The 54,901-nt window shown below is 64.0% G+C and carries 54 protein-coding genes, 3 tRNA genes, 1 pseudogene and 1 other annotated feature (1 of these 59 cut by a window edge); of the genes and pseudogenes, 27 read left to right on the top strand and 31 right to left on the bottom strand.

Annotated features, from left to right (window positions below; translation table 11 throughout):
* From AB5Y80_RS00620 to AB5Y80_RS00610, 3 genes are all read left to right on the top strand, one after another.
* Window positions 1–1,256 carry the 3' portion of a glycoside hydrolase family 1 protein gene (locus tag AB5Y80_RS00620; RefSeq protein WP_010673337.1) on the top strand. 124 nt of this gene lie to the left of the window's left edge, so the window shows 1,256 of its 1,380 coding nt (coding positions 125–1,380); its start codon lies beyond the left edge, outside the window; it ends in the stop codon at window positions 1,254–1,256.
* A gap of 10 nt (window positions 1,257–1,266) precedes the next feature.
* Window positions 1,267–1,578, top strand: coding sequence for a PTS lactose/cellobiose transporter subunit IIA (locus tag AB5Y80_RS00615; protein WP_010673336.1), 312 nt, complete (start codon window positions 1,267–1,269; stop codon window positions 1,576–1,578).
* A 240-nt stretch (window positions 1,579–1,818) separates the two neighbouring features.
* Complete coding sequence (locus tag AB5Y80_RS00610; RefSeq protein ID WP_080560416.1) at window positions 1,819–2,514, top strand: family 16 glycosylhydrolase; 696 nt, start codon at window positions 1,819–1,821, stop codon at window positions 2,512–2,514.
* Between the two features lie 94 nt (window positions 2,515–2,608).
* Here AB5Y80_RS00610 and AB5Y80_RS00605 read toward each other — a convergent pair.
* Window positions 2,609–2,696 (bottom strand) — tRNA-Ser (locus AB5Y80_RS00605).
* A 198-nt stretch (window positions 2,697–2,894) separates the two neighbouring features.
* Here AB5Y80_RS00605 and AB5Y80_RS00600 point away from each other — a divergent pair.
* On the top strand, window positions 2,895–3,644 hold the full coding sequence (locus tag AB5Y80_RS00600) for a DsbA family protein (RefSeq protein ID WP_104451745.1): 750 nt from the start codon (window positions 2,895–2,897) through the stop codon (window positions 3,642–3,644).
* A gap of 118 nt (window positions 3,645–3,762) precedes the next feature.
* Here AB5Y80_RS00600 and galE read toward each other — a convergent pair whose 3' ends face one another.
* From galE to AB5Y80_RS00500, 20 genes are all read right to left on the bottom strand, one after another.
* Window positions 3,763–4,788, bottom strand: coding sequence for a UDP-glucose 4-epimerase GalE (gene galE, locus AB5Y80_RS00595; RefSeq protein ID WP_104454618.1), 1,026 nt, complete (start codon window positions 4,786–4,788; stop codon window positions 3,763–3,765).
* A gap of 85 nt (window positions 4,789–4,873) precedes the next feature.
* Window positions 4,874–5,893 (bottom strand): FAD-binding oxidoreductase, encoded by a 1,020-nt coding sequence (locus AB5Y80_RS00590; protein WP_368172399.1) that lies wholly within the window; start codon window positions 5,891–5,893, stop codon window positions 4,874–4,876.
* A 100-nt stretch (window positions 5,894–5,993) separates the two neighbouring features.
* Window positions 5,994–7,643: a hydroxylamine reductase gene (gene hcp, locus AB5Y80_RS00585; protein ID WP_223942915.1), complete on the bottom strand. Its 1,650-nt coding sequence runs from the start codon at window positions 7,641–7,643 to the stop codon at window positions 5,994–5,996.
* 236 nt (window positions 7,644–7,879) lie between these two features.
* Complete coding sequence (locus AB5Y80_RS00580) at window positions 7,880–8,347, bottom strand: Dps family protein (protein ID WP_010673329.1); 468 nt, start codon at window positions 8,345–8,347, stop codon at window positions 7,880–7,882.
* Window positions 8,348–8,477: 130 nt separating this feature from the next.
* Complete coding sequence (locus tag AB5Y80_RS00575) at window positions 8,478–9,020, bottom strand: DUF3833 domain-containing protein (protein WP_080768134.1); 543 nt, start codon at window positions 9,018–9,020, stop codon at window positions 8,478–8,480.
* A gap of 11 nt (window positions 9,021–9,031) precedes the next feature.
* Window positions 9,032–9,574 (bottom strand): chalcone isomerase family protein, encoded by a 543-nt coding sequence (locus AB5Y80_RS00570; protein ID WP_164882099.1) that lies wholly within the window; start codon window positions 9,572–9,574, stop codon window positions 9,032–9,034.
* The gene (locus AB5Y80_RS00565; protein WP_010673326.1) at window positions 9,531–9,749 is read right to left on the bottom strand and encodes a TIGR02450 family Trp-rich protein; all 219 of its coding nucleotides are present in this window, start codon (window positions 9,747–9,749) and stop codon (window positions 9,531–9,533) included. Before AB5Y80_RS00565 ends, AB5Y80_RS00570 begins: the two co-directional genes overlap by 44 nt.
* A complete protein-coding gene (locus AB5Y80_RS00560) occupies window positions 9,746–10,225 on the bottom strand; it encodes a DUF2878 domain-containing protein (protein ID WP_045523634.1) in 480 nt (159 codons plus the stop codon). Before AB5Y80_RS00560 ends, AB5Y80_RS00565 begins: the two co-directional genes overlap by 4 nt.
* A 2-nt stretch (window positions 10,226–10,227) precedes the next feature.
* Window positions 10,228–11,484, bottom strand: a complete 1,257-nt coding sequence (locus AB5Y80_RS00555) for a cyclopropane-fatty-acyl-phospholipid synthase family protein (RefSeq protein WP_010673324.1) — start codon at window positions 11,482–11,484, stop codon at window positions 10,228–10,230.
* A gap of 106 nt (window positions 11,485–11,590) precedes the next feature.
* Complete coding sequence (locus AB5Y80_RS00550; RefSeq protein ID WP_042017709.1) at window positions 11,591–12,370, bottom strand: DUF1365 domain-containing protein; 780 nt, start codon at window positions 12,368–12,370, stop codon at window positions 11,591–11,593.
* A complete protein-coding gene (locus AB5Y80_RS00545) occupies window positions 12,367–13,626 on the bottom strand; it encodes an NAD(P)/FAD-dependent oxidoreductase (RefSeq protein ID WP_202015789.1) in 1,260 nt (419 codons plus the stop codon). Before AB5Y80_RS00545 ends, AB5Y80_RS00550 begins: the two co-directional genes overlap by 4 nt.
* Window positions 13,623–14,357 carry an SDR family NAD(P)-dependent oxidoreductase gene (locus AB5Y80_RS00540; protein ID WP_323940405.1) on the bottom strand — a complete coding sequence of 245 codons (735 nt, stop codon included), beginning with the start codon at window positions 14,355–14,357 and terminating at the stop codon, window positions 13,623–13,625. Before AB5Y80_RS00540 ends, AB5Y80_RS00545 begins: the two co-directional genes overlap by 4 nt.
* Complete coding sequence (locus AB5Y80_RS00535; protein ID WP_010673320.1) at window positions 14,354–14,782, bottom strand: nuclear transport factor 2 family protein; 429 nt, start codon at window positions 14,780–14,782, stop codon at window positions 14,354–14,356. Before AB5Y80_RS00535 ends, AB5Y80_RS00540 begins: the two co-directional genes overlap by 4 nt.
* Window position 14,783: 1 nt before the next feature.
* Entirely contained in the window at window positions 14,784–16,208 is a 1,425-nt protein-coding gene (gene phrB, locus AB5Y80_RS00530) for a deoxyribodipyrimidine photo-lyase (protein ID WP_368172398.1), read from the bottom strand.
* Entirely contained in the window at window positions 16,205–17,092 is an 888-nt protein-coding gene (locus tag AB5Y80_RS00525; protein ID WP_368172397.1) for a MerR family transcriptional regulator, read from the bottom strand. The genes phrB and AB5Y80_RS00525 overlap by 4 nt, the downstream gene beginning before the upstream one ends.
* A 139-nt stretch (window positions 17,093–17,231) precedes the next feature.
* Window positions 17,232–18,176, bottom strand: a complete 945-nt coding sequence (locus AB5Y80_RS00520) for a DUF523 and DUF1722 domain-containing protein (RefSeq protein ID WP_010673317.1) — start codon at window positions 18,174–18,176, stop codon at window positions 17,232–17,234.
* Between the two features lie 171 nt (window positions 18,177–18,347).
* Window positions 18,348–18,977, bottom strand: coding sequence for an outer membrane beta-barrel protein (locus AB5Y80_RS00515; RefSeq protein WP_039041374.1), 630 nt, complete (start codon window positions 18,975–18,977; stop codon window positions 18,348–18,350).
* A gap of 178 nt (window positions 18,978–19,155) precedes the next feature.
* Window positions 19,156–19,710 carry a DUF3157 family protein gene (locus tag AB5Y80_RS00510; protein WP_042864298.1) on the bottom strand — a complete coding sequence of 185 codons (555 nt, stop codon included), beginning with the start codon at window positions 19,708–19,710 and terminating at the stop codon, window positions 19,156–19,158.
* A gap of 88 nt (window positions 19,711–19,798) precedes the next feature.
* On the bottom strand, window positions 19,799–20,662 hold the full coding sequence (locus tag AB5Y80_RS00505) for a hypothetical protein (RefSeq protein ID WP_368172396.1): 864 nt from the start codon (window positions 20,660–20,662) through the stop codon (window positions 19,799–19,801).
* A gap of 114 nt (window positions 20,663–20,776) precedes the next feature.
* Window positions 20,777–21,376, bottom strand: coding sequence for an HAD family phosphatase (locus AB5Y80_RS00500; RefSeq protein WP_109421944.1), 600 nt, complete (start codon window positions 21,374–21,376; stop codon window positions 20,777–20,779).
* A 191-nt stretch (window positions 21,377–21,567) separates the two neighbouring features.
* Window positions 21,568–21,701, top strand: a sequence feature (Phe leader region).
* 38 nt (window positions 21,702–21,739) lie between these two features.
* On the opposite strand from AB5Y80_RS00500, the gene pheA reads away from it, so the two are divergent.
* On the top strand, window positions 21,740–22,912 hold the full coding sequence (pheA, locus tag AB5Y80_RS00495; protein WP_010673312.1) for a prephenate dehydratase: 1,173 nt from the start codon (window positions 21,740–21,742) through the stop codon (window positions 22,910–22,912).
* 623 nt (window positions 22,913–23,535) lie between these two features.
* Here pheA and AB5Y80_RS00490 read toward each other — a convergent pair.
* Together AB5Y80_RS00490 and AB5Y80_RS00485 are read right to left on the bottom strand one after the other, a co-directional pair.
* The gene (locus AB5Y80_RS00490) at window positions 23,536–23,961 is read right to left on the bottom strand and encodes an LPP20 family lipoprotein (RefSeq protein ID WP_010673311.1); all 426 of its coding nucleotides are present in this window, start codon (window positions 23,959–23,961) and stop codon (window positions 23,536–23,538) included.
* A gap of 88 nt (window positions 23,962–24,049) precedes the next feature.
* On the bottom strand, window positions 24,050–24,670 hold the full coding sequence (locus tag AB5Y80_RS00485) for a FlgO family outer membrane protein (RefSeq protein WP_010673310.1): 621 nt from the start codon (window positions 24,668–24,670) through the stop codon (window positions 24,050–24,052).
* A gap of 265 nt (window positions 24,671–24,935) precedes the next feature.
* Here AB5Y80_RS00485 and AB5Y80_RS00480 point away from each other — a divergent pair, with 265 nt between their 5' ends.
* From AB5Y80_RS00480 to AB5Y80_RS00465, 4 genes and pseudogenes are all read left to right on the top strand, one after another.
* Entirely contained in the window at window positions 24,936–26,087 is a 1,152-nt protein-coding gene (locus AB5Y80_RS00480) for a flagellar assembly protein FlgT (protein ID WP_039041370.1), read from the top strand.
* 50 nt (window positions 26,088–26,137) lie between these two features.
* A tRNA-Arg gene (locus AB5Y80_RS00475) sits at window positions 26,138–26,214 on the top strand.
* 262 nt (window positions 26,215–26,476) lie between these two features.
* Window positions 26,477–27,301 carry a polyphosphate kinase 2 gene (gene ppk2, locus AB5Y80_RS00470; protein WP_010673303.1) on the top strand — a complete coding sequence of 275 codons (825 nt, stop codon included), beginning with the start codon at window positions 26,477–26,479 and terminating at the stop codon, window positions 27,299–27,301.
* A 160-nt stretch (window positions 27,302–27,461) separates the two neighbouring features.
* A pseudogene (locus AB5Y80_RS00465) lies at window positions 27,462–28,656 on the top strand (PQQ-dependent sugar dehydrogenase); the annotation flags it as partial.
* A gap of 81 nt (window positions 28,657–28,737) precedes the next feature.
* Here AB5Y80_RS00465 and AB5Y80_RS00460 read toward each other — a convergent pair.
* Window positions 28,738–29,532 (bottom strand): DeoR/GlpR family DNA-binding transcription regulator, encoded by a 795-nt coding sequence (locus tag AB5Y80_RS00460; protein WP_041211238.1) that lies wholly within the window; start codon window positions 29,530–29,532, stop codon window positions 28,738–28,740.
* Between the two features lie 256 nt (window positions 29,533–29,788).
* Here AB5Y80_RS00460 and ltnD point away from each other — a divergent pair, with 256 nt between their 5' ends.
* The 10 genes from ltnD (at window position 29,789) to AB5Y80_RS00410 (ending at window position 41,832) form a co-directional block, all read left to right on the top strand.
* Entirely contained in the window at window positions 29,789–30,697 is a 909-nt protein-coding gene (ltnD, locus tag AB5Y80_RS00455; protein WP_128313712.1) for an L-threonate dehydrogenase, read from the top strand.
* Window positions 30,694–31,944 carry a 3-oxo-tetronate kinase gene (gene otnK, locus AB5Y80_RS00450; protein ID WP_323927503.1) on the top strand — a complete coding sequence of 417 codons (1,251 nt, stop codon included), beginning with the start codon at window positions 30,694–30,696 and terminating at the stop codon, window positions 31,942–31,944. Before ltnD ends, otnK begins: the two co-directional genes overlap by 4 nt.
* On the top strand, window positions 31,937–32,569 hold the full coding sequence (locus AB5Y80_RS00445) for an aldolase (protein ID WP_368172395.1): 633 nt from the start codon (window positions 31,937–31,939) through the stop codon (window positions 32,567–32,569). Before otnK ends, AB5Y80_RS00445 begins: the two co-directional genes overlap by 8 nt.
* On the top strand, window positions 32,566–33,339 hold the full coding sequence (gene otnI, locus AB5Y80_RS00440; protein ID WP_010673296.1) for a 2-oxo-tetronate isomerase: 774 nt from the start codon (window positions 32,566–32,568) through the stop codon (window positions 33,337–33,339). The genes AB5Y80_RS00445 and otnI overlap by 4 nt, the downstream gene beginning before the upstream one ends.
* Before the next feature lie 11 nt (window positions 33,340–33,350).
* A complete protein-coding gene (gene denD, locus AB5Y80_RS00435; RefSeq protein WP_368172394.1) occupies window positions 33,351–34,325 on the top strand; it encodes a D-erythronate dehydrogenase in 975 nt (324 codons plus the stop codon).
* Entirely contained in the window at window positions 34,322–35,827 is a 1,506-nt protein-coding gene (locus tag AB5Y80_RS00430; protein ID WP_010673294.1) for a GntP family permease, read from the top strand. Before denD ends, AB5Y80_RS00430 begins: the two co-directional genes overlap by 4 nt.
* A gap of 90 nt (window positions 35,828–35,917) precedes the next feature.
* Window positions 35,918–36,808, top strand: a complete 891-nt coding sequence (locus AB5Y80_RS00425; RefSeq protein ID WP_323923795.1) for a DMT family transporter — start codon at window positions 35,918–35,920, stop codon at window positions 36,806–36,808.
* A gap of 59 nt (window positions 36,809–36,867) precedes the next feature.
* Window positions 36,868–38,805: a methyl-accepting chemotaxis protein gene (locus AB5Y80_RS00420; RefSeq protein ID WP_048208226.1), complete on the top strand. Its 1,938-nt coding sequence runs from the start codon at window positions 36,868–36,870 to the stop codon at window positions 38,803–38,805.
* Window positions 38,806–39,486: 681 nt separating this feature from the next.
* Window positions 39,487–40,887: an OprD family outer membrane porin gene (locus AB5Y80_RS00415; protein WP_368172393.1), complete on the top strand. Its 1,401-nt coding sequence runs from the start codon at window positions 39,487–39,489 to the stop codon at window positions 40,885–40,887.
* A gap of 114 nt (window positions 40,888–41,001) precedes the next feature.
* Window positions 41,002–41,832 (top strand): SDR family oxidoreductase, encoded by an 831-nt coding sequence (locus tag AB5Y80_RS00410; RefSeq protein ID WP_368172392.1) that lies wholly within the window; start codon window positions 41,002–41,004, stop codon window positions 41,830–41,832.
* A 60-nt stretch (window positions 41,833–41,892) separates the two neighbouring features.
* On the opposite strand, the gene AB5Y80_RS00405 is transcribed toward AB5Y80_RS00410, so the two are convergent.
* Window positions 41,893–42,225: a DUF1904 family protein gene (locus AB5Y80_RS00405; protein WP_039041060.1), complete on the bottom strand. Its 333-nt coding sequence runs from the start codon at window positions 42,223–42,225 to the stop codon at window positions 41,893–41,895.
* Window positions 42,226–42,295: 70 nt separating this feature from the next.
* Here AB5Y80_RS00405 and AB5Y80_RS00400 point away from each other — a divergent pair, with 70 nt between their 5' ends.
* The 6 genes from AB5Y80_RS00400 (at window position 42,296) to AB5Y80_RS00375 (ending at window position 48,012) form a co-directional block, all read left to right on the top strand.
* Window positions 42,296–43,183: a TraB/GumN family protein gene (locus AB5Y80_RS00400; RefSeq protein ID WP_368172391.1), complete on the top strand. Its 888-nt coding sequence runs from the start codon at window positions 42,296–42,298 to the stop codon at window positions 43,181–43,183.
* Window positions 43,184–43,338: 155 nt separating this feature from the next.
* Window positions 43,339–43,488, top strand: a complete 150-nt coding sequence (locus AB5Y80_RS00395) for a DUF3149 domain-containing protein (protein ID WP_010673287.1) — start codon at window positions 43,339–43,341, stop codon at window positions 43,486–43,488.
* A gap of 115 nt (window positions 43,489–43,603) precedes the next feature.
* Entirely contained in the window at window positions 43,604–44,185 is a 582-nt protein-coding gene (gene smrA, locus AB5Y80_RS00390; protein WP_041211226.1) for a DNA endonuclease SmrA, read from the top strand.
* Window positions 44,186–44,291: 106 nt separating this feature from the next.
* On the top strand, window positions 44,292–45,770 hold the full coding sequence (locus tag AB5Y80_RS00385; RefSeq protein WP_039041058.1) for a carboxypeptidase M32: 1,479 nt from the start codon (window positions 44,292–44,294) through the stop codon (window positions 45,768–45,770).
* A 260-nt stretch (window positions 45,771–46,030) separates the two neighbouring features.
* Entirely contained in the window at window positions 46,031–47,539 is a 1,509-nt protein-coding gene (locus tag AB5Y80_RS00380) for a DNA-3-methyladenine glycosylase 2 (protein WP_103260719.1), read from the top strand.
* Window positions 47,536–48,012: a methylated-DNA--[protein]-cysteine S-methyltransferase gene (locus AB5Y80_RS00375; protein WP_041214637.1), complete on the top strand. Its 477-nt coding sequence runs from the start codon at window positions 47,536–47,538 to the stop codon at window positions 48,010–48,012. The genes AB5Y80_RS00380 and AB5Y80_RS00375 overlap by 4 nt, the downstream gene beginning before the upstream one ends.
* Before the next feature lie 22 nt (window positions 48,013–48,034).
* On the opposite strand, the gene AB5Y80_RS00370 is transcribed toward AB5Y80_RS00375, so the two are convergent.
* The 6 genes from AB5Y80_RS00370 to AB5Y80_RS00345 form a co-directional block, all read right to left on the bottom strand.
* On the bottom strand, window positions 48,035–48,700 hold the full coding sequence (locus AB5Y80_RS00370) for a class I SAM-dependent methyltransferase (protein WP_042017733.1): 666 nt from the start codon (window positions 48,698–48,700) through the stop codon (window positions 48,035–48,037).
* A gap of 111 nt (window positions 48,701–48,811) precedes the next feature.
* On the bottom strand, window positions 48,812–49,069 hold the full coding sequence (locus AB5Y80_RS00365) for a DUF1272 domain-containing protein (protein WP_368172390.1): 258 nt from the start codon (window positions 49,067–49,069) through the stop codon (window positions 48,812–48,814).
* Window positions 49,070–49,113: 44 nt separating this feature from the next.
* Window positions 49,114–49,443 (bottom strand): DHCW motif cupin fold protein, encoded by a 330-nt coding sequence (locus tag AB5Y80_RS00360; protein WP_039041054.1) that lies wholly within the window; start codon window positions 49,441–49,443, stop codon window positions 49,114–49,116.
* Between the two features lie 117 nt (window positions 49,444–49,560).
* A complete protein-coding gene (locus AB5Y80_RS00355) occupies window positions 49,561–51,423 on the bottom strand; it encodes a U32 family peptidase (protein ID WP_368172389.1) in 1,863 nt (620 codons plus the stop codon).
* 179 nt (window positions 51,424–51,602) lie between these two features.
* Window positions 51,603–52,214 carry a LysE family translocator gene (locus AB5Y80_RS00350; RefSeq protein ID WP_368172388.1) on the bottom strand — a complete coding sequence of 204 codons (612 nt, stop codon included), beginning with the start codon at window positions 52,212–52,214 and terminating at the stop codon, window positions 51,603–51,605.
* A gap of 128 nt (window positions 52,215–52,342) precedes the next feature.
* Window positions 52,343–53,296 carry a LysR family transcriptional regulator gene (locus AB5Y80_RS00345; RefSeq protein WP_368172387.1) on the bottom strand — a complete coding sequence of 318 codons (954 nt, stop codon included), beginning with the start codon at window positions 53,294–53,296 and terminating at the stop codon, window positions 52,343–52,345.
* A gap of 200 nt (window positions 53,297–53,496) precedes the next feature.
* Between AB5Y80_RS00345 and AB5Y80_RS00340 the strand changes: the two genes are divergently transcribed.
* Both AB5Y80_RS00340 and AB5Y80_RS00335 read left to right on the top strand, forming a co-directional pair.
* Entirely contained in the window at window positions 53,497–54,585 is a 1,089-nt protein-coding gene (locus AB5Y80_RS00340) for a ketoacyl-ACP synthase III (protein ID WP_041211217.1), read from the top strand.
* Between the two features lie 221 nt (window positions 54,586–54,806).
* A tRNA-Tyr gene (locus tag AB5Y80_RS00335) sits at window positions 54,807–54,891 on the top strand.
* Window positions 54,892–54,901: the final 10 nt, after the last annotated feature.

The raw sequence follows: 54,901 nt of genomic DNA, 5'->3' as shown, positions 1-54,901 counted from the left end.
CACACCGTTTCCACGGTCAGGTTGGCCCGGCCAACACCTCCACCTTCTACGATCGTTATCGTGAAGACATCGCATTGATGGAACAGATTGGCCACAACAGCTTCCGCACATCCATCTCCTGGGCCCGGTTGCTGCCGGATGGCCACACCGTCAATCAGGAGGCCGTCGACTTCTACAACAAGGTTATCGATGAGCTGCTGGCCAAGGGGATCAAACCCTTCATCGGCCTGTTCCACTTCGACATGCCGATGTACTGGCAGGAGCAGGGTGGCTGGGAGAGCCGCGAAACCGTGGCGGCCTATGCCGAGTACGCAGCGCTCTGCTTCAAACTGTTCGGTGATCGCGTCGCCTGCTGGATGACCTTCAATGAACCCGTTGTGGTAGTGGAAGGAGGGTATCTGTATGACTTCCATTACCCGAACCAGATGGACTTCAAACGGGCAGCCCAGGTGGCCTATCACATGATGCTGGCCCACAGTCTGGCGGTGAAGCGTTATCGCACACTCTCCCTGCCCGGCCAGATCGGCATCGTCCTGAACCTGACCCCCTCCTATCCGCGCTCTTCAAACCCGGCAGACTTGAAGGCCTCGTTCATTGCCGACCTGTTCTTCAACCGTGCCTTCCTCGATCCTGCGGTGAAGGGGGTTTATCCCCAGGAGCTGATCGATATCCTGCGCGAGCACGATCAGATGCCCGTGGTGCAAAGCGGCGACTGCGAACTGCTGGCCGCCGGCAAGATCGATCTGCTCGGCATCAACTACTACCAGCCGCGGCGAGTGAAGGCACGCATGACGGCCATCAATCCGGACTCCCCTTTCCTGCCTGACTGGTTCTTCGAGAATTACGAGATGCCAGGCCGCAAAATGAATCCTTATCGCGGCTGGGAAATATATGAGCGCGGTATTTATGACATATTGATCAACCTGCGCGACAACTATGGAAATATCCCAAGCTATATCTCTGAAAATGGTATGGGTGTCGAAGGGGAACACAGATTCATTGGTGAAGATGGTCAGGTAAAAGACGATTATCGTATCGACTTCATTCGCGGCCACCTCCAATGGATTCATACCGCCATTGCCGAAGGAAGTAATTGCCGTGGTTATCACCTGTGGACCTTTATTGACAACTGGTCCTGGATGAATGCCTACAAGAACCGTTATGGATTCATCAGCCTTGATTTGGAAAGCCAGCAGCGCACCGTCAAGAAAAGTGGTGAATGGTTCGCCAACGTCTCTCGTAATAATGGATTTTAAGGAGTCATAAATGATGGATCTTGAAGAAGCAGTCATGGGCATCATCGTCAATGCCGGCCAATCTCGCAGTCTCTGTTTCGAAGCCCTGCGTCAAGCTCGTGCTGGCCAGTTCAGCGAAGCGGATGCCTTGCTGCTCCAGGCCACCGACGCGGGGAAGGCTGCCCATGCCGTACAAACCAAACTGATTGAAGCCGATGAGGGCGAAGGCAAGACCAAGATGACACTGGTCATGGTACATGCCCAGGATCACCTGATGACCTCCATTCTGTGCCGCGAACTGGCCACCGAACTGGTCGAGATCTATCGCCGCCAAGCCAGCTGATTTTAACTCATCGGATCGGGAGTCCGTGCTTTTGCCACCGTTATATACGGTGGCTTTTTTTATTCTGGTTATACCAGCCAGCCGTCATGTCTTTCATACCTTTTTCAGGCAATTTCAAAAATATGAAACTGTCATGACGCGATACCAGTATAAGTTTCAACATCTGTTTATGGCTATTCTGATGCTGCTTGTAGTCATCAATAAAACACTCATTAATAAACACACAGGAATGTGGATAATATGCGTAAACTTGGACTGATGTCAGTATTGCTGATGGCGGGAGGATTATATTCCACTCAGGCATCGGCATGGTGGTGGAGCAATCAGGATTGGCAGGTCTCTGATGGTTGGCGCAATGGCGGGTCAGAATTTGACTGCACCTGGCGCGCCGCCAACGTCTGGATGGAGTCCGGCACGGCCATCCTCCATGCGAAATCCGACAAAGGAAACAAGAGCTGCGCTGAGCTGCGAACCTACAACTACACCCGCAAGGGTCGTTATGAGGTGCAGATGCAGGCAGGATCGGTGCCCGGCACCATCAGCTCCTTCTTTACCTATACCGGAGATGCAGGCACCAGCTCTCACTATGAAGTCGACATCGAGCTGATGGGGGGCACCAACCTGCTCCATACCAACGTCTGGATCCAGGGGCGTCAGTATCCCCAGGACATCGACCTGGGCAAGTACGGTATCTCCATCTGGAACATGGAGCGCTACGCCTTCAACATCGACGAGGCGGGAGTCACCTGGCAGGTCTTCAGCCGTACCCAGAACAAATGGGTGAGCGTGCGCCGCGAGAGCCGCCCCGTCACCAGCTGGATGCAAACGTTTGTGAATAACTGGATCAGCGCCAACCCGAGCTTCCCGCCCAGCTCCTACAACGGCCAGCCCGTCTACGCCAAATACAAGTACGCCAATGTGACGCCCTGGGAGTGATCGCGATGGTCAACTAAATCCGGGCACACGGCGGCATACCCAAAACCGAAGACACAAAAAAGCCCAACTGAATAAATCAGTTGGGCTATATGGATGGCGGAGGAGGTGGGATTTGAACCCACGGATGGTCGCCCATCGCCGGTTTTCAAGACCGGTGCATTCAGCCGCTCTGCCACCCCTCCGCAGCAGTGCGACGCATATTACCCATGCCCCCAGCCCTTGTAAATCCCCACTCCGTTTGTTTGCCCATTTATTGGGCTATCTGGCGCACAAAACCGGCAAAACCGCTGCAAACCGTGCTTTTTCAAGCGTATGGCTTGACTTGAAAACAGACTCACCCACTATAGGGGCCACTACCACATCCCCAGCAAGATGGACTTATGAGAATCAAACATGCCCTGTTCGCCGCCCTGACCGGCGCGACCCTGCTTGCGGCGCCCGTGCAGGCGAGCGAGCTGACCAAGAGCGATGTCGAGCAGATCGTGCGCGACTATCTGGTCAAGAATCCGGAGATCCTGGTCGAGATGTCCAACGCCCTGCGTGCCAAGCAGGAGAGCCAGCAGGCCGAGAACGACAAGACGCTGATAGAAGCCCATGCCAAGCAGCTCTTCGCCAACCAGGATCCCGAGAGCGGCAATCCCAAGGGCAGCCTGACGGTGGTGGAGTTCTTCGACTACAACTGCGGCTACTGCAAGCGCGCTCATCCTCTCATTCAGCAACTGCTCTCTGAGGACAAGGAGATCCGCTACATCTACAAGCAGTTCCCCATCCTGAGCGAAACCTCCTACTATGCCGCCCGCGCGGCGCTGGCGGTGAAGCTCGGCCAGCCCGACAAATACCAGACCTTCCACGACAAGCTGTACGCCCATCAGGGGCCCCTCTCCGACGAAGCCCAGGTGAAAGACGTCGCCAGGGCCGCCGGCGTGGACTGGAGCAAGGTAGAGGCGAAGATCAAGGACGGGAGCATCGATCAGAATCTGGGTACCAACCGGGCGCTGGCCGAAGCCATGGCCATTTCCGGCACCCCGGCTTTCATCATCGGCGATCAGATCCTGCGCGGCGCACCGCGGGATCTGGCCAGCCTCAAGGCCATCATCAAGGATGTCCGCGCCGGCAAGAGCATCCAGTAACCCGCGCGTTGTTCATGAAAAAACGCCCCGGCATGCCGGGGCGTTTTGCTATTCAGGCTGCAAACCATCAGGTCGCGAGAAGCTGTCAGCAAGGCGAAGAGCAGCGCATGACCCTTGATCACGGCTTCGCAGCAGGGCCATAACCGTTCGGGTTCTGGCTTTGCCAGCGCCAGGTATCGATCATCATCTGCTCCAGCCCCCGCTCGGCCTGCCAGCCCAGCTCGTCACGGGCCAGGGCCGGTTCAGCCCAGCACTCGGCAATATCGCCGGGGCGACGGGGCTTGATCTGGTAGGGAATGGCACGGCCACTGGCTGCCTCGAACGCCTTGACCATCTCCAGCACGGAATAGCCCTGACCGGTGCCGAGGTTATAGGTGAAGACGCCGGTATCACTCTTGATGCGGGCCAACGCTTTGAGGTGACCGATGGCGAGATCCACCACGTGGATATAGTCGCGCACCCCGGTGCCGTCCGGCGTCGGGTAGTCGTTGCCAAAGACCCCCAGCTCCTTGAGCTTGCCCACGCCAACCTGACTGATGTAAGGCAGCAGGTTGTTGGGGATGCCGTTGGGATCTTCACCGATGAGGCCGCTCTCGTGAGCCCCCACCGGGTTGAAGTAGCGCAGCAGCACAATGGCCCAGCGAGGATCGGATTTGGAGAGGTCACGCAGGATCTCTTCGACCATCAGCTTGGAGCGGCCATAGGGGTTGGTGGCGCTGGTGGGGAAATCTTCCCGCAGGGGTACCGAGGCCGGATCCCCATAGACGGTGGCCGAGGAGCTGAACACCAGCCGGAACACGCCGGCCCTGGCCATCTCTTCGCACAGCACCAGGGTGCCGGTCACGTTGTTCTGATAGTAGGTAAGCGGGATCTGGCCGGATTCCCCCACCGCCTTGAGGCCGGCGAAGTGGATCACGGATGCTATCTTGTGTTCGGCAAACAGCCGCTGCAGGCAAGCTCTGTCCAGAATGTCCCCTTCCACGAAGGTGACCGGCTTGCCGGTGATCCGCTCGACCCGTTTGAGCGATTCGGGGGAAGCGTTGGAGAGGTTGTCCAGTACTACGACCTGCTGCCCGGTACCAAGCAGCTCGACCAGGGTGTGGGAACCGATGTAACCGGCTCCCCCCGTCACCAGAATTGTCATTTTTTATCCCGTACTTTGCTGAAACTGGGGTTGAGTCTACCCGCACGACCCGCCCGGGAAAAGCTCGGGATACCAATGACGCCCGTCAATACTCCAGGCTCACATCCCCTCTGGCGGTGCAGGAACAGGCCAGCGCCACCCCGTTCTCGAGGTCCTGCGCGCTCAGGGTCATCACGCTCTGGCGCTCGATTTCGCCTTCCGTGGTGCAGCGGCAGGCGCCGCACACCCCGGCGCGGCAAGCGGCCATCATGGTCTCCCCCGCCCCCTCCAGTGCCGCCAGCAGGGTCTGGCCAGGCAGTATCTTCACTTTCTTGCCGCTCTTTTTCAGGGTCAGCCAGAAGTGGTCGCTATCGACCTCAACTGGAGCCGCGCCCGATGTAACAGCAGGCAGACCGAATGACTCCTGGTGCAACTGTGCTGCCGGCAGTCCCAGCTCCGCCAGCATGGTGCAGACGGCGGTCATGTAGGGGGCTGGGCCACACAGATAGACATGGCGGCTCAAGAGATCCGGCGCCAGTTCCTTGAGCATCCCCGGTGTGAGCCGGCCAACCCAGGGATGAGCCGTTGGCGCCTCTTCCCCTACTTTCTCCAGCACTAAAGCATGGCGCACACCGGCATGCTCCTCGGCCAGTGAAGCCAGTTCCCTCGCGAAGATCACATCCCCGGGGGTTCTGGCGCTGTGAATAAAGCGGATATCGGCGTCCGGCCGCTTGGCGAGCTCGTCCCGCAGCATGGCCCACATGGGGGTGATACCGGAGCCGGCGCTGAGCAGCAGCGGCCGCTCGCAGGGCAAAGCAGTCAGGTGGAAGTCGCCGAAGGGGCCGTCTACCCGGATCTCGTCCCCCACTTGCAGGCTCTGGTGCAGATGGTGAGAGACCAGCCCCACATCCTTGATGGTGACCTGCCAGAAAGGATCCTGCGGGCTGGAGGAGAGGGTGTAGGCGCGGCAGTGAGGCTGGCCGTCAATCATCGTGTGCAGGGTGACGCACTGACCGGCCAGCACGGAGGGCAGGTCGCCAGCCAGGGGTTCAAATTGCCAGCTCGCCACGTCGTGGGTCTCTGCCTGGCGACCTATACAGCGCAGGCTCAAAGAGGTGGAGGTCATCGCAAGGCTCCTCTTGCTCGGAAATAGCGTTGAAAAAAGGCGAGCCATCAGGCTCGCCAAAGGCTTACAACATGCTGAGCGTGTAAGGCTGTGTCTTTGCTCAGGCCGCCAGGATCTCGGCGAGATCCGCGTCTGCCGTGGTGGTTCCTTTCAGGCCGAACTGCTCCTCCAGCACCTTGAGCAGGGCCGGGGTGAGGAAGGCCGGGGCGGTCGGGCCGGTGCGGATGTCCTTCACGCCGAGCGCCAGCAGGGTGAGCAAAATGACGATGGCTTTTTGCTCGAACCAGGAGAGCACCAGGGTCAGGGGCAGATCGTTGACGCCGCACTCGAACGCGTCGGCGAGCGCCAGGGCCAGCTGGATGGCGGAGTAGGCATCATTGCACTGACCCACATCCAGCAGACGGGGAATGCCGCCGATGTCGCCGAAATCGAGCTTGTTGAACTTGTACTTGCCGCAGCCCAGGGTCAGCAGCAGGCTGTCCTGCGGGATCGCCTTGGCAAACTCGGTGTAGTAGGCGCGCTCGGCACGGTCGCCGTCACATCCCCCCACCAGGAAGAAGTGGCTGATTTCGCCAGCCTTGACCTTGTCGATCACTGCGGGAGCGGCCTGCATCAGGGCGTTGCGGGCAAAACCGATGGTGATGAAGTGCTCGAGCTCAACGTGCTTGAAGCCTTCCAGCGCTTGCGCCTTGGCGATAACGGCACAGAAATCGTCCCCTTCCAGGTGGGTCACACCGGGCCAGCCGACGATGGAGCGGGTGAAGATGCGATCGCTGTAGTTGCCCACGTTCGGGTCGATGATGCAGTTGGAGGTCATCACCACGGCGCCCGGGAAATTGGCAAACTCCTTCTGCTGGTTCTGCCAGGCGGAGCCGTAGTTGCCCACCAGGTGCGGGTACTGCTTGAAGAAGGGGTAGGCCAGGGCCGGCAGCATCTCGCCATGGGTGTAGACGTTGATGCCAGTGCCCCTGGTCTGCTCCAGGATGAGCTTGAGATCCACCATGTCGTGACCGGAGACCAGAATGCACTTGCCCGGTACCGGAGTGACGCGTACCTGGGTCGGCTCGGGGTGGCCGAAGGCGGTGGTTTCACCGAGATCCAGCATCTCCATGATCTTGAAGTTGAGCAGGCCAATCTCCATGGCGCACTTGAACAGGGGATCCAGATCGCAGGGATCCGTGCCGAGCCAGCTCATGATGCGATGGAATTCGGCGGCAACCCCGGCATCCTGCTGATCCAGCACCCGGGCGTGTTCCATGTAGGCGGCGGCGCCCTTGAGGCCGTAGAGGCAGAGCAAGCGCAGCCCCATGATGTCTTCGTTGACGTCGTTTTTGCCCCGGTTGACCGCGGTCTGCGGCGCCTGGGCAAGCTGGGCCAGCAGATCGGCACCCGGCTCGAAGCTGGCCGCGGCGGGCAGTGTATCGGCCTGCACCGCCAGCGGTGCCAGCTTGGCGGCCAGTTGCTGGCGATAGGCCAGCGCCTGGTTGACGTAGGCGACGATGCGAGCGGAGTCGAAGTTGACGTTGGTGAGGGTGGCAAAGAACGCCTTGGGCACGAAAGCGTCTATTTCGCTGTCGACGATGCCGTGCTCGCGGGCCGCCAGGGCCCAGGCGCTGAGCCCTTGCAGGGTATAGATCAGCACATCCTGCAGATCAGAAGTTTCAGCCGTCTTGCCGCACATGCCTTGTGCATAGGCGCAGCCGTTGCCTGCCGGGGTACGAATTGTCTGTTCACATTGCACACAAAACATCATGCCTCTCCTAATTGGACATTTCAGTTGTCTGTTTTGTGGCGATTCTATTCCCCTCCTGGAAAACTTAATAGGCATTCAATTTACCAATTAACATTTCATTGATGTAGATCAAATAGAAAAAAGCCGCCCAAATCGGGCGGCAAGCGGGTGGGAAATCAAGGAGAGACAACTCGGGTTTGCAACAACAGGGGCAATGATACGGGCCGGAGCATGGGCAGCCGGCCCCAGGTTCATCAGGCCAGATAGGCGCGCAGCATCCAGACCAGTTTCTCCTGCTGCTGCACATAGTCGGAGAGGATGGACGCAGTCCCTTCATCACCGGCATCGGCGGCCTGACCCAGGATGCGGCGCTGGGCAACCAGCAGTTCGCGGAAGCTCGCTAGCAGGGATTCCACGCAGGCACGACCGTCATGCAGCCCCTTCTGCTCGGGGATGGCAGACACCTGGATGTAGTCGCTGAAACTGTGCAGGGGCACCCCATCCAGGGTCAGGATGCGTTCGGCCAGGGCATCGACTTTCAGCAGCAGGTCGTTGTAGATCTCTTCGAATTTCAGGTGCAGCTCGAAGAACTGGTTGCCGCGGATGTTCCAGTGGAAGCCACGGACGTTCATGTAGAGGATCTGGTAGCTGGCCAGCAGCTTGTTGAGCTCGGCGGCCAGAGCTTGTGATTGAACGGTATCAAGACCAATGGGGCTCTTCATGATTCACCTCCAGGTGGTAAGCATTATCGGGAACGGAGTCAGCTTATCCAGAAGCAGACTCAAAGGACAATCGTCTGTGCCTTGCCGATCCATAGCCAATGGCTATCGTCGGCAAAAAATGTACCGGCTTTCATTGCTCAAGCCGTTCGATATAGAGGATCACCTCGCCGAGATGAATGCCGAACTTGCTGATCTTCGCGCGGTTGATCAGGCGATCGTCGTCCAGCAGATACATCCAGTCATCGAAGCTCACCCTCACCACGCTCTCATCCGGCAGTGCCAGATCGAGTTGATAACGCCAGTTGAGGGCAAAGCCCTCTGTCTTGCCTACCGCCTCCCCCACCACGTCTGAAGCCGTGCCGCGCCAGTGGCCATCCGCCCCCTTGCTCAAAAACCAGGTGCGGGTCTGCCGACGGCCATCATCGAAGTAAAACTGCTCGAACAGCTCCCCCTTGCCCTCTCGCCAGTGCCCCTGCATCTCGACCCGAAAGCGACTGGTCACTTCGCCGCTGCGGTCCGTCACCAGGCCGTGGGCCACCAGCTTGCCATTGAAGAAACGGGCGAGATCCCAGCCCGGCCGGGAGCCGCGATAATCGTCAAGACCCGCGCCGCAACCAGAAAGCCACAGCAGGGGCAGCAACCAGGCAAGACGCCACCAGGAAGAGAACTTCATGGAATACTCCATCAGGATTGGCCGCGCAGGCGGCGGGTCAGAGCGGGATCCCGGCTGTCGTCAGTCAGCCAGATGGCAAGAAACGCGGGGGCGAAGGCGGGATCATCAAGAGAGCCAAGGAGGCGATCTCGCAACCAGAAGTGGCCCGTGCCTTGCTCGTCCACATAAAAAACCAGCTTGTCGCCGGGGGCGACATCCGGCCAGAGCGTGGCCAGTCGAGCCAGCCAGCGTTGGCGCTCACTCTCGCTGCCAAGGCCGAGCCGCTGCCACTCGGCGGCGGTCGCCTCCAGCAGATCCTGGCGCTCGATGGCCCTCGCGTAGGTAATGCTGAGGGCCTGCGGGTAGCGCCCCGGCTGATAGCGACCGCTCTCGCTGTAGAGGGTGGCGTCATAGAGCTTGAACCAGAGCCAGCGCATCTCCCCCTGTCCCACGGTGCGCAGCCCCTGCCAGGGGGCGGCAGCACTCTGGGCGGTCGCAAACAGTGGCAGGCTCAAGGCCGCCAGCAGCAGGCTAGTTCCACCCCATGTGCCAACGGGCGGGATCCTCCAGTTCATGCCAGTCCATCTCCTGTTCCTGCAGGGTGTTGATATCCTGCATCACCACGCTCGCCAGATGCCCCTGGGCATCGCGCTGGCAGGCCACCACCAGGTAGAAACGCTCGGCCAGCTCGCACTGGCCATCCCTGGTCCACTTGGAAAACAACAAGGTGTCGGTCGAAAAGGTGTTCATCTCGTCTCACCCTCCAGCTTGACCGTTACCCACAGGAGTACGGGTAACCACCACATCCAGATCACCGCCAGCAGCACTGCGCTTGTCCAGATGCCCCAGGGTAAGTTTACTGCCCCCATGGCGGCCCCCGCCATATAGGAGGAGGCGCCCCCCACCATGCCGAACAGCCCCTGTTGCCAGCGCGGCAAGGGGCGAAGCCAGCGAAGGCCGTGGGAGAGGGTCAGGGCGAAACCGCACCAGAGCAGCAACAGCCAGAGCGGAAAACCGGACGGAAAGTGAAACAGGCCGAGGCGCCAGAGCAGGATGTCGAGCAGGCAGCCAGCCAGGGCGACCGGGATGAGGCGCCAGTCCTGCCCACGGCGGGGGGAGAAGATGAAATGGAGCAGCAGCATCCCGAGCAGCGGGCCCGGTTGCTGCCATGTCACCGCCAGCAACCAGTAGAGGTTGAATCCCAGCAGGTGGGCCCACTGCCACATGATCAGCGGCCGCTTGCCGGCAAGTCCCCGGACCAGCCATGGGGCCCCGGCTTGGCAGCCTCCAGTTGCACCAGGCTGATGGCCCGCTCCCAGAATCCCCCTTCACAGTAGGCGAAATAGAAGTGCCAGAGCCGGATGAAATCCTGGCTGTAACCTAGCTTGGGCAGCTCTGGGGCCAGCGCCAGGAAGCGTTCGCACCAGTGGGCCAGGGTACGGGCATAGTGGTGGCCGTGATCGTGCAGCCGTACCAGCTGCATGTCGGTCTCCCGCGCCAGCAGACCCGCCATCTGGGAGACGCAGGGCAGGCAGCCTCCCGGGAAGATGTAGCGCTGGATGAAGTCCACCCCGCGCAGATACTGGGCGTGACGCTGATCGGCGATGGTGATGGCCTGGATCAGCAGGCGTCCGCCGGGCTTGAGCAGGCGCGACAACTGGCGGAAATAGTCGGGCAGGAAGGCGTGCCCCACCGCCTCGATCATCTCGATGGAGACCAGCTTGTCATAGCGTCCCTCCAGCTTGCGGTAATCCTCCAGCAGCAAGGTGATGCGATCCCCCAGCCCCTCCCGCTCGATCCACGCCTTGGCATAGTCGTGCTGGGCCCGGGAGATGGTCGTGGTGGTGACCCGGCAGCCGTAGTGACGGGCCGCATAGACGGCGAGACCGCCCCAGCCGGTGCCTATCTCCAGCAGGTGGTCGTCCGGCCCAAGCTCAAGCCGCTCACAGATGGTGCGCAGCTTGGCCTGCTGCCCCTCCTCCAGGGTGGCATCCGGGTGGGGATAGATGGCGCTCGAATACTGCATGTGATCGTCGAGAAAGCCCTGATAGAGGGTGTTGCCAAGGTCATAGTGGGCGGCGATGTTGGCACGCGAACCGGTCAGGGTATTGCGATTGAACCAGTGGCGCACCTTGTTGAACGGGAAGCTGAGCCAGCCGAGGCGCCGTTCCAGGGCGTCGAGCAGCGGCAGATTGCGGGCCAGCAGGCGCACCAGTGCCACCGGCTCCGGGCTGGTCCAGAGACCCTCCACCCAGGTCTCTCCTGCGGCGATGCTGCCCCCCAGCAGCAGGCGGCGATAAAACGCCGGATCCTGCACCACCAGCTCGGCATGCAGGTCGCTGCCCGCCTTGCCGAAACGGTGGCACTCGCTGCCGTCGTGGAGCACCAGCTGGCCCTGCTCAAGGCGCGCCAGCAATTTGAGCAGCAGTTGCTTGGCCCCCTTGTCGATGAAAGAGGCAGAGAGGGTTGATTGAGCAAGTTCCATTAGCGGCTCTCCGAATGGGTCAAGAGTGGAATCGTTCGGTTGGGATGAACCCGCACCATGGGCTGCTGACAACACCAGGAAGCGGAATTAAACGGGTGTGTCAGCGTCACGGGCGGCTCTCCGGATGGGTGAAGACGGGGGTGCGTTTGATAAAAAGGCGCAGGGCCTGCCAGTAGATCCCGAGCAGCACCTTCAGGGTCATCCAGGGCCAGCGAGCCAGCAGCGCCGCCAGCCCCTTGCGCGACAGCGGCGCGCGGCGCAGGGCCAGGGTGGCGTCAAACAGCTTGCTCTCACCGGATACGGGGTGGCTCTCGATATGGATCAGCGCCTCCTCTTTCGGCGCCCGGATGCGCCAGTGGTAGCGCATCCCCAGTCCCATGAAGGGGGAGACATGAAAATCCTTGTCATGGGGGGAGAGCGCCGCCAGATCCAGCAGGTAGTAGTGGCGCTCGTTCCAGGGGGTATTGGAGACCTCCGCCAGCAGGTAGCGGGTCTCCCCTGCCCGATCGCAGAAGTAGAAATTGACCGGGCTGAAATAAAACCCGAGGCAGCGCACGTTGCCAAGGAGCAGCACCCGCCCGCCGGGCTCCGCATCCCCCCCAAGGGCCGCCACCTTGTCCCAGACCGCCTGCTTGAGGGGCCCTTCGCTGCCCCGCAGATAGTCCTCGCGGCGAAACGAGAGCAGTCCGGCCCGCTCCACGGCAAACCAGCGCCCCTGCTCAAGCCCGGGCAGTTCGTCCAGATCCAGCCCCAGCATGAAGAGGCTGTATGAAAAAGCATGGGCCCTGGGGGCGAAGCGGCGATGGCGCACCGAGCCTTGCCAGATGGCGCTGATCCCCTCCCCCATTCCCTCGTCCCCTTGCGTCAAGGCCGCGGCGCCGCTCATAGCTCGGCCCCGAAGCGTCTGGCCACGTCCAGGGCGCTGCGCACCCCGTCCTCGTGAAAACCGTTGTACCAGTAAGCCCCGCAGAAGTGGGTATGCTGATGGCCACAGATCTCGCCCCGTCGCTGCTGGGCGGCGATAGAGCCCTGATTGAATACCGGATGATGATAGACGAAACGGCGCAACACTTTGCTCTCGTCCACCCGTCCACGGGGATTGAGGCTGACGCAGAAGGGCGCGGGGGAGCTCACCCCCTGCAGGATGTTCATGTTGTAGCTCACCAGGGGGCGCGCCCCGTCATCCTCACCGAGCTGGTAGTTCCAGCTCGCCCACGCCTTGCGGCGCATCGGCAGGCAGGAGGCGTCGGTGTGCAGCCAGACGTCGTTGGCCTGATAGGGCATGTTCCCGAGGATGGCCCTCTCTCCCTCGCTCGCATCCGCCAGCAGGGCGAGGGCCTGATCGCTGTGACAGGCGAAGATCACCTCGTCAAAATGGGCCTCCTGCCCCTGGCTGGTGACCACGACGCCATCCGCCACCCGGCGCACCGCCTCCACCGGGGTAGCGAGGCGGATGCGCGACTGCCAGCCCGCCGTGAGCGGCCCTATGTACTCTCGCGAGCCTCCCGGGATCACATACCACTGGGGTCGGTTCGCCACCTCCAGCAGCCCGTGGTTGGCGAAAAAACGCAGAAAGAAGCTCAAGGGGAAGGCACGCATGTCCGCCAGGGTGGAGGACCAGATGGCCGCTCCCATGGGCAGGATGTAGTGGCGGGCGAAATAGTCGCTGAATTTCCCCCCCTGCAGGAAGTCCCCCAGGGTCAGCTCGGGGGTCAGCTCCCGCTGGCGATGCGCGGCCAGCCAGGCCCGCGCCTCCCGGTTGAAGCGCAGTATCTCGGCGACGAAGCGATAGAAGCGCGGGCTCAGCAGATTGCGGCGCCGGGCGAACAGGGTATCGAGGTTGTGACCGTTGTACTCCATCCCCTCGGGACTCTTGACCGAGAAGCTCATCTCGGCGGGTTGGCGCCCCACCCCGATGCGCTCCAGCAATTTGAGGAAGTTGGGATAGGTGCGGTCATTGAAGACGATGAAGCCGGTGTCGATGGCATAGTGGCGCCCAGCCTGTTCCACCTCCACGGTGGCGGTGTGGCCTCCCAGGGTCGGCGCCGCCTCGAACAGGGTGATGTCATGCAGCTTGTGGAGCAGAAAACCGGCGGTGAGACCGGAGATACCGGAGCCGACGATGGCGATCTTTTTCTTCATGAAGGGCGTCCTTTCGAAACGAGTGTGCGGCCAAGGCGCAGCCAGAGCCCCGTCGGCAGAGCGCCGAGCAGGCGCAGCAGCCAGATGAAGCGACGGGGAAAGTGGATCTGGTGGCGACCGGCGGCAAGCCCCGTCATGATGGCGCGGGAAGCCTCTTCCACCGTCACCAGGCAGGGCATGGGAAAATCATTCTTGTCGGTGAGCGGCGTCTGCACGAAGCCCGGGCGGATCAGGGTCACCCCGATGCCCTTGCTGGCCAGATCCAGGCGCAGCGTATCCGCCAGATAATCGAGGGCCGCCTTGGAGGCGCCATAGGCCTCCGCCCGTGGCAGGGGCAGCCAGCTCACCGAGGAGCTGACGATGGCAAGCCGTCCACCCGCCCCCAGCCGCGGCAACAAGGCGGCCAGCGCGTTGCCGGTGGCGATGAGGTTGGTCTCGATGACCCGGGCAAACAGGGCGCCGTCAAAGCCTTCTGCCGGATCCATGTATTCACAGTTGCCCGCATTGAGAATGAGCAGGTCAAGGGCGGGCAGGCTTGCGGCCACCCCGGCCATGGCGGCGCTGTCGCGCGCATCGAATCGCAAAGGGGTGATCCCCTGGTCGGCCAGTGCCTGCAAGCGCGCCTCGTCCCGGCCACAACCCCACACCTGCCAGCCGGCGCGCCGATAATCCAGCGCCAGCTGGCGGCCGATGCCCGAGGTGGCCCCGGTGATCAGCACCCGGCCGCTCATGTCCCCAGCCTCCCCTTGATGGCCCGTACCACGGGCCCCAGCAGCGGCAACTGCTCGTAGAGCATGGCCCCGAGATCGAAGTAGTCCCGGTGCAGGCACACCTTGCCCCAGGAGTCGAACGTCAGCCGGGTGGCCCCCTCCACCCTGACGGCCCGACCACCGGCAATCCTGGGGTGGGAGAAGGTCATGACCCAGGCGAGCCAGGCTTCGTTGCCCGACTGCTGCTGACTCGTTATCTCGAAACTGCACTGGGCAAGGCGCTCATAAAGGGAGGAAAAGTAGCGGGTGAGCGCGGCCAGCCCCTCTATCCGGTGCGCAGGATCGATGAAGAGCACCTCATCGGCATAGACCTCCGGCAAGCGGTGCAACTGATGCTTGTCCAGTTGCAGATAGAGGATGACAAAGCGGGCCAGCGCGTCATTCATGCTAGTTTTTCTCCAGTTCGCGGAACATCTCGATGGCCCTCACCCGTGCAACGGCATGATCCACCATGGGGGCCGGATAATCCTGCCGCCCCTTGAGCCGCAACCAGTCGTGGGGCTCGTGGAGATAGGCAGCAGGCACATCCGCCAGCTCAGTGACCCAGGTACGAATGAACTCCCCTTGTGGATCAAATCGTTGCCCCTGGGTGGTGGGGTTGAAGACCCGGAAATAGGGCGCCGCATCGGCCCCGGTCCCCGCCGCCCACTGCCAGCCACCATTGTTGGCCGCCAGATCCCCGTCGATGAGCCGACTCATAAAGTAGTCCTCCCCGAGCCGCCAGTGGATGTGGAGATCCTTGGTGAGGAAGCTCGCCACTATCATCCGCAGCCGGTTGTGCATCCAGCCGGTGGCGTTGAGGCAGCGCATGGCCGCATCCACCACGGGGTAACCGGTGCGCCCCTCGCACCAGGCGGCGAAGGCATCCGGATCCCAGCTCCACGGCAGGGCCGCCGTCTCCGGCTTGAAGGGGCGGTTCATGGAGAGGCTCGGGATCAGCACCAGCAAGTGGCGGTAGAACTCGCGCCAGATGAGCTCGTTGAGCCAGACAAAACCGGGTTGGGCCTTCGACTGGGGCCGGTAGCCGAGACGCTGCTGCAGTGCCCCCACGCACTGGCGGGCACTGATGATGCCCGCCGCCAGATAGGGGGAGAGCACGGAGGTGCCCGCCAGCGCCGGAAAGTCCCGGGTCTCGCCGTAATCGAGCACCGCCTGATCCAGAAAAACGTGCAATCGGCGGCTCGCCTCGGCCTCCCCCACCGGCCAGCGGGTGTCCGGCGTCAGATCCCCCATCCCGTCGTCCACCCACTCCCGCTCGGCCAGGGGCAGCCACGGCAACGGCTCGCCGCGTGGTGCGGGGGCACGGTGAATGACGAAGCCATCCTCCTCGAGAGCCTTGAGCCAGGCGCGGCTGAAGGGGGTGAAGACCTTGAACATCTCCCCCGACCCGGTCAGCACCCGACCGGGCGGCAGCACGCAGCAGCCGTTGAACCAGTGGCTGGTCAGGCCCTGCTCCCCCAGCGCGGCGCTGACGGCGTGGTCGCGGCGCAGCTCGTCAATCTCGATGGCCTGGTTGGCGTAGAGCTGGCTCACCCCGAGATCCCGGCAGAGCGCCGTCAGCGCCGTCGGCACCTCGGCAAAGGTCTCGACCCGCAGCAGATGAAGCGGAATGCCGAGGGCCGCCAGCTCTCGGCCCATGGCATCCACCTGTGCCAGCATGAAGCGCTGGCGGACCAGGGCCAGCTTGTGCGTCTGCCACTGGGTCGGCGAGACGATGAAGAGTGCGGCGACCGGTTCATCTCCGGCGCAGGCGTGGCGCAGGGCCGGGTTGTCGGCCAGACGCAGATCGTTGCGAAACCAGACCAGCCTCATGACGGTGTTCTCCCGCCCTTGCCCTTCGCCTTGGCAGTGCGGGGCGTCGCACTGACCTCTGCCAGGGTGGCGTGCCAGTTGCGGGCACGCCGCCACGGCTCATCGTAGAGGCGTCCCAGCTCGCCAAAGAAGCGGGTACCCGCAGGCCATTCGGCGGCCTGGTCCTGCTTGCCGAGCCCGGCCCCCAGCAGGATCAGCCAGGGGGGTGTGGCGCGCCCCTCCAGCAGGGTGGCATGGCGGGGCTCCACCGCCCCCAGCAGTTGCACCTCATATCCCTGACCGATGAGCTCATACGCAGCCCAGACCAGATCCATCGGCCCCACCTGCCCCCAGCTTGCCAGGGTGACGGGCACGCCCTTCTCCTGCTCGATGAGGTGGCGGGCGAAGCGGGTATGCAGCCAGCCGAGCCACACCTGTTGCAGCAGCTCGCCATCGGGGCGCTCGCGCCACAGCCCCAGCAGCCGCTCCACCAGGGGCTGCAGCACCCGGCTGCGCACCAGCTCGAAGGGGTAGCTCGCCAGCAGATCGCCAAGCTCGGCCTCCGCCTTGCGCTGGTTGAAGGCGAGCAGCGCCTGGCTGAACTGCTCCAGGGTCTGCTGCCAGTGGTCGCTCACCGGCGCACTCTGGGGCTCGCTCAGCAGCCCCTTCACCTGACCTATGCTCACCCCCCGCTCCAGCCAGCTCAGGATCTCGCCTATCTGGCGGATATCCTGCTCGCTGTAGAGGCGATGGCCCTTCTCGGTTCGGGCCGGTTGCACCAGCCCGTAGCGGCGCTGCCAGGCGCGCAGGGTGACGGCGTTGACGCCGGTGAGGCGGGAGACCTCGCGAATGGGGTAGACGCCCTCGTCGGGGAGAGGCGCGGCTGCTTGTGATTCATCAGACATGAGAGAGTCCATCAGACGTTGGGAAGAGGCCCCGGTCATCCACCAGGGCCTGCACAGAGGGTTCAGAGCCCGTAGCGCAGCTTGAGCGTGTCGGGATGAAGGTCGAGGTAGGCCTGATCGGCCAAATCCAGCCACACCTTCACAGCCCGTAACGCAATTTCAGCGTGTCGGGATGGGGATTGAGGTACACCTGCTCGGCGAGATAGGGGTTCGGGTACTCGCGCAGGTAGTGGCGGATCAGGGTAAGGGGCACCAGCAACGGGAAGACGCCGGTGCGGTACTTGTCGATGGTGTCGCACAGCTCCTGCTTCTGGGCCGGGGTCAGCACCCGCTTGAAGTAGCCCTGCAGGTGCATCAACACATTGGTGTGGCTGCGGCGGTTGGCCCGCAGGGTCAGCGCCGCCATCAACCCCTGGATGTAGCTGTCGGCCACCTCCTGCAAGTTGGCCTTGCCAAGGTTGGCGAGCAGGCGCCCCAGCGCCCGGTAGTGGGTGGTGGCGTGGGAGAGCACCAGGTACTTGTAGCGTGAATGGAAGCGGATCAGGGCTGAGGCAGTGATCCCCCGGGCGCAAAGCTGCTGCCAGTCGTGGTAGGCGAAGACCCGCAGCACGAAGTTCTCCCGCAGGATGGGGTCGCACAGGCGGCCATCTTCCTCCACCGGCAGCAGGGGGTTGGCCTCCATCAGCGCCTTGGCGAAGAGGCCGACCCCCTCCTTGGCGCTCCCCTCGTTGTTGGCGCCATAGATACGCACCCGCTCCATGCCGCAGCTGGGGGACTTGGCGCAGAGGATGTAGCCAGAGAGGAAGTCGAGCTGGCGTGCCTTCTGCTCGCTGAAGGCAATCAGCTTGTCGGTGACGTCGAAGCTGCCGTTGCTTGCCTCGGCCCGCACCTCGCCCTGGCGCTTCACCAGCCGGATGGCGGCGCGGGGTGCGCCCAGGCCAATAGCCATCTCGGGGCAGACGGGGTGATAGTCGAAATGGGCACCCAGATCCCGTTCGCAGAAACTGGATCGTTTGTGGCCCCCGTCGAAGCGCACTTCCTGGCCGAGCAGACAGGCACTGATACCGACCTTGATCTTGTACATGATGAAGCCCCTTGTATAAGCCTTGAGTAAGTTATAGCAGTTATACAAAAAATTGGAAGCTGTATAACTATTGCGAACTGATACGGCCAGGGGCGGCGGGCGGATCAGCACCCATAAAAAAACCCATGACCGAAGTCATGGGTAAAGGTGAAGACCCTGCAGGAAGGATGATCAGAAGCTGTATTTCACACCCAGGCTGGAGATGGAGCCTTTTTGCAGATCCCAGTTGCGATAGGTGTAGTCGGCGGTGAGGGCCAGGTTCTGGGTCAGCTTGTAGGCCGCCCCCGCCTTGAAGTCGTGCATGTCGTCGGTCATGTTGGCGTAGCGATAGCCGGTGGAGAGCTCGACGGCGCCGATGTCGTAGCGCAGACCCACTTCTCCGTAGAGGCTGCCGCTCTTCTTGCGGGCCAGGGTATCCCAACCGGAGTGGTTCACGTCGGAGGCCAGCTCCCGTTCCAGGCTGTAGCCCATCAGGCCGGTTTCACCGTAGAGGTTCAGGCCGGTGCTGAGGGGGGTGTAGACACCCATCCCCAGGCTGGAGATGGCCATGCTGTCGTTGCCGCTGCTGCGGGAGGTGTATTCGCTGCCGATCCGGCCATAGACATTGCTGGTGAAGCTCTTGGAGAGATCCAGGCTCAGGCCGCCGAAGTCGCGGTTCTCCCCATCCTTGCCACCGATGTAGTCAGACTTGGTGTGGGCCCAGGTAGCAGAGCCCTTGGCATAGCTGAAGGCATCTTGCGCCAGGACGGAGGTGGAAGAGAGACCGGCCAGAACCAGAACAGACAGTGCGATCTTTTGCATTTTGTTGACTCCATGGGTTGAGTTAGGCGGACCTAACTGGAATGGAGCCATTGTGACGGGCAAAGGGGGCAACGCCGAGGAGCAAGCTGTTGCCAAACCATGTCAGATGTAAGCGGATATTGCTGGCGGTTACCGGTGCAACACTCTGCGGGGGAGCGAGGGCTCCCCCGCCGTCATCCTAGCGGAACTCCACCTCGTCGATCTGCACCCGCACCAGCGGCTTGCCGGTGAGGCCGGCGGGTCGTGCTAGCTCGATGGCCCGGGAGGCGCGTGCCTCCCCCTTGCGCAGGTAGGAGTCAGGCAGGCGGTTCTCCCCGACCCAGAAGCGCACGGGCTCGGTCGAAAGCTGCACCCCGTCGGCGCTGAACAGGGTCAGGCTGCCGTTGACGCGCACCACGTTGCGACTGCCGGTGTTGCTCACCACGAACTGCAGGCTGAGGGGATCGTCCCCCGCCACCTGGTCCAGCTTCACCGTGATGCCGTCCCGGGTCGCCTGGGAGAGCAAGTCGGGATGGGCCATGGCCTGCTCGGTCAGCACCGGGGCCGCGACACTCGCCGTCACTGCCTGACCGGCTACCGTGGCTGCCGGCTTGACCAGCAGGTATTCCCAGGTGAAATCGTCATTGAGTTGCACCTGGCGACCATCCGGCAAGGTGATCTGGTGCAGGGGAGCCGCCTCGGCCAGCAGAGGGCACAGACAGAGGGCGACCAGCAGTCGGGAGAGGGGTTTCATGGGCAGGCACTCGATAAAGGATGCGAAGGGGGCAGTATAAAGAGTCGTGCCCTCCTTGCCTATGACCCCCCTCACGTTACGCCCCGGCTCAGATGACCAGGGGGTGGGGATCCTCCAGCGTGGCCAGATCCAGGGTCACCAGATCGAACTGGGCACTCCTGAGGGCCTTCTGGATGGTGGGCTGCATGTCGAACACCAGGGCCCGCAGCCGTTCGGGCACCCGGATCCTCGCAAGGGTGGTGACCCTGTCACCCAGGGTATGGAAGAAGACCTGGGCGCCCCCCAGCCCCATGTCCACCAGCATCTGCTCGGCCATGTCGACCATCCGCAGGTGCCGCCTGTCCAGGGAAGTCATATCGACAAACCGCCGGCTCAGGCAGGCCTCCCCCACGTCTCCCCAGAACGCCAGTTGCCGCTGGTGAAAGCCGTAGCGAAAATCCCGGTTGGTCATCCCCTGCTCGGCAAAGATCCAGAGGGTGTTGGCGGGCAGGCTGTGGAATCGGCGCAGGTACTCCCGCTTCTCCTCCACCGAGGCCGACATCAGCAGCGGCGGGCCCTCTTCATGTTCGAGCTGCTGGCAGAGGTAGCGCACCGGGTCGGTCACCTCGGCGAGGTGGCCCAGGTGGGCGCTGAAGATCATCTCGTCGGTCTTGAGCACCTGATGGGGGATGCCGTAGTGCCGGCAGTAGCGCTGTGCCCTGGCCACCGACTGGCGGCTGAGGGTGGGGTTGTCCAGGGTGATGGCGCGAAATCGCACCCCGCTGGCCCGGCACAGATCCATGCTGTAGCAGGATTCCAGTCGGCCGGAGAAGGAGACAAGCAGTTCGCTGTAACCGGCCAGGGTGTTGATGAGCCTCTGTTCCCTGGCTTGAAAGGTCTGATCGTATCCCCGATTCAGCGCAACGACATTGGCATCCATAACAACAACTCCGGATGATGAACTGGATACCATTTTGCCCGCCCCAAGCTGAATATACACTTAAAGAGTGCGGGTAAAACTGTACATTATTTGCTCCAAATCAACGCTTCCCCCACTTTTTTCGCTGCGAAGCGAAACTGGCTCCCCTCAGGCAGGCAACAACCCCTGAGCGATCAGATGCGCCCGGCACCGGGCCGGATCGGTGAAGATCAGCCCCCGCAGACCGAGCGCCTCGGCCGCCGCCACGTTGGCCGGGCTGTCGTCGATAAAGAGGCACTCCCCAGCCTTGAGGTCGAACGACACCAGCAGATAACGGTAGATGTCGGGCTCGGGTTTGAGCATCCGCACCCGGGCCGACACCACCTTGCCGCTGAAGAAGCGCCAGAAGGACTGATGCTGCTCCAGCCAGTCGATGCTGGCGTGCCCCATGTTGGAGAGGGCATAGAGGGTGTGGCCTGCACCGTGCAGTTCTTCGATGAGCGCCACCATGGCAGGATCCGGCACAAGGGAGGACGGCACCGCCTGCAAGATGGCCAGATTCTCCGCCATCGACAGGCCGGTGCGCCCCTGCGCCTGACGGGCCATGGTGTGCAGGGAGAGGGTCCCCCTGTCCACCTCCAGCCAGTCCGGGTGGTTGAACAGCTGCTCCGCGATCGCTGTCGCCCCCTCGGGTCCGCGCACCCCACTCACTATGGCCACCGGATCCCAGCGCACCACCACCCTGCCCAGATCGAAGATCACCGCCATCGTCTCGTCCCCTCTATGTGTTGTTGCCACGGATGTGGTCACGGCGGTTGCCATAAACAGGGACCAGAACGACGCTCACTCTCCCCCGGCAACCCGAGCCACCACCCTGCCCCGTTCAACGCCCCCGGGCAAGTTTTACTTGCATCGCACCGCCAAATCCCTTAATGGTTATGGCGTTACATTCAGGACACGCCCATGAACACACCATTCTTCTTTGTTTTCTCGTTTACCCGGCCCACATGAGGGAAGGCCCGTCGTCACGTGAACCATTCGCGTAAACAGAAACCAAAGACGAATCGAGCCTCCCCAGCGGAGGCTTTTTTTTGCACCACACACCACAGAATCACTGGATAGGGAACCACCATGGCAACGCTCGACGAGATCAGACACGACATCACCCAGTTGGATCAGGAGCTGCTCGCCCTGCTGGCCAAACGCAAGACCCTCAGCATCGAGGTCGCCCGCGCCAAGCAGGCCAATCCCCGTCCCATCCGTGACCACCAGCGCGAGCAGGACTTGCTGGTCGCCCTGATCCAGAAAGGGCGCGCCCTCGGACTGGATGCCCAGTACATCACCCGCATCTACCACACCATCATCGAAGACTCCGTGCTCTCCCAGCAGGCCTACCTGCAGAGCCTGCTCAACCCCCAGCAGCAGGAGCCCATGACCAGCGTCGCCTACCTGGGACCGCGCGGCTCCTACTCGAGCCTGGCCGCCCGCAAGTACCTGGCCCGCTACAAGGATCAGGTGATCGAGGTGAACTGCCAGAACTTCCGCGAGGTGCTGGACACCGTGGAGTCGGGCCGTGCCGCCTTCGGGGTGCTGCCCATCGAGAACACCAGCTCGGGCTCCATCAACGAGGTGTACGACGTGATGCAGCACACCACCCTCTCCATCGTGGGTGAGCTCACCTATCCCATCGAGCACTGCATCCTCACCGCCGTGCCCACTGAGATCGAACGCATCAAGACCTTCTACGCCCATCCCCAGGTGTTCCAGCAGTGCTCCCATTACCTCAGCAAGCTGGAAGGAGCGCGCCACGAGATCTGCGACTCCTCCTCCAGCGCCATGATGAAGGTGAAGGAGCTGGCAAGCCCGGAAGCGGCGGCCATCGGCAGCGCCGCCGGCGGCGAGCTCTACGGCCTGGACGTGCTGGCCGAGCAGCTCGCCAACCAGAAGGAGAACTACAGCCGCTTCATCGTGGTGGCGCGCAAGCCCATCGACGTGGCGCCCCAGATCCCGGCCAAGACCACCCTCATCATGTCCACCTCCCAGAAGCCGGGCTCCCTGGTGGAGGCGCTGCTGGTGCTGCGCAGCCACGAGATCAACATGACCAAGCTGGAATCCCGTCCGGTGCAGGGCAACCCCTGGGAGGAGATGTTCTACCTGGATGTCTCCGCCAACCTGCAGACCCCGGCCATGCAGGCCGCCCTGCTGGAGCTGACCAAGATCACCCGCTACATCAAGGTGCTGGGCTGCTACCCGAGCGAAGACGTCAAGCCGACCGCCGTGCCGCCCGTCTTGATGGGAAGCTGATGGGAAGGGGATCCCGCCCCTGCCACACAAAGGCGAGCCCCGGCTCGCCTTTGTGCTCTCTGCGCCCTCCCCGTGAGACGCGGCCCAGTCCCGCCCTTCCCTTCCGGCGTTAAACCGCCCTCCACCCCCTTCCTCGTGGACCCGGGATCCTGGCGCGGCTGTCTTTCCACTCACCATCAGGCCATCTTCCTCCCGTGGCGGCCCCCTTTTGCCGCCTGCCGGACCTTTCTATCGTTTGGCTTTATTTAACGACATGGTGATATCGTTAGATTTCCCTAAACAAAAAAGGCCGCCATTCCGACCCCCGGGCACCTCTTGTGCGATCTCAGCCCCCTTTTTCCTCGCCACAGGCCGGATCCCGACCGGCCCATCAACTCCGTTTCTCCTGCCGAAGACCAGTTCCCCCCCAAGACGCCAACCCCGGTTATCCTCTCCAGGCCCTATCCCGTCCAAGGCGCCAACCCCGTTTATCCTCCCCAGGCCCTATGCCGTCCAAGGCACCAACCCGGTTATTCCCCGCAGATCCGAGCCCTTTCCCGACCAAACAAAAAGGCGAGCCTGCGCTCGCCTTTGTCTGTGCCGTGATGAACGCCCGGCTCATGCCGGCGCCCCCCGGACCCGCCCTAGAACTGGCCCGCCATCAGCTGGTTCAGGTGATAGAGGTTGCGGGTGTCGAGCTCCAGCTCGGTGGCATAGGTGTTGCCACGGGGATAGGTCGCCACCACCCGGGCACCGCGCACCATGCCCGCCACCGACACATCCAGGGAGTTGGAGGTCTGGGTCAGGTCCTTGTAGCTGCTCTGGCCGCGCACCTGCTGGCCGTTGAGCTGCTCCGCCAGCTCCCGGTAGGCGTCCATCTTGGAGGCGCGGATCGCCTGCAACATCTTCTCGGACTGGGAGGGACCGGGCTGGATGTCGATCACCGCATACCCCACCGCCTTGAGCACCGGGAAGTCATCGGGCTTCTCGCCCACGTCATAGTTCACCACCCGGTTGCCACTGCACGCCGTCAGCAACATGGCCATCAGGCAACCCAACAAGATTTTCATCGCTGTTTCCCCGTTTTCCTGTTCACCACACCCGATGTTTCACGGCTCAATGTCAGCCAGCCCGCTTCACGCTTCATGACGCGCCACCTCAAGGGGTCAGGTTGACCAGATGGCCGGACGGGCTCTGGCCCCCCCGCATCAGGTAACCGCGATTGATGGAGGCCCGGCCAAAGGAGTTGCTGGCACCGGACAAATATTGTTTCGGGATCAGGCTCTGGGCCGTGGTCTCCACCATCTTGGTGCGCAGATCGATGATGCGGGCGTTGACCAGGATCCCCTGCTGATTGCGGCTGAAGGTGCCGGTCAGGATGCGGGAGATGGGCAGCCGGGACGAGAGATCCTTGTAGTTGCGACTCATCACGAAGTCCCCCTGCGGGGTCACCTGGATGTTGCCCGTGGTCTTGAAGTCCACCACCACCTCACCGCGCCGGTTCAGCTCGTAGATGAAGCTCTCCTCGATCTGCTGTCCCATCCAGTTGGTGTCCTTCAGGGTGTCGAGATCGACAAAGGAGGCGACCGCAATGGGCTCGGTCAGGGTCGTGAGAGACTTGCGCTCCATCAGCTGATCCGTCATGCGGGCCACCAGCCAGTTGAGCTCCATCCCCTTCGCCGCCTGGCGGGGGTCTCCCAGCTCCCGATTGATGGGGTCGGCCGACCCGCAACCGACCAATGCCAGCGCCACCGCCAGCACCGTGATAACTCTCTTCATGGATACCTTTCCTGTATCTGCACCTGACCTGTTATCGGTCGCAACCGCCAACACTTGAGGCGGGAATGCGCGCAGGATCCTCGATGATCCCCAAGCAAAGGCGTGTACTGTGCCACCGGAGCCCGCCGTACGGGCTCCGGCCAGGGAAGAAGGCATGGTTCTTGCTTTTATTTGGTCACCCGCTCCGGTGCAGACCGGATCTGTGTCCAGGATCCCTGACCCGCCCCACCGGCGGCAGCGGGGTCGCCCACTCAAGGTGTTTGTTATGAAAGTTTCGCTGCTGTTCACCCTGCTGCTGGCCAGCCTGTCGGCCAGGGCCGAACTTATCGAGGCCCAGGGCAGTGCCGCCATTCTGGGGGGCGACGAGGTCTACGCCCGCGAGCAGGCGACCCGGGATGCCCTGCGCCAGGCGCTGCTGGCCAGCGGTGCCTCCGTCTCCAGCATCCAGCGCCTGGAAAACGGCAGCCTGCGCTCCGAGCAGATCCAGATCCGCTCAGGCGGCGACATCCGCCAGTACCGCCTCAAGCGCGAAGAGGTGCGCAACGGCCGCATGTACATCACCCTCGTGGCCGACATCCAGGCGGAGCGGCAGATCTGCCAGACCCAGCACTACGCCAAGGATTTGACGCTGGTGCGCCTGCGCATGCGCTACCCGGACCAGGCGAGCACCGGTGCCCTGGACGACATGCCCGCCGATCTCTCCCGCCGGCTGTTTGAAACCCTGGCGACGACACCCCAGGTGGTCGCACGCCAGTGGCTGGACGAGAACCTGCGCATCGACCCTCTCCATCTGCAACAGGGGGATCGCAGCGCCCTTGAGGAGATCAAGGCCCTGAGCCTGCGCACCGACAGCCAGTATCTGGTGCTCGGCAGCATCGACGACCTCTCCCTCGAGCCCCAGGGCAACGCCCTCACCAGCTGGTATGAGGATCCCGTGCGCAACTTCTCCATGCAGCTCTACCTGTTCGACGGCATCAACGGCAGCCTGCTCGGCCGCAAGGAGTACAAGGGCCGCGCCAACTGGACCTTCTCCAAGCGGGAGCAGGTGGGCAGCAGCGGCGGTCAGTTCTGGCAGTCGAGCTTTGGCCAGGAGGTGGGCTACCAGTTGAAGGAGGCGGCCCAGGACATCGCCGCCGAACTCGCCTGTGCCCCCGTCACCGCCCGGATCGTGGCCCAGCACGAGCGCGGCCCCCACATCAACCTGGGCCGTCGCAACGGGGTCAAACTCGGGGACCAGTTCCGGGTCCAGCACAGCGCCGACTTCGTCGACCCCTATGGCAAGTCCAGGGTGATGCGCAACCCCGCTGACGGTCTGTTCGAGGTGGTGCAGGTGTTCGAGGATGGCGCCATCATCAGCAGTCAGAACAAATATTCGCCGTTCAATGTCCAAATCGGTGACCTGGCCGTATTGGAATAGGAATCAAGGGTTTAAAAGCACAATGCTTCTTGTATAATGCCCGCCACAAGGTTCCCGTAGCTCAGCAGGATAGAGCGGTCCCCTCCTAAGGGACAGGCCACTGGTTCGACTCCAGTCGGGAACACCATACACAGCAAGGGGCTGGCATCGTCATGATGCCAGCCCCTTGTGCGTTTCTGCGCCATTTCCCCTGCATCCATGGCGGCCAGGTCCCGCCCCCCCCTCTTCAATGTCTCACTGCCACCAACAACCCCGCGAGCCCCACCAAAGATGATCCCGGCCATCCCCCTGTAGTTGCCACTCCCGGTGGCGGCACACCGTCATCTACCCTTGAAGGGCGCCGTCCGGCAGGACGGCCTTCCATTCGCCGAGACACAGAGAAGGACATCATGGGCAGCAAACGAAAATCCAGAACGGAAGAACCGGTCGTGGCCGAGGCGCAAAAGCCCCTTGGCAACAAGGCATACGAAAAAGCGCTGCGCCTCTTGCACGTGGAGCTGGTCAGGCTGCAGCAGTGGGTGGTGCACAAGGGGCTCAAGGTCTGCATCGTCTTCGAGGGGCGCGACGGGGCCGGCAAGGGGGGCACCATCAAGGCGATCACCGAGCGGGTCAGCCCCCGGGTCTTTCGGGTCGTCGCACTGCCCGCCCCCACGGAGCGGGAGAAGAGCCAGCTCTACTTCCAGCGCTACATCCCCCATCTGCCGGCGGCGGGGGAGATCGTCATCTTCGATCGCAGCTGGTACAACCGGGCCGGGGTGGAGCGCATCATGGGCTTTTGCAGCGAGGAGGCGAGCGACAAATTCCTGGCTGGCACCCCCATGGTGGAAAAAGCCCTGGTGGACTCTGGCATCATTCTGCTGAAGTACTGGCTGGAGGTGACCCCACAAGAGCAGGAGCGGCGGCTGCGTGATCGCATCGACGATGGCCGCAAGATCTGGAAGCTCTCCCCCATGGACATCAAGTCCTTCGATCGCTGGGATGACTACACCCGGGCGCGGGATGCCATGTTCATCGCCACCGACACCGCCTGGGCCCCCTGGTTCGTGGCCCACTCCGAGGACAAGAAACGGGTGCGCCTCAACATCATCTCCCACCTGCTGGCGCACATCCCCTACGAGGCGCTGCCAGCCGAGCCGGTGAAGCTGCCCAAGCGCAAGATAGGCAAAGTCAAACCATCGGATCACCCGCTTCGCATCGTGCCAGCCCTCTTCTAGCCAGAGGGGGGTGAGCCCTGGCTCACCCCCTTTCCCTTCCAGCCCCAAGGGGCAACAGGCGCTGCCGGTATCACCCAATGGCTTGTTGTTGCTCACGTTTTCCCGTTTGCCTCCCCTATACTTCAGCGACATTCAGGTCTGGCCGAGCGAGGAGGCCCCCATGTTGCGACTGTTTGCCCTGCTGCTTGTCTGCCTGGTGCTCCCGGTGCGGGCGCTGACCCTGACCCCGGTGGCGGGGGAGCTACGCCACCCCTGGGGACTGGCCTTGCTGCCGGATGGCGGCTACCTCGTCAGCGAGCGCCCTGGGCGCCTGCTGCGCATCGATGCGGGTGGCACCCGCCATGTGGTCTCCGGCCTGCCGCCCCTCGCCGCCACGGGTCAGGGGGGTCTGCTCGATCTCGCCCTGGACGGCGATGGCTGGCTCTATCTCAGCTACAGCGAGCCGGGGGACGGAGGCGCCGGCACCGCCGTGGCCCGGGCCCGGCTGCAAAAAGAGGCCCTCGTCGACTGGCAACTGCTGTTTCGCCAAGAGCCCAAGGTGGCTGGCGGCGCCCATTTCGGCTCTCGCCTGGTGCTGACGGATGACCACCTCTTCATCACCCTGGGGGATCGCTACAGCGAGCGGGAGCGGGCCCAGACGCTGGACAACCACCTCGGCAAGACGGTGCGCCTGCACAAGGATGGCCGGGTCCCCGCCGACAACCCCTTCGTCAAGACGCCGGGGGCCCTGCCGGAGATCTGGAGCCTGGGTCATCGCAACATGCAGGGGGCCGCCCTGCGTCCGGGCAGCCAGCAGTTCTGGGCTCACGAGCACGGCCCCCAGGGCGGGGACGAGGTGAACCTCATCCTGCCAGGCCACAACTACGGCTGGCCCAGAGTGACCTTTGGCGAGGAGTACGGGGGCGGCAAGATTGGCGTGGGCCAGAGCGCGCCGGGCATGACGGCACCGCGCTGGATCTGGGTGCCCTCCATTGCCCCCTCGGGCATGGCCTTTTATCAGGGGAACCTGTTCAGGGAGTGGCAGGGGGATCTGTTCGTCGGCGCCCTGCGCGGTCAGGCCTTGTTGCGCCTGCACCTCGACGGAGACAAGATAGTGTCGGCAGAGCGGCTGCTGACCGATCTGGGGGAGCGGATCCGTACCGTCAAGGAGGGCCCCGACGGCGCCCTCTACCTGTTGACGGATTCAGGCCAGGGGCGCCTGCTCAAACTGACCCCATAGCATGAAAGGAGCAAGGATGAAGACGAATCGCATGCTGCTGGTGCTGTGCACCAGCCTCTGGTTGCTGGGCTGCAACACCATCCACGGGATGGGACGGGACATCGAGAAGGCGGGGGAGGTGATCCAGGGCTCCGCCAAACTGACGGACGCACCGGCCGCAGAGGGTCGCTGATCCCGGTCAGGTGGCGCTGTGGTTCGCCCCCTGTCGCCCCTTTCCTTACCCCTGTTCGGCGCCGGCCACCAGACTGGCCAGCGGCGCCATGGTCACCCTGACCCCGTGCTGTGCCAATGCCTCGCGGGCGCTCTGGGGCAGTTGCTCGTCGGTGATCACCTGATCGATCGCATCCCAGCTCACCACGTTGAAGGTCCCCACCTTGCCATATTTGGACGAATCGCAGATGAGGATGCGGGTCGCCGCCGACTCCACCACGGCCCGCTTCACCGGTACCTTCTGTTCGCTCGGGGTGGAGATCCCCTGACTGTCCCAGGAGGAGGCTGACAGGAAGGCGATGTCCAGATGGAGGTTGCGCAGGAAGTGGGCGGTGGCCTCCCCGGCACAGGACTGGTTCTCGCGAATGACCTGACCCCCGGTGTGATAGAGGCGGCAGCGGCCGTGCTCGATGAGGTAGGCGCAGACCATGAAGTCGTTGGTCACTATCATCAAGTCTTCCCGAAGCGCCAGCTCCCGGGCCAGCTCCAGGGAGGTGGTACCGGCATCCAGATAGACGGTGCTCCCCTCGCTCACCTGGGCGGCGGCGAGCCGGGCAATGGCCAGCTTGGCCCCCTGCATCAGGCTGCGCTTGGCGGCGTGGGAGGGCTCGCTCTTGATCCGCTGGGAGAGGCTGACCCCGCCGGAGACAGAGAGTACCCGCCCCTGCTCCTCCAGCTTCTGGATGTCGCGCCTGATGGTCATGTGGGAGACCTGCAGCCAGTCGGTCAGCTCCACTATGCTGACCACGCCGCGCTCTGCCAGCAGTTGCAGGATACGTTGCTGTCGCTCTACGGGAATCATCTTGCCTCGCGCCTCGGGAAAAGGAAGGTGCCATTCTACCCCAGCGACTTGGGAAAAAATGATAAATAACCTGAAACGGGCTCACAAATCACATTTATTCACAAAGTTAGCGCCAAAACTTGACCCAAAAGAATCTCAACCCTCTTAAATAACAAAAATTAACATGCAGCAAGTTATTTTTTGTGACGACTGCCTGATATTTCATCGCCGCAAGCCTCTACTATCTGCTCATCAGTCGTAATCGAGGAATCACGAGATGAGCACTCCCTATCATGTTGCGGTCATCGGCCTGGGCGCCATGGGCATGGGCGCCGCCCGTTCCTGCCTTCGGGCCGGGCTCACCACCTATGGCATCGACCTCAGCGAACAGGCCCGCGGCCAGTTGCAGCAGGCCGGTGCCGCCGCCGTCATGGCCGATGCCAGGCCCCTGGCGGAGACGCTCGATGCCGTGCTGTTGCTGGTGGTCAACGCCACCCAGGTGCGCCGCATCCTGCTCGGCGAAGCGGGGTTGGCTCGCCACCTCAAACCGGGCACTGCCATCATGGTCTCTTCCACCATCGCCGCCGAAGAGGCGAGCGCCCTGGCTGCCGAGCTGGCGCTGATGGGGTTGCCGATGCTGGATGCGCCGGTCTCCGGTGGTGCCATCAAGGCCGACGCGGGGGAGATGACGGTGATGGCCGCAGGCGCCGACGCCGCCTTCGACAAGCTGGCCCCGGTGCTGGATGCGGTGGCTGGCAAGGTCTACCGGGTCGGCAGCGAGCCGGGCCAGGGCAGCACCGTCAAGATCATCCACCAGCTGCTGGCCGGGGTGCACATCGCGGTGGCCGCCGAAGCCATGGCCCTGGCCAGTCGGGCCGGCGTGTCCCTGGATCTCATGTATGACGTGGTGACCCATGCCGCCGGCAACTCCTGGATGTTTGAAAACCGCATGCCCCGGGTGCTGGCCGGTGACTACCAGGCCCGCTCCGCAGTGGACATCTTCGTCAAGGATCTCACCCTGGTGGCGGACACCGCCAAGGCGCTGCGCTTCCCGCTGCCGCTCGCGAGCACGGCGCTGAACATGTTCCTCGGTGCCAGCAACGCGGGCCACGGCCAGGAAGATGACAGCGCCGTCATCAAGATCTTCTCAGGCATCACCCTGCCGGGTCAGGAGGAGCAAGCATGAAACTCGGAGTCATCGCAGACGACTTCACCGGCGCCACCGACATCGCCGGTTTCCTGGTGGAGAACGGCCTCGCCACCATCCAGTTTGCCGGCATCCCGGCAGAGGCGGATCTGACCGGGGTCGACGCCGTGGTGATCAGCCTCAAGAGCCGCTCCTGCCCGGCCGATGAGGCAGTGCGCGACTCCCTGGCGGCCCTCGACTGGCTCAAGGCCCGCGGCTGCCCGCGCATCTACCAGAAGTACTGCTCCACCTTCGACAGCACGGCGGCGGGCAACATCGGCCCCGTCACCGACGCCCTCCTGGCGGCGCTGGAGAGCACCTTTACCCTGATCTGCCCGGCCCTGCCGGTGAACGGTCGCACCGTCTATCAGGGCAACCTCTTCGTCGGCACCCAGCCGCTCGCCGAGTCCGGCATGCGCCATCACCCCATCACCCCCATGACCGACAGCAACCTGCTGCGGCTGATGGAGGGACAGGCCCAGGGCCGTGCCGGTCTGGTGCCGTTCAATACCATCGCACAGGGTCCCGGCGCCATTGCCGACGCCTTTGAGCAGCTAACGCAAGCTGGTGTGCGCTACGCCGTGGTCGACACCCTGACCGAGCAGCACCTGCTGGACATCGCCACCGCAGCCCTCGACATGCCTCTGGTGACCGGCGGATCCGGCCTCGCCATCGGCCTGGCCCGTCAGCTTGGCAGCGGCGATCTGCAGGGTGCCCGCGAAGCGGGCTGGCCCAGAGGCACCCGCGCCGCGGTGCTGTCGGGCTCCTGCTCCGAGATGACCAACCGTCAGGTGGCCCGCTATCGCCAGCACGCTCCTGCCCTGGCGCTGGATGTGGTGCGCTGCCTCGAAGAGGCCGACTACCCGGCCGAGCTGGCGCGCTGGGTACTGGACCAGCCCCGGACCCCGGCGCCGCTGGTCTACGCCACCACCAGCCCGGCGGAGCTGGCCCGCATTCAGGAAACCCACGGCCAGCAGGCGGCCAGCGATGCGGTGGAACACTGCTTTGCCCGCCTCGCCCAACTGCTGCAAGGCGCCGGCGTGGACCGCTTCATCATCGCCGGTGGCGAGACCTCGAGCCGGGTCACCCAGGCCCTCGGCGTCAAGGCGTTCCACATAGGCCCGCAGATCGCCCCCGGTGTGCCCTGGGTGCGGGCCATCGACGCCCCCCTGTCGCTAGCCCTCAAGTCCGGCAATTTCGGGAGCGACGACTTCTTCGACAAGGCTCAGGAGTACTTCCATGACTGAACAGGCACTGCGCGACACCATGGTGATGCTGGGAGCCTCCCTCTTCCAGCGCGGTTATGCCACCGGGGGCGCCGGCAACCTCTCCGCCCTGCTGCCGGACGGCACCCTGATCGCCACCCCGACCGGCTCCTGCCTGGGACGGCTCAGCGCCGACAGGCTCTCTCACGTCAATCTGCAGGGGGAACACCTGGGGGGAGATCGCCCCTCCAAGGAGGTGGCCTTCCACCTCGCCATCTACCACAACAATCCGGACTGCCGGGCCGTGGTACACCTGCACTGCACCCACCTGACCGCCCTCTCCTGTCTGGAGGGGCTGGATCCGGCCAACGTCATCCGCCCCTTCACCCCCTACTACGTGATGCGGGTCGGCCAGTTGCCGCTCATCCCCTACTACAAGCCGGGGGATGCCCGCATCGCCGAGGAGCTGGGGCGCCGCGCCCCCGAAGGCAACGCCTTCCTGCTGGCCAACCACGGCCCCGTGGTGACGGGCAAGGATCTGGTGGATGCGGTCAACAACATGGAAGAGCTGGAGGAGACGGCGCGCCTGGCACTGATGCTCAATGGCCACGCCATCCGCTACCTGAGCGAACCCGAAATTGATGAATTGAGGAGGATGAAACCATGAGCAAGTTTGCCGCCAATCTCACCATGCTGTTTACCGAGGTGCCGTTCCTGGAGCGCTTCGCCGCCGCCCGCGACGCAGGCTTCGAGGCGGTGGAGTTCCTCTTCCCCTACGAGTGGCCGGCCGCAGAGCTGGGCCGCCGCTTGCGCGAGCAGGGGCTCTCCCAGGCCCTGTTCAACATGCCGCCGGGCAACTGGGGCGCGGGTGAGCGCGGCATGGCTGCCATCCCGGGGCGGGAAGCGGAGTTTCGCGGCCACCTGCCAAGCGTGCGTGACTATGCCCTGGCGCTCGGCTGCACCAAGGTACACGCCATGAGCGGCATCGTGGACCCTGCTCATAGCCTCTCGGCCCACCGCCAGACCCTGATCGACAACATCCGCTTCGCCGCCGACTTCCTGGCCGAAGACGGCATCAAGGTACTGCTCGAGCCGCTCAACGATCGGGATGTGCCCGGTTACTTCCTGGCCCACCAGCTCGACGCCCTGGCCTTGGTGCAGGAGATAGACAGACCCAACGTTGGGGTGCAGCTTGACCTCTACCACGCCCAGATCATGGACGGGGATCTCACCCGTCTCATCGGCAAGCTGGGCCCGGCCATCGGCCACGTCCAGATCGCCTCGGTGCCGGATCGCCACGAGCCGGACGAGGGGGAGATCGCCTACCCCCACCTGTTCAAGGCGCTGGCGCAGGCGGGCTACCACGACTGGATAGGCTGCGAGTACAACCCCAGAGCCGGCACCCGGGAAGGGCTGGGCTGGCTGACACAACAATAACGACCCTGAACATGAACGAGTCTGAGGATAACAAGATGCAGATCATCATCACCGGCGGCGGTGGCTTCCTGGGCCAGAAATTGGCCCGGGCTCTGCTGCAAGGCCCCCACCCTTTCACCGAGCTGCTGCTGGTGGACATCCAGCAGCCGCAATCCCCCCTGCCGGACCCCAGGGTTCGCTGTCTGCGGGCCAACCTCACCGAACCCGGTGTCGCCGAGTCCCTCATCAGCGAGCGGACCGCCGTGGTCTACCACCTGGCCGCCATCGTCAGCAGCCACGCGGAGCAGGACTTCGATCTGGGCTGGAAGGTCAACCTGGACACCACCCGCACCCTGCTGGAGGCGTGCCGCCATGCCCGGCCGGGCATCCGCTTCGTCTTCACCAGCTCGCTCGCCGTCTATGGCGGCCCGCTGCCGGAGCTGGTGAATGACGGTACCGCCCTGACCCCCACCTCCTCCTACGGCGCCCAGAAGGCCATGGGAGAGCTGCTGGTCAACGACTACAGCCGCAAGGGCTTCGTCGACGGTCTGGTATTGCGCCTGCCCACCATCTGCGTGCGGCCGGGCAAGCCGAACCGCGCCGCCTCCTCCTTTGTCAGCAGCATCATCCGCGAGCCGCTGCAAGGGGAGAGCGCCATCTGCCCGGTGAACCCGGATCTGCGCCTCTGGCTCTCCAGCCCCGCCACCGTGGTCGCGAACTTCCTGCTGGCGGCAAGACTTCCCGCCACCGGTGACGCCCGCAGCATCAACCTGCCCGGCATCAGCGTGACCGTCGGCGAAATGCTGGAGGCCCTCGCCCGGGCCGGTGGCCAGGCGGCCCGGGATCGGGTGCAGTTTGCCGCCGATCCGGCCATCGAGCGCATCGTGGCGAGCTGGCCGGGACGCATCGACAACCAGCGGGCCAGCGCCCTCGGCTTCGCGGCAGACAGGACGTTTGCCGACATCATCGACAGTTTCATCACCCATGACATGCAGGAGGCATCATGAGCGACATCCCAACCCCCATCATCGGTCTCATCATCGCGGTCTTCGTGCTGGTGTTCCTGGTCATCCGCACCCGGGTGCATGCCCTGATCGCCATGCTGGCGGCGGCCTGCATCGCCGGGATCACCGGCGGCATGAGCATCGACAAGACCCTCACCGTGATCACCCAGGGCTTTGGCTCCACCCTCGGCAGCATCGGCATCGTCATTGGCCTCGGGGTCATGATGGGTCGCCTGCTTGAGGTCTCCGGCGCCGCCGAACAGATCGCCTACAGCTTCATCAAGTGGCTCGGCAAGCGCCGCGAGGAGTGGGCCCTGGCCATCACGGGCTACATCGTCAGCATCCCCATCTTCGTGGATTCCGCCTTCGTCATCCTCTATCCGGTGGCCAAGGCGCTGGCGAAAAGCGGCAAGCGCTCCCTGCTCACCCTGGGGGTGGCGCTCGCGGGCGGCCTGGTGGTAACCCACCATACCGTGCCGCCGACCCCAGGCCCGCTGGGGGTTGCCGGCCTGTTTGGCGTGGACATCGGCGCCATGCTGCTGACCGGCATGGCCCTGGCCATCCCCTGCGTGCTCGGCATCGTCTTCTACGCCCAGTGGCTCGACAAGAAGTACCCCGAGTTCGGTGCCCAGGCCGCCCAGACCCCGGACGAGCTGCAAGCCACCTATGAGCAGTACCTCAAGGAGAAGGAGGGCAAGACCCTGCCGAGCCTGACCCTGTCGCTGCTGCCGATCCTGGTGCCCATCGTGCTCATCTTCGTCAAGGCCATCTTCACCACTCTGGCCACCCTGGAGGGCATGGACGGCCTGATGGCGAACCCCCTGGTGCAGGGCATCAACTTCATCGGCACCCCCATCATCGCGCTGGCCATCAGCGTGCTGCTGGCGGTCTATACCCTGGTCCCGCACATGGACAGGCACGCCACCGCCGCCCGCCTGGAAGAGGGGCTGCAATCCGCCGGCATCATACTGCTGGTGACCGGTGCCGGTGGGGCGCTGGGGGCCGTGCTGCGCGACAGTGGCGCAGGTCAGCAACTGGCCGAGCAGATCGCCCAATTGCCCATCTCCCCCATCCTGATCCCCTTCATCGTGGCGACCCTGGTGCGCCTCATCCAGGGATCCGGCACCGTGGCCATGGTGACGGCGGCCTCCATCTCCGCCCCCATCCTGGCGCAGATCCCCGGGGTCAACATGCTGCTGGCCGCCCAGGCCGCCACCATGGGGTCGCTCTTCTTCGGCTACTTCAACGACAGCCTGTTCTGGGTGGTCAACCGCATGATGGGGATCTCCGACGTCAAGCAGCAGATGATCGTCTGGTCCATCCCGACCACCATCGCCTGGGCCATCGGCGGCACCGGCGTCGCCCTGCTGAACCTGCTGTTCGGCTCCGGCGGCACCTGGTTCGACCCCGTGCTGCCGCTGCTGGTGCTGGCCCTCATCGTCTGGTACGTCAAGGGGCAGTCCCTGGCTCCGGCGGCAGGGGCCGTCCCGAGCCGGGAGTCCTGACCCGCACCGTCACGGCAACGCTGTGTGACGAGGGCCAGTCTGCTAGACTGGCCCTCTTTTTCGTTCATTCATCTTGCAAAGGAGTGTTGGATGCCTGCGTCTTCCTGGTGGGACAAGTCCACCGGTTTTGCCCTGCTCACCATCTTGTTGTGGGCCTCCCTCGCCGCGCTCACCTCCCGGATCACCAGCGTCTCGCCGCTGGTGCTGGTGGGGCTGGTGCTGCTGTTCTGCGGGGCGGGCACCCTGCCATTCTGGCGCCAGTGGCGCGCCAGCCCCCTCACCTGGCTGGTGACCATCACAGCCCTGCTGCTCTATCACCTGCTGCTGTTCACAAGCTTTCGCCACGCCCCCGTGCTGGAGGCAAACCTCATCAACTACCTCTGGCCGCTGTGCATCATCCTGTTCACCCCCTTGCTGCTGCCGGGTCATCCCCTGAGCCTGCCCCATCTGCTGGCCGGGGCCCTGGGTCTCGCGGGGTCCGTGCTGGTGATGGTCGATGGTCACCTGCAACTGCAACAGGCCCATCTGCCCGGCTACCTGCTGGCCCTCGGCGCCGCCATCGTCTGGGGCGCCTATTCGGTGCTCTCCCGCCGCCTGCCTCCCGCTCCTGCCGTGGTCACGGCCGCCGCCTGCCTGCCCGCAGGGCTCCTGGCCCTGCTGCTGGCATGGATGCTGGAGGGACCGCTGCCGGTGGCCCGCATCCCGGCAGGTGACTGGGGCCTCATCATCGGGCTGGCTCTCGGCCCCATGGGGGCGGCCTTCGTCACCTGGTATCTGGCGCTGCGGGACGGGGATCCGCGCCGCATCGGCGCGCTCGCCTACCTCACTCCCTTGCTGAGCACCCTGCTGCTGGTCTGGCTCAACGGCGAGGCGCTCACCCCGCGCCATCTGCTGGCGGGGGGGCTCATCATGGGCGGCGCCCTGCTCGGCCTGCTGGTGAAGAGCCCAAGTCAACGGGAGCTGGCACGGCCACTGTCATAAAAACGCCATCAGACCTGATTAAGCTCGCGCCCATTGCGTGATTCAAGCAGGAATCTGATGTGAAAATTGCCCATTTTGCCTCCCTCTCTTCCCTCGTCTTGCTGCTGGTGGCCGGTGTTCAGGCCACCGCGCTCTATCATGGCTGGCAACAATTCAACCACTCGGCCCAGGCCCAGCGTTTGCAGGAGCGCCTGCAACAGCAACTGAGCGGTCCGCTGCAGGGGGCGCTTCGCGACTATCTCGGCAGCGGGGATCCCCTGTTGCTGGCCCAGGCCCAGGGAGTGCGCCAGCAGGCGCTGGCCCTGCTGTCCCGCCTGGAGGATCCCCAGACCCAGCCGCTAAACGCCCGGCTTGAGCAGATGAAAACCCGCATTGACGGCGACTATCTGGCGGCGGGCAAGCTCTCCGGCAACAGCCAGTGGTTGCTGCAAAATGCCGAGAACGAGTTGACCACCCAGGCCAAAACCTTGCTCCGTTACGGCCAGCAGGGAGCAGCCGCCGGGCGGGATCCGGCCCTTGCCGAGCAGTATCGCCAGGGGGCGGCCGACATCCTGACCGCCCTCCCCTCCCTCGCCCACCAGCGCCAGAACTACATGGAGCAGGCGAGTGCCAAGCGTCTCGAAGGGCTGCAATTCGAGCTGGCTGCCCTGCAAAAGCAGGCCGACGCCCTAGCCGCCCTGCCGAGCATGGAGCTTTTCGAGGAGGCACCGGCCGACGAATTCACCCTGGGAGAGCCGATACGCAAGGAGCTCGGGGATCAGCCCAAAGCCGAGCTGACCTCCCTGCTCAAGCGCTATCCCCAGGAGCTGGAAAACAGCCGCAAGACGCTGCAACAGCAGCAGGCCGCTCGTCAGATGGTGCAGCAGGACATCACCCAGCTGCTGCAAGCGGGGGAGCAATTGGGTGAACAACTCGCCGCCGCCCGTCAGACCATGAACCGGGAGCTGGCCACCGTGCTCGGCGTGCTGGCGCTCTGCCTGGTCGTGGTGGCCCTGCTGTTCGCCCTGGTGCAGCGTCGCTGGCTGGTCAGGCCCCTGCTGCAACTGCGGGCAGCCTTCCTGCAGCTCGACGCCACGGGTCAGGCTCAGCTGCTGACCCCGGGGCGCGAGCGCAACGAGCTGGCGGACATCGTCGCGAGCTACAACCGCCTGATACAGCGCCTGCAACAGGATCAGCAGCAGAAAGAGGGCCAGCTATCGGCGGTGTCGCAAAGTCTGCAAGGGATGGTCAACCAGGTGCAGGAGATCCATCACAGCACCCGCACCACGGAGCAGGCGGTGGACGAGAGTGACACCATGATGCAGGAGCTCAACCAGCTCGCCAGCGAGGTGCACCAGGTCGCCGCCGAAATCGCCCAGCACGCCCAGCACAATGAACACTCCATGAGCCAGAGCGAGCGGCTGGTCGGGGGCATGCTGACGGCTACCGCCCAGACCGGGCTCGCCATCGACGAGAGCAGCGGCGCCCTGGCCCAGCTGACCCGCTCGGTGGAGGACGTGACCGCCATCGTCGACGTCATCGGCCATATCTCCCAGCAGACCAACCTGCTGGCCCTCAACGCCGCCATCGAGGCGGCCAGGGCCGGGGAGCAGGGACGCGGCTTCGCGGTGGTAGCCGACGAGGTGCGCCACCTCTCCGCCGACACCCAGCGCTCCCTCGGCCAGATCACCGAGATCCTGGCGAGCCTCACCCAGGCGGGGGATCAGCTCGCCACCGTGCTGGCCCGCATCACCGCAGAGGCCGCCGAGCAGCGCCAGCAGGCGGAGCAGCTGCGCCAGACCACCCTGACGGTGCGGGAGATGGCGCGCAGCACCGCCGTCATCGCCCTGCAGGGCGCCGACAATGCCAAGAGCCAGGAACACAGGCTGGCGAGCTTCGCCGCCCTCATCGGTCGCATCAGCCAGCACGCCCGCCAGGGCAGTCGTCTCTCGGTACAGGTCTCGGAGCACATACACCACCAGGCCCAGCAGATCCCCCGGATCCTGAGCCAGGCCTGATAACCCCCGGGTCTGGTTCGCACCAGACCCGGGGCGCGTTCCCTGTCTACCTGCCCGCAGTACGGCCTTGCCGCAACCCTTCTCCTGATACTCCCGTCATGTCCTCACGGCCAATGACGGATTGCCTCATCCATTCAGTCACAGGCTCCCTCACCCCTTTCACATCCCAGGTCCCCCTGTCTGTCGGGGCGACGGCTCACGCTCACGACAGTGGGCATCCCGCCGGGCCCATCTTTTTTTGTGATACAAAATTATATGTTGCCACCGGGTTAACAAAGAAAGTTCTGCCTTGACGGCAAGATCTGCGCAGGAGAACGGTGAAATCACCATGAAAGCGCTGTCATTGCCGACATGAGTGGCCTGGGAGTGCCCACACCAAGAATCATGATTATTTGCACTCGGTCATATTTTTGAAACTTGCCGGGAACTTTACATTGATATTTCGCACCGCGAACGTACTCTTGGTGATGTCAGATCGCCAAGGATCGACAGCCAAAAAATAACGACTGTAACGATGCAGATAGCCCCGACCGATGCGCCAAGGCATCAGGCACAAGGGCACGACAGAGAACCATTTTTTTGCCCTTCGGGGTGTTGATTGCAATGCCAATACCGAGCGGCGGGTGCCTACCCGGCTGCCGGATAAAAAAGCTAAGTCCATAAAATCAGGAGCAATAACAAATGGAAAAAGTGATCTTCAAGCGCGCCGCGTTGAGTGCTGCCGTGGTCGCGGCACTGGTCGCACCCGGCATGGCGTTCGCCGCTCAAGACATGATGAGCCCGGAATACGGCAAGTCCTACAGTGCCTTCATCGACGAAGGCAAGCTCACCGGTGGCCTGTTCTACTTCCAGCGTGAGCGTGATCGCGTCCAGGCCGGTCCGGGTCAGGATGGCAAATACCACTCCAACCTGAGCCATACCACCACCCAGGCAGCCCTGAACTTCAACTCAGGCTATGCATGGGGTGTGGTCGGCGTCGACGTGGGCGGCTTCGGTGCCTACGACCTGGCCGTTGACGAGAGCAATGGCGTCAACGAAGAGAACGAGTTCTCCTTCTGGGGCGACAAGTGGGGTTCAGGTGGTGACGGCGTTCCCGAGAACGGCTTCAGCCTCTCCAACGCTGCCCTGAAATTCAAGTTCGGTGACGCCGTCACCGCCAAGGGTGGTTACACCCAGCTCTATGTACCCGGCATCCTCGGCGTCAACTGGTCCTATCAACCCGGTACCTACCGTGGTGGCCAGATCGAAGGCACCTTCGGCGGCCTCTACCTGACCTACGCCATCGCCGACGAGTACAAGGCTCCCTGGTTCAAGAACACCACCGGCTTCTCCAAGAGCAGCCCCTATGCCAGCGATCCCTTCACCGATGCGAACAAGATCGACTACATCCACGGTCTGGCCGCTCGCTACACCTTCGAAAACGGCACTGCCGTCACCGCCGGCTTCGGTCAGTCCGAAGGCTACATGGACAGCTACCACTTCAAGCTGGCCCACAAGTTCGACGTACTGGGTGGCCTGAACACCAGCTACCAGTTCTACGGTTCCGACACCGAGAACAGCGACTATGACGGCCTGGCCTGGCAACAAGCCCTGACCGCCAGCTGGGCAGCCGGCCCCTATGGCTTCCGTCTGGAAGGCCTGTGGACCAAGGCTGAAGGGGATCTGGGCAACTACCTGCCCCGTCTGACCCGTGGCTACGGCAACTCCCAGGGCGCGAACGAAATCTGGTGGGATTCCCGCTCAGACTGGAACCACAACGACGAGAAGGCCCTGTTCTTCGGCGTGACTCGTTCCCTGGATGATCTGGTGGGTGCACCGGGCTGGGGCGTGGGTGTCTCCGGTGCCTACGGCTGGGATGCCAACAACGGCGACAAGTCCCTGGAAGGCGGCAAAGAGTGGGCAGCCAACTTCGACGTCATGTACACAGTGCAGGACGGCAAGCTGAAGGGCACCCTGTTCAAGCTGCACTACACCGACTACAACAACGAACAGGACGACAAGGGCAGCTGGTACTACCCGAACATGTTCAGCTCCGAGCATGACGTCAAGTTCCACATCATCATGCCGTTCACCATCATGTAATCAGGCATCTGACGTGACCGAAAACCGGGCCTCTGGCCCGGTTTTGTTTTTGGTGGCACCACGCTACCATGCCAGCTTCGGGCCACCTGCTGGCCGCCAATCAGGACCATGCTCATGCCCCATCCCTTCGTGCTCGTCACCGGCTGCTCCAGCGGCATCGGCCTCGCCGCCGCAAGAAAGCTCGGCGCCCGGGGCTTCACCGTCATCGCTTCCGCCCGCAAGGCCGAGGATGTGGCCCTGCTACAGCAGCAGGGTCTGTTGGCGGTGCAACTGGATCTGGCGGACAGCGCCAGCATAGAGCGAGGGGCGGCAGAGGCGCTGGCCCTGGCAGAAGGGCGCCTCTACGGCCTCTTCAACAACGGCGCCTACGGCCAGCCCGGTGCGCTGGAAGATCTGCCCACCGAGGCGCTGCGCGAGCAGTTCGAGACCAACTTCTTTGGCTGGCATCACCTCATTCGCCAGATATTGCCTCCCATGCTGGCGGTAGGCGAGGGGCGCATCGTGCAGAACAGCTCGGTGCTTGGCCTGGTGGCCATGAAGTATCGTGGCGCCTACAACGCCAGCAAGTTCGCGCTGGAAGGCTATACCGACACCCTGCGCCTGGAACTCGCGGGCAGCGGCGTGCACATCAGCCTGATCGAACCCGGCCCCATCGACACCCGGTTTCGCGCCAATGCCCGGGAGGCCTTCCTGCGCCACATAGACCCGAGCGCGAGCCGCCATCAGGACGCCTATGCCCAGACGCTGGCCAGGCTGGAGCGTGAAGGGGGTGCCCGGGGCTACACCCTGCCAAGCGAGGCCTGCATCCCGCCGTTAGTGCATGCGCTCACGAGCAAGCGCCCCAGGCACCGCTACCCGGTCACCTTCCCGACCAAATTGTTTACCGTGCTGCGCCGCCTGCTGCCAAGCCGCTGGCTGGACAAGCTGCTGATCAAATCCGCCTGATAAAGGTGCCCTCGGCGGGCCCTCCTCTTGACATGCACCTGTCTTAGCAACGATGCCCGCTCAATAGTGCTGGCCGTTGCTGTAGTAGTGACTCTTGACGATGGGCAGCACCTGCACCACCACATAGGTCTGCTCCCCCAGCACCGCTTTCAGGTGGCGGGTGATGAGGGCGGCGGCGGCATCCTGCATCTCCTGCGGTCGCTCGAACCAGACCAGCTCCACGAAGGGAAAACCGGCTTCGGGCTGGCCATCTCGTACCCACTGGCTCGGCACGCACTCCAGGGTGACGAACTCCGGCTTGCCACCGGTCAGGGCGCAGAGGTCCGCCATCAGGGGGGCGCTTATCCGCTGCAGGGTGTCGACAGAAACTGCCCGAAAACGAAGGTGGGGCATGGGAAACCTCTTGGCTGTGACAAATGAGGACTTATCATAGAGCACTCATCCCGCTCACATAAGGTGCCTCATGAGATTCCATCCCACGCTGCTCTCCTTCCTGCTCTGCCTGCTGCTGCCGCTCCATGCCATGGCCGATCCGGCCTTCTACCGCATCAACAAGGGCAACGAACAGCACTGGCTGCTGGGGTCCATCCATGCGGGCAAACCCTCTCTCTATCCCCTGCCGGACCCGGTGGAGCGCGCCTGGCAGCAGAGCCGCGCCCTGGTGATGGAGGTGGACATGACCCACATCAGCCAGGAGCAGTGGCAGGAGATGGGCGCCATCACCCGGCTCGTCGACGGCAAGACCCTCAAGGATCACCTGCCCATCGACCTCTACCGTCGCACCCTCATCGCCGCGGGCCAGAACGGTCTGAACGAGAGCATGCTGGCCCCGCTGCGTCCCTGGTTTGCGGCCATTACCCTGACCCAGGCAGCCCTGGAGCGCACCGGCTATCGCGGTGAATACGGTGTCGACCAGCACTTCGCCAAGCGGGCGAACGACGGCGGCAAGCCCATCGTCGGGCTGGAGACCCTGCTGGAGCAGCTCGGCTATCTCGCGAGCGTCGGCGACAACCAGACCTTGATGCTGGAGAGCACCCTGGACGAGCTGCCCGACATCCAGCAGGGGTTCGACGCCGTGATGACCGCCTGGCAGAACGGGGACGAGGCCACCCTCATCAATCTGCTCAGGGAGGAGATGGCGCCGCCCAAGCTGCAAGCCTGGCTGGAACAGACCCTGCTGGCAGAGCGCAACCGCAACTGGGTCAAGAAGTGGCCCAGCCTGCCGAACGAGAGCTTTATCGTGGTAGGGGCCCTGCATCTTTACGGCGAGCATGGGCTGCTCGCCCTGCTGGAGCAGCAGGGCTGGCGCATCACGCCCCTCACCGAACCGACCCTGAAGAAAGCAAAATAGCGTCCAGTCCGGCGACCTGACACGTCGGATGCGCGTCGGCTCACAGAATTTGCTGCCGATTAAATAACCAGAGAGGGAGTTGATCGAGATCATCCCCTCCCTCCTGAAGAGGTATCTATCATGCCTGTCACCGCCCAGTGACAGGAGTGAACGAGATGGAATTCTGGATGAACCTGATGTTCGGCAACAGCGTGGGGCTGATGTCCATGCTGGTGATTTTCGGCACCTTCCTGCTCATCAGCGCCTATGCGGTCTATTTCATCTACAAGGTGATGCACGCAGAGCCGCCCAAAGAGGGGCAATAACCAGGCTCGCTCAGACCGCCCTCCCCGGCAGGGCCGGGGCCTGCGAGCGTTGCCATTCTAAGGCCCACCAAGGCCCGCTATACTGGCTCCCTCATTTTCATGCGGGGAGCCTGCCGTGTCTCATAACGACGAACTCTCACTGTTCCTGCAGGAAGTGGCCGACGTGCGGCCCCTTCGCAGCGACCATATCGCCCCCGTTGCGGGCAACAGCCAGCCCACCGAGGCGCAACTCGCGCGCCGGGAAGCCGCCACCGCCGAACAACTCACCCTGGATCACCTCGGCACGGAAGCAGTCGAGATGCTGGACCCCCATGCCATCGTCGGCTTCAAGCGTGACGGCGTGCAGGAGGGGGTCTACAAGAAGCTGCGCCTTGGCAAATACGAGCTGCAAGGCTCCCTCGACCTGCACCACAAGACGCTCAACGAGGCCCGTATCGCCCTGGTGCAGTTCGTCCAGGAGTGCGAAGTGCGGGATATCCGCTGCCTGCTGATCCTGCACGGCAAGGGGGAGCGCAGCACCCCGCGTGCCCTGCTCAAGAGCCATGTCAGCGCCTGGCTGCCACAGTTGCCTTCGGTGATGGCCATGCACAGTGCCGAGCGCCGCCACGGCGGCAGCGGTGCGCTCTACGTATTGCTGCGCAAGAGCGAGCGCAAGAAGGCGGAAAACCGCGAACGGCACCAGAAGCGCCTCGGCTGACTGCCTGAGGGTGGCACCAGGGTGGATGGCAGTGCTAGCATCGGGCGGCCCCGATCATGCCAGGTACGGGGTGCATATCATCAGGGACGATAACAAGGACAATCCCATGTCATACCAGAAACTCGAACAACATCAGCAACAACTGCACCGCCTCTCCCACCTCTCCGCCATCTGCGGCTGGGATCAGGCCGCCATGATGCCGGAGGGGGGCAACGAGGCCCGCGCCGAGGCGATGGCGGAGCTCGGCGTGCTGATCCACGGCAAGCGCACCGCCCCCGAGCTTGGGGAGTGGATTGCCAAGGCAGAGAGCGAACCGCTGGACGAGCACCAGCGTGCGAACCTGCGGGAGATCAAGCGCCAGTGGCAGGATGCAAGCCTGCTGCCGGGGGCGCTGGTGGAGGCGCTTTCCCTGGCCGGCAGCAAATGCGAGCACGCCTGGCGTCGCCAGCGCAAGGAGAACGACTGGGCAGGTTTTGCCCCGAACCTCGAGGAGGTGGTGCGCCTGTCGCGGGAGGTGGCTCGCCTGCGCGCCGACGCGCTCGGGGTGCGCCCCTATGACGCCATGCTGGCGCTGTACGAGCCCGGCATGACGAGCGCGAGGCTGGATCAGATCTTCGGCGATCTGACGAGCTGGCTGCCCGGCCTCATCCAGACCGTGAGCGAACGGCAGAAGAGCGACGTGCTCCTTACGCCGCAAGGCCCCTTCCCGATCCCAACGCAGCAGGCGCTCGGTCAGGAGGTGATGGGGCTGCTCGGCTTTGATTTCGCCCACGGCCGGCTCGACGTGAGCAGCCACCCGTTCTGCGGCGGCGTGCCGACGGACGTGCGCATCACCACGCGCTACAACGAGCAGGAGTTCGTCTCCAGCCTGATGGGCATCGTCCACGAGACGGGTCACGCGCGTTACGAGCAGGGCCTGCCGCGCGCACTGCTCGGCCAGCCGGTGGCCGAGGCGCGTTCCATGGGCATTCACGAGAGCCAGAGCCTGTTCTGCGAGATGCAACTCGGCCATCACCCCGCATTCCTTGCACAGATTGCACCGCGCATCCGCGCACACTTCGGCGAGCAGGCCGCGCTAGCACCGGCGAACCTCGAGAAGCTGTACAACAGGGTCGAGCCCGGCTTTATCCGCGTCGATGCGGACGAAGTCACCTACCCTGCCCACGTCATCCTGCGCTACGAGCTGGAGCGGGACCTGATGGAAGGGCGCATCGAGGTCGCGGACATCCCCGAGCTGTGGGACGCGAAGATGCAGCAGTGGCTCGGCTTGTCCACGAAGGGCAATTACCAGAATGGCTGCATGCAGGACATCCACTGGACGGACGGCTCGTTTGGCTACTTCCCGAGCTACACGCTCGGCGCCATGTACGCGGCGCAGCTGCGCTTTGCACTCGAGCGTGAGCTCGGCGACATGGGCACGCTCGTAGAGTCCGGCCGCCTGCCGGAGATCTTTGGCTGGCTCGGTCGCCATATCTGGTCCCAGGGCAGCCTGCACGGCACGGACGAGCTCATTCGCCGCGCGACCGGTGAGGCGCTCAATCCCCAGTGGCTGCGCAAACACCTCGAACAGCGCTATCTGAAATAAGCGAGGTTGAACCCCCTCCCAGCCTCCCCCTTCACAAGGGGGAGGAGCTAACCCCGCCCCGTTCACAGAGGGGAGCTGTTTGTCCCCTCCCCTTACGAAGGGGAGGGTTAGGGTGGGGTCCTGCCCCCCTAACCTTACAAAGGGAGGACTGGGATGCCTCGGATCGCACTATTTTTGCTATCCCTGTCCGTTTTTGGCTAGTCACCCCTCTCGCCCCCGCTTAGTCTCTGGGACATGCCCACAGCAACCCGAGCCATGCCATGACCACAGAGCCCCCGCATTCATCCCAACGAGACGAGATCATCCCGGGTCTCACCCGGGAGCAGTGCCACGCCGCACGCCTCGCGCGAGACGCGCGTTTCGATGGTCGCTTCTTCACCGGGGTGCTCTCCACCGGTATCTATTGCCGCCCCGTGTGTCCGGCGCGGGCACCGCACGAGCACAATGTGCGCTATTTTCGCTTCGCGGCGGCGGCGGAGCAGCACGGGCTGCGCCCCTGTCTGCGCTGTCGCCCCGAGCTCGCACCGGCCCAGAGCGGCGATCTGCCACCGCTCGTCGCCCAGGTGCTGGCGCGCATCGAGCGCGGCGAGCTGGCGGAGCACAGCCTGGGCTCCCTTGCAACGCAGGCCGGGATCACGGAGCGCACCCTGAGGCGCCAGTTCGAGCAACACCTCGGCGCCTCGCCGAAACAGGTGGAGCAGACGCGCCGCCTGCTGCTCGCGAAACGGCTTTTGACGGAGACGCGCCTGCCCATCACGGACGTGGCGTTTGCCGCAGGCTTTGCGAGCATTCGTCGCTTCAACGACGCCTGGCGGCAGGCGTATGGCATGACGCCGGGCGCCCTGCGCAAGCAGGAAGGGGGCGCGGAGCAGGATACGCCGCAATCGAGCCTGCAACTGCACCTGCTGTATCGCCCGCCGTTCGACGTCCAGGCCATGCTCGCGTTCTACCGGTTGCGCGCCATTCCGGGGCTGGAGCGGGTGGATGAGCACGGTTACGAACGCCGTCACCGGGTCGGCGAGCAGGAGGGGCTCATCCGCATCGAGCCCGTCGAGGGGGAGAGGCTCAGACTCACGGTGCAGGATCTGCCGCCGGGTGCGCTGCCGGACATCCTGTACCGCGTGCGCCGCATGTGGGATCTCGACGCCGACATGAGCCGCATCGGCGAACACCTGGGGCAGGATCCGCTGCTGGCGCGGATACTGGGGCGCTGGCCCGGGGTGCGGCTGCCGGGGGGGTGGGATGAATACGAGGTGATGCTGCGCGCCATCGTCGGCCAGCAGGTGTCGGTCAAGGGTGCCATCACCATCATGGGGCGCCTGGTGGCGCGCACCCTGGCGCAGTTCGGTACCGCACAGCTGCCCACCCCGACCCAGCTGTGCGAGCTGGATCTCGACGGCATCGGCATGCCGGGCAGCCGCATCCGCACCCTGCAAGGGCTGGCCTCGGCGCTCGCAAGCGGCGCACTCACCCTCGCCACGGCAAGCGACGAGCAACTGCTCGCGCTGCCGGGCATAGGTCCCTGGACGGTCGCTTACTGGCGGCTGCGCTGCGGGCTCGACACGGATGCCTTCCCCGCCTCGGATCTCGTGCTGCAAAAGGCGCTGGGGGGCGGTGACAAGCTGCCGGTGAAAGAGGTGACAGCGCGCAGCGCCCCCTGGCAGCCGTGGCGCGCCTATGCCGCGAGCTGGCTGTGGCACGCCATGAGTGAACAACCGGCGCTGCTCACCCGGCCAACACAGACACAAGACGAGGAGAAGAGCCCATGATCCGCTATGACATGATGCCCACCGACCAGGGCAAACTGCTGGTCGCCATCGACGAGCGCGGTCTGGTCCATGTGGACTTCCTGGCCGGACTGCGGCCGCTGCCCGACATGCAGGACTGGCAGCAGGACGGCGAGGCGCTCGCCCCCTTCCTAGCCGAGTTTCGGGACTACTTCGCGGGCCGGTTGCAGCGCTTCACCCTGCCGCTCGCCCCCAGGGGCACGGCGTTTCAGCAAGCGGTGTGGCAGGCGCTGTGCGACATCCCCTACGGGGAGACCCGCAGCTACGGCGACATCGCCCGCACCATCGGCAAGCCAAACGCGGTGCGGGCGGTGGGTGCCGCGAACGGCCGCAATCCGCTCTCCATCATCATCCCCTGCCACCGGGTGATCGGCCAGAATGGCAGCCTCACCGGCTATGCGGGAGGCCTGCCCATCAAGCAGGCACTGCTGACGCTGGAGAGGGCCTCTCGTTGATCCGGCGCAGCCCGGCCAGGGCTCACTGCCGCTGCGCCAGCCAGCCGTGAAACCCCAGCGCCTGAAAGAAGCGGTGCGCCGCCGCGAAACCGGCCCCTTGCAAGAGGCGCCGGGTCTGTCCCTCGTCCAGGGAGGTGAAATCCTCTCCGAGGCGGCGCACCATCTGCTCGCAGGCAGGAAGCGGCAGACCGGCGAGGGCGGCTTGCAACCCCATCGCCTTGCGCTCGAGCGGGTCCGTGGGCGCCATCAGATCCGCCAGCAGCAGGGGAGCACCAGGATTGAGCTGGCGATAAATATCACCCAATAGCGCAGCTTTGGCATCTTGCGCCAGAAAATGCAGAACCAGCAGACAGAGTGCGCCATCGCAAGGCTTATCCACCACAGGCAATGCGCCCAGGTGCCAGCACACCCTCTCCCCCATGCCCGCCTGCTCGGCCCGCACCCTGGCATGGGCCAGCATGTCCGCCGAGATATCCTGGGCCACAAAGGTCCAGCGGGGGCAGAGACGGCCAAGTAGCAGCAACTCGCTGCCCGTGCCCACCCCTACCAGCAGCACCCTAGCCTGCTGGCCCAACGCGGCCATCAGCCGGGAGGCACAAAGCTGGTGCAGCAGCTCGTAGCCTGGCACCAGCAGGGGGATGCGGCTGTCATAGGCCTTCGCCCCTTCTCCTTCGAATCGCTCCGTCATCTTTTGCTCCTTTGGTGTGAGCCCCCTTGATAGGGGCTGCCGCCGGGAGAAGGTCAAGAGCCACCGGGGCGAGCCAGTTGCCAGCCCAGCCCTTCCCATGAAGGGAGGGCCCTAGCCCCCCTTGCCCAGCGCCGCTTTCAGAGCCGGATTGAAGACGCGCTGGAGGGAGGCGGGGTTGTTCACCAGCTTGGCCGCCGGGCGGCGCGGGCGCCTGACCAGCTCGCCGCCACAGTTGGGGCAGGTCAGGTGCAGATACTGATCGTTGCACTCGGCGCAGAAGGTGCACTCGAAGGGGCAGATGTAGGCCGTCGCCGTGTCGGCGGGCAGATCCCGGTCACAGCACTCGCAGTTGGGTCTGAGTTCAAGCATGGCAAGTTCCTGAAGCGCAAAGGGAAAGCGGGAAAGAGGGCAGCTCAGTCGACGATAAAGAGGCGAGCGCCCAGTTCGGTATAGGAGCGATGGGGTTCGGCGTTGTCCGCCACCTGGTAGCTCATGCCCGGCGTCAGGGTGAAGACGCGGCCATCCTGCAACTCGGTGTGCAGCTCCCCTTCGAGGCAGAGCAGCACATGGCCCTTGCTGCACCAGTGATCCGCCAGATACCCGGGGGAGTACTCCACCATTCGCACCCGCAGATCCCCGAACTGCCGGGTGTGCCAGCGGGCGACGCCGCGCTCTCCCTTGTGTTCGGTCGGCGGGACCTCGGCCCAGTTCGTGGTGCAAAACGGCAGTGCATGGATGTTCATGACGGATCCTTTGTCAGAAGAAGGCTGGGGGAAGGCGGCTCGCCACGGGATATCCGTGACAAGGCCGCGCCCCATACTGCCATCAAATCCGCTCCAGCCCCATGCCCACTCGGGCAATCATCCCCTCTTCAGGCTGCCCATCACCTGCATCTCGCAGCGGTGGCAGTCAAAACGCAGGCGGAAACTCTCCTTGCCCATCTTGAGCTCCAGGGGTTCGGCCTTGAGACCGGGCACCTCCTTGGGACAGAGCTGCTGGCTGTAGCGGATGCAGTGCTTCGTTGTCATCAGCACCACTTCCCGCTCCTCCTTGTTCGCCTCATACGCGGGGGCGATGCTCCCCACCCCGTGTTCGCGAAAGAACTGCTCCGCCGCGCTGTTCAGCACGTTGCCCAGATAAGAGAGCCGATGCTGGGGATAAACGGCGCCTCGCAGGGGAATGCGCCGCTCGGGTCGCCGGTAGGCAGCCAGACGGGCCGCCTCCAGGGCGGCAATGCCGTCCCGGCGCAATCCGTTAAGCTGTGAAGCCGCAATAAACAGCGGGCGAGTGAATGCCAACTCAATCTGGCGAGCCACAAACAGGGTGTTGCCGAGTTTGCCGAGCTGATCCCTGGCCTGTTGCAGCGCCCGTTCCGGGTTGTCCGCCGGCTGCTGGTCGCAGGGGAGCGTGACGGCGGCGCCAATGCCCTGCTCGTCGGTAAGCGTGAGCCGCAGTCCCTCGTCGCACTCCGATAGCCGCATATCGACCCGGATGCGGCGATCCGCGCTCCCCTTTTCGAGCTGCTTGCTGAAGGCCTGATCGTGGTTGCGAAAGATCTCGGTGCCCACCTTGAGACCGGGCATGGGTTCCGACAGGAGTAACCGCTTGCTCTGTGCCTTCTCTTCCACTTTATTGAGGCGCATGCCCACCAGCTCGCCCCCCGGCTTGAAGAAGCCGAGGCCATCGCCGTTGTTGAGGGCAACGGCCTGGCCGTCGATCTCGATGCCATCGCGGGTCACGTTGGTGACGCGCCCGAGCGGCTCCCCGACGTATTTCGGGCTGCGCGGCGAGTCGATGCCTGGCTGTCGGCCATGGAGGAAGTAGTCGGTGCTGCCCCGGTTGAAACTCTTCTTGGGATCCGGCGTAAAGGTGTAGCTGCAACGACCGGCGGAAGCGGCCACCAGGTCGGGGCGGCTCGCCAGGATGGAGTCCAGCTTCTGGCGATACCAGGCGGTGACGTTCTTGACGTAGTCGAGCCCCTTGAGGCGCCCTTCAATCTTGAAGGAGCGGATCCCTGCGGCGATCAGCGCCTCCAGGTTGTCGGTCTGATCCATGTCTTTCAAGGAGAGCAGGTGGCTGTTTTCCACCAGCACCTCCCCCGCCGGCGTTTGCAGGGAACAGGGCAGCCGACAGAGCTGGGCGCACTCGCCGCGGTTCGCGCTGCGGCCGGTGCGGGCGTGGCTGATGTTGCACTGGCCGCTGTAGGAGACGCACAGGGCACCGTGGATGAAGAACTCCAGCTGCACGCTCGTGGCGGCGCTTATCTCGCGGATCTGCGCAAGGGAGAGCTCGCGGGCCAGCACCACCTGGGAGAAGCCCACGTCCTGCAGAAACTTCACCTTTTCCGGGGTGCGGTTGTCGGTCTGGGTGCTGGCGTGCAGCGCGATGGGGGGCAAATCGAGCGCTAGCAGCCCCATGTCCTGCACGATCAGCGCATCGGCCCCTGCCTCGTAGATCTGGTGGGTCAGGCGCCGGGCCTGCTCCAGCTCGTGGTCGTGCAGCAGGGTATTGAAGGCGACGAAGACCTGGGCGCCGAAGCGGTGGGCATGGCGGGCCAGGGCCTCGATGTCCTCGAGGCTGTTGCCCGCTGCGCGGCGGGCACCGAAGGCGGGGCCCCCCATGTAGACGGCATCGGCGCCGTGGTTGATGGCCTCGATGCCATAGGCGAGGTTCTTGGCCGGGGCCAGCAACTCCAGGCGGTTGTGATGGTTCTGATCGCGCATAACGTCCGGTTCGAAGGGCTGCAAATGGCCGCCACTCTAGCCAGACTCCCCGCCCCCCGCCTTGATCCCGCTTAAGATCACCGCAGAATGCAGGATTGACCCGGTACAAGGACATCTGGCTGCCCCCCTCATCCCCTGGCCCTGAGAGAGTGCCGACTACGCTGGCACCCGACGCGGAGCTAGATCACGACTTTGAGGGCCAGCCCCAGCAGCACCAGGCCGCTCACCTTGTCGATCACGGTGGATTTGGCCTTGAGCCAGGCGAGTACGGACCCGCGAGAGAGCACCAGGGCCACCAGCACATACCAGAGCGCATCGATGCCGCCTGCGGTCAGCATCATGATGCCCCCCTCACGCCAGCCGGTGTCGGCGTGCACGAACTGGCTGAACAGGGCGATAAAGAAGATGGCGAGCTGGGGGTTCAAGAAGGCCACCATAAAGCCCTCGAACGCCCCTTGACGTCCCCGTGGCGGGTGCCCCTCCTCCTTGCCTGCCTCACCCCCTGCGGGCCTGGCCAGCAACGCCTTGATCCCGAGCCAGGCGAGGAACGCCGCGCCGCCGTAGCGGATGAGATCGAACAGCAGCGGGGTCTGGGTGATCAGGATGGCGAGGCCGAGGGCCGTGATCAGCGCATAGATGCCGACTCCCAGGCCGTGTCCCAGCGCCGTGGCGACCCCGTGGCCCTGCCCTCCCTGCACCGTATTGCGGATGATCAGTGCCAGGCTCGGCCCCGGGCTGATGGCCCCCATCACGCAAATGGCGGCCAGCGCCAGCCAACTCGTCAGCTCCATACCTTCTCTTCCTTCGTGTCGATTGTTGTCACCCGGGATCAGGGTAGGGGGTGGCTCGCTATGCCAGAAGTGAAAGTTATGAATAGAGTCCATAGCCAGTGGCTATAGAGTGGCACAACCCGCTGCCATCAGCGGCTCGCCTGCGACCCTCCTGCCAACTGCTTGCGACTCTCCCCCAGGGTGAATTGCAGGTGATCCCGCAGGAAGGGATAGGCCAGCTCGCGGAACCAGCGGTGAGCCGGATCCAGGTGGTGGCGCTGGTGCCACAGCAGATGATACTGCTGGACCCGGGTGGAGAAGGGGAGATCGCAAAAACTCAGGGCATGTTCCCGGGAGAGCTGCCAGGCGATATGGGCCGGGGTGGTCATCAGACAGTCTGTGCGCAGCAGCACCTCCACCGCGGCCTGGAAGAAGGGCACCCGGGCAAACCAGCGGCGGGAGAGCCCGCGGGGGGCCAGCACCTGCTCCACCGGGCTGTCCTTGTCCCCGCCCCCGCTCACCTGCAGGTGGGGACATGCAAGGTAATCCTCCAGGCTGAGCGCCATGCCAGAGAGCGGGTGATGGCGCCCCATCAGCACCACCAGCCTGTCCTCCCCCTGATGCAGGCCGCGGATCTGGTCCGGCACCAGCTCCGTGATGGTGGAGACCATGTCCAGCTCCGATTGCCAGAGCTGGGGCAACTGGCGCTTGTCCCACAGGCTGTACTCCAGCGCCGCCCGGGGGGCGGCCCTCGCCAGGGCCGCACAGATGTCCGGCAGGATGTGCTGGGCCACGTAGTCGGAGGAGGCGAGCCGAAACACCCGCTCGCAGCGCTCGGGGGCAAATTCCGGCGCCTCGTAGAGCCGCTCCAGGGCACCGAGGGAATCGGCAAGCTGGGCCGCCAGGGCCTCGGCCCGCGGGGTCAGCAGCCAGCGCTGCCCTTCCCGCACCAGCAGCTCGTCGCCAAACTCGCTGCGAAGCTGGCCGAGCTGCTTGCTGATGGAGGGCTGGCTCAGGTTCAGCAGCTCCGCCGCCCGGCTGATGTTGCGGGTCTCCAGCAGCACCTTGAGGGTGGGCAAGAGATTGAGATTCGCTTTGTGCACAGGAGTCACCTCGGGAAGGGGTCGCCGGGATCGGGCCTTCATCTTACGGCAAGGAGAAGCGGAAATTTAAGCAAAATCACGGTCTTGCTCCCCCCACTCCCCTTACACTGGAGGGGCCGCAGGATGACAGTGAACGCCCCGTGCGGCATAATTTCGCCACTTTCCGCCCCAGGGCGGCCATCACGACAAGCGACGACAAGATGACATACGCCACTATCACCGGGTGGGGAAAATGCCTGCCCCCCGCCTCGCTGACCAACGATGACCTCGGCACCATCATGGATACCTCAGACGAGTGGATCTACCCGCGCACCGGCATCAAGGCCCGCCGTGTCTCCCATGTCAGCACCCAGGCGCTCGCCACCCTGGCCGCCCGTCGCGCCCTGGCGTGCGCAGGCCTGGACGCCGCCGCCCTCGATGGCATCATCCTCGCGACCGCCACCCCGGGCACGCTGGTCCCCAATGGTGCCTCTGCCGTGCAGCAGGCCCTCGGCGCCCACAAGGCGGCGGTGTTCGACCTCAACGCCGCCTGCACCGGCTTCGTCTATGCCCTCTCGGTCGCCACCTCCCTGGTGCAGACCGGCATGATGCAAAGGGTGCTGGTGATCGGTGCCGAGCGATTGACCCAGTTGCTGGACTGGGCCAAGCGCGACACCGCCGTGCTGTTCGGGGATGGCGCCGGCGCCGTCATCATCGAGGCGAGCAAGCAGGAGAGCGGCCTGATTGCCAGCAAGCTCGGTTGTGACAGCGAAGCGCGGGAGATACTGCACGTGCCGAATTTCGGTACGGATCGGGTGCGTTTCGCCGACATTGACGGCCTCTTCACCTTCAACTTCGAGGGGCAGGAGATCTTCAAGCGCGCCGTGCGCGGCATGGGCGAAGCCACCGGCACCGTACTGGCCCAGGCGGGCATCGCCCCCGAGCAGGTCGACCTCATCGTGCCGCACCAGGCGAACGTGCGCATCATCGAGACCCTGGCCAAGCGGATGAACGCCCCCATGGAGAAGGTGATGGTCAACATAGAGCAGTACGGCAACACCTCCGCCGCCACCGTGCCCATCGCCCTGTGCGAGGCGCTGGAGCAGGGTCGGGTCAAGCCGAACAGCTACCTGCTGACCGCCGCCTTCGGGGCCGGGCTAACCTGGGGCGCCGCCCTCATCAAATGGGGAGATCGCGTCACCCCGATCGCGAATTGCGACGAGGTGCTGCCCCCCTGCGAGCAGAGCGCCCTCGAACTCATCGCCCATGCGGTGCAGGGTTGCCAGCAGGCCCGCCCCGCCGACGCCTGAGCGAGCGCCCGCTCCCCATGATCCGCCAGGAGCCCGAGGCTCCTGGCTGCCAGCCCCCTACGCCCCCTCGCCGTTTCGGCAGCGACATAAAAGTCATTGAAAAGTGTGAATTTTGAGCGAAACATATCAAAAAATGACCACTTGACACTTTTTTGTCGTCAGAATGCGGCCAAGGGGTTCACAACCTTGCCGGATCTGGTAGTATGCGGCCTCGCACTTGGGGAGGGGTTCCCGAGCGGCCAAAGGGATCAGACTGTAAATCTGACGGCTCTGCCTTCGAAGGTTCGAATCCTTCTCCCTCCACCATTCAAGTGCG

It is taken from the genome of Aeromonas sp. R2-1 (assembly GCF_040908425.1).
GTDB lineage: Bacteria > Pseudomonadota > Gammaproteobacteria > Enterobacterales > Aeromonadaceae > Aeromonas > Aeromonas caviae.
This window is presented reverse-complemented; position numbering and strand designations above follow the sequence as displayed.

What these genes read in the sequence shown, in the direction of transcription:
- AB5Y80_RS00615 (WP_010673336.1), top strand. Translation starts at nt 1,267, where the DNA reads ATGATGGATCTTGAAGAAGCAGTCATGGGCATCATCGTCAATGCCGGC.
- AB5Y80_RS00610 (WP_080560416.1), top strand. Translation starts at nt 1,819, where the DNA reads ATGCGTAAACTTGGACTGATGTCAGTATTGCTGATGGCGGGAGGATTA.
- AB5Y80_RS00600 (WP_104451745.1), top strand. Translation starts at nt 2,895, where the DNA reads ATGAGAATCAAACATGCCCTGTTCGCCGCCCTGACCGGCGCGACCCTG.
- galE (WP_104454618.1), bottom strand. Translation starts at nt 4,788, where the DNA reads ATGACAATTCTGGTGACGGGGGGAGCCGGTTACATCGGTTCCCACACC.
- AB5Y80_RS00590 (WP_368172399.1), bottom strand. Translation starts at nt 5,893, where the DNA reads ATGACCTCCACCTCTTTGAGCCTGCGCTGTATAGGTCGCCAGGCAGAG.
- hcp (WP_223942915.1), bottom strand. Translation starts at nt 7,643, where the DNA reads ATGTTTTGTGTGCAATGTGAACAGACAATTCGTACCCCGGCAGGCAAC.
- AB5Y80_RS00580 (WP_010673329.1), bottom strand. Translation starts at nt 8,347, where the DNA reads ATGAAGAGCCCCATTGGTCTTGATACCGTTCAATCACAAGCTCTGGCC.
- AB5Y80_RS00575 (WP_080768134.1), bottom strand. Translation starts at nt 9,020, where the DNA reads ATGAAGTTCTCTTCCTGGTGGCGTCTTGCCTGGTTGCTGCCCCTGCTG.
- AB5Y80_RS00570 (WP_164882099.1), bottom strand. Translation starts at nt 9,574, where the DNA reads ATGAACTGGAGGATCCCGCCCGTTGGCACATGGGGTGGAACTAGCCTG.
- AB5Y80_RS00565 (WP_010673326.1), bottom strand. Translation starts at nt 9,749, where the DNA reads ATGAACACCTTTTCGACCGACACCTTGTTGTTTTCCAAGTGGACCAGG.
- AB5Y80_RS00560 (WP_045523634.1), bottom strand. Translation starts at nt 10,225, where the DNA reads ATGTGGCAGTGGGCCCACCTGCTGGGATTCAACCTCTACTGGTTGCTG.
- AB5Y80_RS00555 (WP_010673324.1), bottom strand. Translation starts at nt 11,484, where the DNA reads ATGGAACTTGCTCAATCAACCCTCTCTGCCTCTTTCATCGACAAGGGG.
- AB5Y80_RS00550 (WP_042017709.1), bottom strand. Translation starts at nt 12,370, where the DNA reads ATGAGCGGCGCCGCGGCCTTGACGCAAGGGGACGAGGGAATGGGGGAG.
- AB5Y80_RS00545 (WP_202015789.1), bottom strand. Translation starts at nt 13,626, where the DNA reads ATGAAGAAAAAGATCGCCATCGTCGGCTCCGGTATCTCCGGTCTCACC.
- AB5Y80_RS00540 (WP_323940405.1), bottom strand. Translation starts at nt 14,357, where the DNA reads ATGAGCGGCCGGGTGCTGATCACCGGGGCCACCTCGGGCATCGGCCGC.
- AB5Y80_RS00535 (WP_010673320.1), bottom strand. Translation starts at nt 14,782, where the DNA reads ATGAATGACGCGCTGGCCCGCTTTGTCATCCTCTATCTGCAACTGGAC.
- phrB (WP_368172398.1), bottom strand. Translation starts at nt 16,208, where the DNA reads ATGAGGCTGGTCTGGTTTCGCAACGATCTGCGTCTGGCCGACAACCCG.
- AB5Y80_RS00525 (WP_368172397.1), bottom strand. Translation starts at nt 17,092, where the DNA reads ATGTCTGATGAATCACAAGCAGCCGCGCCTCTCCCCGACGAGGGCGTC.
- AB5Y80_RS00520 (WP_010673317.1), bottom strand. Translation starts at nt 18,176, where the DNA reads ATGTACAAGATCAAGGTCGGTATCAGTGCCTGTCTGCTCGGCCAGGAA.
- AB5Y80_RS00515 (WP_039041374.1), bottom strand. Translation starts at nt 18,977, where the DNA reads ATGCAAAAGATCGCACTGTCTGTTCTGGTTCTGGCCGGTCTCTCTTCC.
- AB5Y80_RS00510 (WP_042864298.1), bottom strand. Translation starts at nt 19,710, where the DNA reads ATGAAACCCCTCTCCCGACTGCTGGTCGCCCTCTGTCTGTGCCCTCTG.
- AB5Y80_RS00505 (WP_368172396.1), bottom strand. Translation starts at nt 20,662, where the DNA reads ATGGTATCCAGTTCATCATCCGGAGTTGTTGTTATGGATGCCAATGTC.
- AB5Y80_RS00500 (WP_109421944.1), bottom strand. Translation starts at nt 21,376, where the DNA reads ATGGCGGTGATCTTCGATCTGGGCAGGGTGGTGGTGCGCTGGGATCCG.
- pheA (WP_010673312.1), top strand. Translation starts at nt 21,740, where the DNA reads ATGGCAACGCTCGACGAGATCAGACACGACATCACCCAGTTGGATCAG.
- AB5Y80_RS00490 (WP_010673311.1), bottom strand. Translation starts at nt 23,961, where the DNA reads ATGAAAATCTTGTTGGGTTGCCTGATGGCCATGTTGCTGACGGCGTGC.
- AB5Y80_RS00485 (WP_010673310.1), bottom strand. Translation starts at nt 24,670, where the DNA reads ATGAAGAGAGTTATCACGGTGCTGGCGGTGGCGCTGGCATTGGTCGGT.
- AB5Y80_RS00480 (WP_039041370.1), top strand. Translation starts at nt 24,936, where the DNA reads ATGAAAGTTTCGCTGCTGTTCACCCTGCTGCTGGCCAGCCTGTCGGCC.
- ppk2 (WP_010673303.1), top strand. Translation starts at nt 26,477, where the DNA reads ATGGGCAGCAAACGAAAATCCAGAACGGAAGAACCGGTCGTGGCCGAG.
- AB5Y80_RS00460 (WP_041211238.1), bottom strand. Translation starts at nt 29,532, where the DNA reads ATGATTCCCGTAGAGCGACAGCAACGTATCCTGCAACTGCTGGCAGAG.
- ltnD (WP_128313712.1), top strand. Translation starts at nt 29,789, where the DNA reads ATGAGCACTCCCTATCATGTTGCGGTCATCGGCCTGGGCGCCATGGGC.
- otnK (WP_323927503.1), top strand. Translation starts at nt 30,694, where the DNA reads ATGAAACTCGGAGTCATCGCAGACGACTTCACCGGCGCCACCGACATC.
- AB5Y80_RS00445 (WP_368172395.1), top strand. Translation starts at nt 31,937, where the DNA reads ATGACTGAACAGGCACTGCGCGACACCATGGTGATGCTGGGAGCCTCC.
- otnI (WP_010673296.1), top strand. Translation starts at nt 32,566, where the DNA reads ATGAGCAAGTTTGCCGCCAATCTCACCATGCTGTTTACCGAGGTGCCG.
- denD (WP_368172394.1), top strand. Translation starts at nt 33,351, where the DNA reads ATGAACGAGTCTGAGGATAACAAGATGCAGATCATCATCACCGGCGGC.
- AB5Y80_RS00430 (WP_010673294.1), top strand. Translation starts at nt 34,322, where the DNA reads ATGAGCGACATCCCAACCCCCATCATCGGTCTCATCATCGCGGTCTTC.
- AB5Y80_RS00425 (WP_323923795.1), top strand. Translation starts at nt 35,918, where the DNA reads ATGCCTGCGTCTTCCTGGTGGGACAAGTCCACCGGTTTTGCCCTGCTC.
- AB5Y80_RS00415 (WP_368172393.1), top strand. Translation starts at nt 39,487, where the DNA reads ATGGAAAAAGTGATCTTCAAGCGCGCCGCGTTGAGTGCTGCCGTGGTC.
- AB5Y80_RS00410 (WP_368172392.1), top strand. Translation starts at nt 41,002, where the DNA reads ATGCCCCATCCCTTCGTGCTCGTCACCGGCTGCTCCAGCGGCATCGGC.
- AB5Y80_RS00405 (WP_039041060.1), bottom strand. Translation starts at nt 42,225, where the DNA reads ATGCCCCACCTTCGTTTTCGGGCAGTTTCTGTCGACACCCTGCAGCGG.
- AB5Y80_RS00400 (WP_368172391.1), top strand. Translation starts at nt 42,296, where the DNA reads ATGAGATTCCATCCCACGCTGCTCTCCTTCCTGCTCTGCCTGCTGCTG.
- AB5Y80_RS00395 (WP_010673287.1), top strand. Translation starts at nt 43,339, where the DNA reads ATGGAATTCTGGATGAACCTGATGTTCGGCAACAGCGTGGGGCTGATG.
- AB5Y80_RS00385 (WP_039041058.1), top strand. Translation starts at nt 44,292, where the DNA reads ATGTCATACCAGAAACTCGAACAACATCAGCAACAACTGCACCGCCTC.
- AB5Y80_RS00380 (WP_103260719.1), top strand. Translation starts at nt 46,031, where the DNA reads ATGACCACAGAGCCCCCGCATTCATCCCAACGAGACGAGATCATCCCG.
- AB5Y80_RS00375 (WP_041214637.1), top strand. Translation starts at nt 47,536, where the DNA reads ATGATCCGCTATGACATGATGCCCACCGACCAGGGCAAACTGCTGGTC.
- AB5Y80_RS00370 (WP_042017733.1), bottom strand. Translation starts at nt 48,700, where the DNA reads ATGACGGAGCGATTCGAAGGAGAAGGGGCGAAGGCCTATGACAGCCGC.
- AB5Y80_RS00365 (WP_368172390.1), bottom strand. Translation starts at nt 49,069, where the DNA reads ATGCTTGAACTCAGACCCAACTGCGAGTGCTGTGACCGGGATCTGCCC.
- AB5Y80_RS00360 (WP_039041054.1), bottom strand. Translation starts at nt 49,443, where the DNA reads ATGAACATCCATGCACTGCCGTTTTGCACCACGAACTGGGCCGAGGTC.
- AB5Y80_RS00355 (WP_368172389.1), bottom strand. Translation starts at nt 51,423, where the DNA reads ATGCGCGATCAGAACCATCACAACCGCCTGGAGTTGCTGGCCCCGGCC.
- AB5Y80_RS00350 (WP_368172388.1), bottom strand. Translation starts at nt 52,214, where the DNA reads ATGGAGCTGACGAGTTGGCTGGCGCTGGCCGCCATTTGCGTGATGGGG.
- AB5Y80_RS00340 (WP_041211217.1), top strand. Translation starts at nt 53,497, where the DNA reads ATGACATACGCCACTATCACCGGGTGGGGAAAATGCCTGCCCCCCGCC.